The organism is Pseudomonas sp. 21615526, from assembly GCF_013386245.1.
In the GTDB taxonomy this organism is placed as follows: domain Bacteria; phylum Pseudomonadota; class Gammaproteobacteria; order Pseudomonadales; family Pseudomonadaceae; genus Aquipseudomonas.
Map to the genome: position 1 here is coordinate 1 of NZ_JACAOM010000028.1, position 57,671 is coordinate 57,671.

Annotated in this window: 54 protein-coding genes (1 of these 54 running past the window's edge); 32 read left to right on the forward strand and 22 right to left on the reverse strand. The window is 61.3% G+C overall.

Annotated elements, in window-relative coordinates:
* Positions 1-144: 144 nt before the first annotated feature.
* The 5 genes from HX786_RS09165 to HX786_RS09185 form a co-directional block, all read right to left on the reverse strand.
* A complete protein-coding gene (locus HX786_RS09165; RefSeq protein WP_023659172.1) occupies positions 145-429 on the reverse strand; it encodes a YceK/YidQ family lipoprotein in 285 nt (94 codons plus the stop codon).
* A complete protein-coding gene (gene ubiX / locus HX786_RS09170; RefSeq protein WP_003219402.1) occupies positions 422-1,051 on the reverse strand; it encodes a flavin prenyltransferase UbiX in 630 nt (209 codons plus the stop codon). Before ubiX ends, HX786_RS09165 begins: the two co-directional genes overlap by 8 nt.
* Positions 1,048-2,397 carry a UDP-N-acetylmuramate:L-alanyl-gamma-D-glutamyl-meso-diaminopimelate ligase gene (mpl, locus tag HX786_RS09175; protein WP_003219401.1) on the reverse strand — a complete coding sequence of 450 codons (1,350 nt, stop codon included), beginning with the start codon at positions 2,395-2,397 and terminating at the stop codon, positions 1,048-1,050. The genes ubiX and mpl overlap by 4 nt, the downstream gene beginning before the upstream one ends.
* Before the next feature lie 221 nt (positions 2,398-2,618).
* Entirely contained in the window at positions 2,619-3,605 is a 987-nt protein-coding gene (locus HX786_RS09180; protein WP_256735279.1) for a hypothetical protein, read from the reverse strand.
* Between the two features lie 232 nt (positions 3,606-3,837).
* On the reverse strand, positions 3,838-5,748 hold the full coding sequence (locus HX786_RS09185; RefSeq protein ID WP_178911980.1) for a sigma-54-dependent Fis family transcriptional regulator: 1,911 nt from the start codon (positions 5,746-5,748) through the stop codon (positions 3,838-3,840).
* Between the two features lie 286 nt (positions 5,749-6,034).
* On the opposite strand from HX786_RS09185, the gene HX786_RS09190 reads away from it, so the two are divergent.
* From HX786_RS09190 to fic, 10 genes are all read left to right on the forward strand, one after another.
* Positions 6,035-7,555: an aldehyde dehydrogenase family protein gene (locus HX786_RS09190; RefSeq protein WP_003219398.1), complete on the forward strand. Its 1,521-nt coding sequence runs from the start codon at positions 6,035-6,037 to the stop codon at positions 7,553-7,555.
* 98 nt (positions 7,556-7,653) lie between these two features.
* On the forward strand, positions 7,654-9,102 hold the full coding sequence (gene eat / locus HX786_RS09195) for an ethanolamine permease (RefSeq protein WP_003219395.1): 1,449 nt from the start codon (positions 7,654-7,656) through the stop codon (positions 9,100-9,102).
* 64 nt (positions 9,103-9,166) lie between these two features.
* Positions 9,167-10,561, forward strand: coding sequence for an ethanolamine ammonia-lyase subunit EutB (locus tag HX786_RS09200; protein WP_178911981.1), 1,395 nt, complete (start codon positions 9,167-9,169; stop codon positions 10,559-10,561).
* Positions 10,558-11,406: an ethanolamine ammonia-lyase subunit EutC gene (gene eutC, locus HX786_RS09205; protein ID WP_087692359.1), complete on the forward strand. Its 849-nt coding sequence runs from the start codon at positions 10,558-10,560 to the stop codon at positions 11,404-11,406. Before HX786_RS09200 ends, eutC begins: the two co-directional genes overlap by 4 nt.
* A gap of 92 nt (positions 11,407-11,498) precedes the next feature.
* The gene (locus HX786_RS09210) at positions 11,499-11,957 is read left to right on the forward strand and encodes an N-acetyltransferase (protein WP_003219389.1); all 459 of its coding nucleotides are present in this window, start codon (positions 11,499-11,501) and stop codon (positions 11,955-11,957) included.
* Between the two features lie 240 nt (positions 11,958-12,197).
* Positions 12,198-12,854 carry a DedA family protein gene (locus HX786_RS09215; protein ID WP_008436520.1) on the forward strand — a complete coding sequence of 219 codons (657 nt, stop codon included), beginning with the start codon at positions 12,198-12,200 and terminating at the stop codon, positions 12,852-12,854.
* A 6-nt stretch (positions 12,855-12,860) separates the two neighbouring features.
* Positions 12,861-13,691, forward strand: a complete 831-nt coding sequence (locus HX786_RS09220; RefSeq protein ID WP_008436519.1) for a zinc-dependent peptidase — start codon at positions 12,861-12,863, stop codon at positions 13,689-13,691.
* Positions 13,692-13,784: 93 nt separating this feature from the next.
* Positions 13,785-14,312 carry an inorganic diphosphatase gene (ppa, locus tag HX786_RS09225; protein WP_003219382.1) on the forward strand — a complete coding sequence of 176 codons (528 nt, stop codon included), beginning with the start codon at positions 13,785-13,787 and terminating at the stop codon, positions 14,310-14,312.
* Positions 14,313-14,526: 214 nt separating this feature from the next.
* Positions 14,527-15,303: an XRE family transcriptional regulator gene (locus tag HX786_RS09230; RefSeq protein WP_177021485.1), complete on the forward strand. Its 777-nt coding sequence runs from the start codon at positions 14,527-14,529 to the stop codon at positions 15,301-15,303.
* 506 nt (positions 15,304-15,809) lie between these two features.
* A complete protein-coding gene (fic, locus tag HX786_RS09235) occupies positions 15,810-16,931 on the forward strand; it encodes a protein adenylyltransferase Fic (RefSeq protein ID WP_008436517.1) in 1,122 nt (373 codons plus the stop codon).
* A gap of 123 nt (positions 16,932-17,054) precedes the next feature.
* Here the strand turns inward: fic and HX786_RS09240 are convergent, their stop codons facing one another.
* Positions 17,055-17,366, reverse strand: a complete 312-nt coding sequence (locus HX786_RS09240; protein ID WP_003219377.1) for a DUF6124 family protein — start codon at positions 17,364-17,366, stop codon at positions 17,055-17,057.
* A gap of 399 nt (positions 17,367-17,765) precedes the next feature.
* Here HX786_RS09240 and HX786_RS09245 point away from each other — a divergent pair, with 399 nt between their 5' ends.
* The 7 genes from HX786_RS09245 (at position 17,766) to HX786_RS09275 (ending at position 25,559) form a co-directional block, all read left to right on the forward strand.
* The gene (locus HX786_RS09245; RefSeq protein ID WP_177035957.1) at positions 17,766-18,410 is read left to right on the forward strand and encodes an NAD(P)H-dependent oxidoreductase; all 645 of its coding nucleotides are present in this window, start codon (positions 17,766-17,768) and stop codon (positions 18,408-18,410) included.
* Positions 18,349-18,741 carry a MerR family transcriptional regulator gene (locus HX786_RS09250; protein WP_087692355.1) on the forward strand — a complete coding sequence of 131 codons (393 nt, stop codon included), beginning with the start codon at positions 18,349-18,351 and terminating at the stop codon, positions 18,739-18,741. Before HX786_RS09245 ends, HX786_RS09250 begins: the two co-directional genes overlap by 62 nt.
* Before the next feature lie 416 nt (positions 18,742-19,157).
* Positions 19,158-20,297 (forward strand): Fic family protein, encoded by a 1,140-nt coding sequence (locus HX786_RS09255; RefSeq protein ID WP_178911982.1) that lies wholly within the window; start codon positions 19,158-19,160, stop codon positions 20,295-20,297.
* An 88-nt stretch (positions 20,298-20,385) separates the two neighbouring features.
* Positions 20,386-20,628, forward strand: coding sequence for an exodeoxyribonuclease VII small subunit (locus HX786_RS09260; RefSeq protein WP_003209964.1), 243 nt, complete (start codon positions 20,386-20,388; stop codon positions 20,626-20,628).
* Complete coding sequence (gene ispA, locus HX786_RS09265; RefSeq protein ID WP_178911983.1) at positions 20,625-21,512, forward strand: (2E,6E)-farnesyl diphosphate synthase; 888 nt, start codon at positions 20,625-20,627, stop codon at positions 21,510-21,512. Before HX786_RS09260 ends, ispA begins: the two co-directional genes overlap by 4 nt.
* A 110-nt stretch (positions 21,513-21,622) precedes the next feature.
* Positions 21,623-23,521, forward strand: a complete 1,899-nt coding sequence (gene dxs, locus HX786_RS09270; protein WP_177035955.1) for a 1-deoxy-D-xylulose-5-phosphate synthase — start codon at positions 21,623-21,625, stop codon at positions 23,519-23,521.
* Positions 23,522-23,663: 142 nt separating this feature from the next.
* Positions 23,664-25,559, forward strand: coding sequence for a TonB-dependent receptor domain-containing protein (locus HX786_RS09275; RefSeq protein WP_178911984.1), 1,896 nt, complete (start codon positions 23,664-23,666; stop codon positions 25,557-25,559).
* A 107-nt stretch (positions 25,560-25,666) separates the two neighbouring features.
* Here the strand turns inward: HX786_RS09275 and HX786_RS09280 are convergent, their stop codons facing one another.
* The 10 genes from HX786_RS09280 to nrdR form a co-directional block, all read right to left on the reverse strand.
* Positions 25,667-26,464 carry a cobalamin-binding protein gene (locus tag HX786_RS09280; protein WP_178911985.1) on the reverse strand — a complete coding sequence of 266 codons (798 nt, stop codon included), beginning with the start codon at positions 26,462-26,464 and terminating at the stop codon, positions 25,667-25,669.
* The gene (locus tag HX786_RS09285; RefSeq protein ID WP_008436498.1) at positions 26,464-26,883 is read right to left on the reverse strand and encodes a nuclear FMR1 interacting 1 family protein; all 420 of its coding nucleotides are present in this window, start codon (positions 26,881-26,883) and stop codon (positions 26,464-26,466) included. The genes HX786_RS09280 and HX786_RS09285 overlap by 1 nt, the downstream gene beginning before the upstream one ends.
* Positions 26,880-27,497 carry a GTP cyclohydrolase II gene (gene ribA / locus HX786_RS09290; RefSeq protein WP_003209983.1) on the reverse strand — a complete coding sequence of 206 codons (618 nt, stop codon included), beginning with the start codon at positions 27,495-27,497 and terminating at the stop codon, positions 26,880-26,882. The genes HX786_RS09285 and ribA overlap by 4 nt, the downstream gene beginning before the upstream one ends.
* A gap of 128 nt (positions 27,498-27,625) precedes the next feature.
* Complete coding sequence (gene thiL / locus HX786_RS09295) at positions 27,626-28,579, reverse strand: thiamine-phosphate kinase (protein ID WP_178911986.1); 954 nt, start codon at positions 28,577-28,579, stop codon at positions 27,626-27,628.
* Between the two features lie 18 nt (positions 28,580-28,597).
* The gene (gene nusB, locus HX786_RS09300; protein WP_003209985.1) at positions 28,598-29,098 is read right to left on the reverse strand and encodes a transcription antitermination factor NusB; all 501 of its coding nucleotides are present in this window, start codon (positions 29,096-29,098) and stop codon (positions 28,598-28,600) included.
* Positions 29,095-29,571: a 6,7-dimethyl-8-ribityllumazine synthase gene (gene ribE, locus HX786_RS09305; protein ID WP_003209986.1), complete on the reverse strand. Its 477-nt coding sequence runs from the start codon at positions 29,569-29,571 to the stop codon at positions 29,095-29,097. The genes nusB and ribE overlap by 4 nt, the downstream gene beginning before the upstream one ends.
* Positions 29,572-29,661: 90 nt before the next feature.
* The gene (ribBA, locus tag HX786_RS09310) at positions 29,662-30,753 is read right to left on the reverse strand and encodes a bifunctional 3,4-dihydroxy-2-butanone-4-phosphate synthase/GTP cyclohydrolase II (protein WP_003209987.1); all 1,092 of its coding nucleotides are present in this window, start codon (positions 30,751-30,753) and stop codon (positions 29,662-29,664) included.
* A 16-nt stretch (positions 30,754-30,769) separates the two neighbouring features.
* Positions 30,770-31,447 (reverse strand): riboflavin synthase, encoded by a 678-nt coding sequence (locus tag HX786_RS09315; RefSeq protein WP_003209988.1) that lies wholly within the window; start codon positions 31,445-31,447, stop codon positions 30,770-30,772.
* Between the two features lie 34 nt (positions 31,448-31,481).
* The gene (gene ribD, locus HX786_RS09320; RefSeq protein WP_003209989.1) at positions 31,482-32,618 is read right to left on the reverse strand and encodes a bifunctional diaminohydroxyphosphoribosylaminopyrimidine deaminase/5-amino-6-(5-phosphoribosylamino)uracil reductase RibD; all 1,137 of its coding nucleotides are present in this window, start codon (positions 32,616-32,618) and stop codon (positions 31,482-31,484) included.
* Positions 32,615-33,085, reverse strand: a complete 471-nt coding sequence (gene nrdR, locus HX786_RS09325) for a transcriptional regulator NrdR (protein ID WP_003209990.1) — start codon at positions 33,083-33,085, stop codon at positions 32,615-32,617. Before nrdR ends, ribD begins: the two co-directional genes overlap by 4 nt.
* 139 nt (positions 33,086-33,224) lie before the next feature.
* On the opposite strand from nrdR, the gene HX786_RS09330 reads away from it, so the two are divergent.
* The 4 genes from HX786_RS09330 to trxA all read left to right on the forward strand — a co-directional run bounded on the left by HX786_RS09330 (position 33,225) and on the right by trxA (position 36,549).
* Positions 33,225-33,683: a YbaY family lipoprotein gene (locus HX786_RS09330; protein ID WP_003209991.1), complete on the forward strand. Its 459-nt coding sequence runs from the start codon at positions 33,225-33,227 to the stop codon at positions 33,681-33,683.
* Positions 33,680-34,333, forward strand: coding sequence for a methyltransferase (locus HX786_RS09335; RefSeq protein ID WP_178911987.1), 654 nt, complete (start codon positions 33,680-33,682; stop codon positions 34,331-34,333). The genes HX786_RS09330 and HX786_RS09335 overlap by 4 nt, the downstream gene beginning before the upstream one ends.
* A 269-nt stretch (positions 34,334-34,602) precedes the next feature.
* On the forward strand, positions 34,603-35,604 hold the full coding sequence (locus HX786_RS09340) for an Abi family protein (protein WP_178911988.1): 1,002 nt from the start codon (positions 34,603-34,605) through the stop codon (positions 35,602-35,604).
* Positions 35,605-35,676: 72 nt separating this feature from the next.
* The gene (gene trxA, locus HX786_RS09345; RefSeq protein WP_003209995.1) at positions 35,677-36,549 is read left to right on the forward strand and encodes a thioredoxin; all 873 of its coding nucleotides are present in this window, start codon (positions 35,677-35,679) and stop codon (positions 36,547-36,549) included.
* Positions 36,550-36,552: 3 nt separating this feature from the next.
* Here trxA and HX786_RS09350 read toward each other — a convergent pair whose 3' ends face one another.
* Positions 36,553-36,900, reverse strand: coding sequence for a hypothetical protein (locus tag HX786_RS09350; RefSeq protein WP_102369989.1), 348 nt, complete (start codon positions 36,898-36,900; stop codon positions 36,553-36,555).
* Positions 36,901-37,035: 135 nt separating this feature from the next.
* On the opposite strand from HX786_RS09350, the gene HX786_RS09355 reads away from it, so the two are divergent.
* From HX786_RS09355 to HX786_RS09375, 5 genes are all read left to right on the forward strand, one after another.
* Positions 37,036-37,647, forward strand: a complete 612-nt coding sequence (locus tag HX786_RS09355) for a DUF2796 domain-containing protein (RefSeq protein WP_102369990.1) — start codon at positions 37,036-37,038, stop codon at positions 37,645-37,647.
* 148 nt (positions 37,648-37,795) lie between these two features.
* A complete protein-coding gene (locus HX786_RS09360) occupies positions 37,796-38,506 on the forward strand; it encodes an ABC transporter ATP-binding protein (protein WP_008436477.1) in 711 nt (236 codons plus the stop codon).
* Between the two features lies 1 nt (position 38,507).
* Complete coding sequence (locus tag HX786_RS09365) at positions 38,508-39,773, forward strand: ABC transporter permease (protein ID WP_178911989.1); 1,266 nt, start codon at positions 38,508-38,510, stop codon at positions 39,771-39,773.
* Between the two features lie 11 nt (positions 39,774-39,784).
* Positions 39,785-40,306, forward strand: a complete 522-nt coding sequence (locus HX786_RS09370; protein ID WP_008436468.1) for a DUF3299 domain-containing protein — start codon at positions 39,785-39,787, stop codon at positions 40,304-40,306.
* Between the two features lie 96 nt (positions 40,307-40,402).
* Entirely contained in the window at positions 40,403-41,101 is a 699-nt protein-coding gene (locus HX786_RS09375; protein ID WP_008436467.1) for an OmpW family protein, read from the forward strand.
* Between the two features lie 98 nt (positions 41,102-41,199).
* Here HX786_RS09375 and HX786_RS09380 read toward each other — a convergent pair whose 3' ends face one another.
* From HX786_RS09380 to HX786_RS09395, 4 genes are all read right to left on the reverse strand, one after another.
* A complete protein-coding gene (locus HX786_RS09380; RefSeq protein WP_177008878.1) occupies positions 41,200-41,562 on the reverse strand; it encodes a response regulator in 363 nt (120 codons plus the stop codon).
* A gap of 6 nt (positions 41,563-41,568) precedes the next feature.
* Positions 41,569-43,029: an ATPase domain-containing protein gene (locus tag HX786_RS09385; RefSeq protein WP_023659166.1), complete on the reverse strand. Its 1,461-nt coding sequence runs from the start codon at positions 43,027-43,029 to the stop codon at positions 41,569-41,571.
* 90 nt (positions 43,030-43,119) lie between these two features.
* Positions 43,120-44,244, reverse strand: a complete 1,125-nt coding sequence (locus HX786_RS09390; protein ID WP_178911990.1) for an ATP-binding protein — start codon at positions 44,242-44,244, stop codon at positions 43,120-43,122.
* A gap of 243 nt (positions 44,245-44,487) precedes the next feature.
* Entirely contained in the window at positions 44,488-45,378 is an 891-nt protein-coding gene (locus tag HX786_RS09395) for a sugar nucleotide-binding protein (RefSeq protein WP_008436463.1), read from the reverse strand.
* 443 nt (positions 45,379-45,821) lie between these two features.
* Between HX786_RS09395 and HX786_RS09400 the strand changes: the two genes are divergently transcribed.
* Positions 45,822-50,102 (forward strand): DEAD/DEAH box helicase, encoded by a 4,281-nt coding sequence (locus HX786_RS09400; protein ID WP_178911991.1) that lies wholly within the window; start codon positions 45,822-45,824, stop codon positions 50,100-50,102.
* Positions 50,103-50,233: 131 nt separating this feature from the next.
* On the opposite strand, the gene HX786_RS09405 is transcribed toward HX786_RS09400, so the two are convergent.
* Complete coding sequence (locus HX786_RS09405; protein ID WP_178911992.1) at positions 50,234-52,348, reverse strand: mechanosensitive ion channel family protein; 2,115 nt, start codon at positions 52,346-52,348, stop codon at positions 50,234-50,236.
* Positions 52,349-52,525: 177 nt separating this feature from the next.
* Here HX786_RS09405 and HX786_RS09410 point away from each other — a divergent pair, with 177 nt between their 5' ends.
* The 5 genes from HX786_RS09410 to HX786_RS09430 all read left to right on the forward strand — a co-directional run.
* The gene (locus HX786_RS09410; protein WP_177035943.1) at positions 52,526-53,728 is read left to right on the forward strand and encodes an MFS transporter; all 1,203 of its coding nucleotides are present in this window, start codon (positions 52,526-52,528) and stop codon (positions 53,726-53,728) included.
* Positions 53,729-53,941: 213 nt separating this feature from the next.
* Positions 53,942-54,868 carry a DUF72 domain-containing protein gene (locus tag HX786_RS09415; RefSeq protein ID WP_178911993.1) on the forward strand — a complete coding sequence of 309 codons (927 nt, stop codon included), beginning with the start codon at positions 53,942-53,944 and terminating at the stop codon, positions 54,866-54,868.
* Complete coding sequence (locus HX786_RS09420; protein WP_003210026.1) at positions 54,865-55,641, forward strand: endonuclease/exonuclease/phosphatase family protein; 777 nt, start codon at positions 54,865-54,867, stop codon at positions 55,639-55,641. Before HX786_RS09415 ends, HX786_RS09420 begins: the two co-directional genes overlap by 4 nt.
* Positions 55,638-56,936: a cardiolipin synthase ClsB gene (gene clsB, locus HX786_RS09425; RefSeq protein WP_003210028.1), complete on the forward strand. Its 1,299-nt coding sequence runs from the start codon at positions 55,638-55,640 to the stop codon at positions 56,934-56,936. The genes HX786_RS09420 and clsB overlap by 4 nt, the downstream gene beginning before the upstream one ends.
* A protein-coding gene (locus tag HX786_RS09430; protein ID WP_102605438.1) for a lysylphosphatidylglycerol synthase domain-containing protein crosses the window boundary here: on the forward strand, positions 56,914-57,671 show its 5' portion. The gene runs 223 nt beyond the window's last position; the window shows 758 of its 981 coding nt (coding positions 1-758); it begins with the start codon at positions 56,914-56,916; its stop codon lies off the right edge, out of view. Before clsB ends, HX786_RS09430 begins: the two co-directional genes overlap by 23 nt.

The window sequence follows — 57,671 nt, forward strand, 5'->3', positions numbered from 1 at the left end:
AATTCCAGGCAGGAACCCATCCAAATGTGGGAGCGGGCTTGCTCGCGATTCCGGTGGATCAGCCACTATATCATTGACTGATCCACCGCATTCGCGAGCAAGCCCGCTCCCACATTGGATTTCTGTTAATAATGGGATTAAGTACTACAGCCCGCCCGTCGCATTGAACCCAACCCCCAGCACCGTCAGCACCGACAGCGGCAACAGCAGCGTGTCGAGCAAGGCACTGGCCGGCAGGTCGACATGGGGATAGCTCGGCGCCTCGGCCCCAAAACGGTCCATCGCGCAGCACCCGCCCTGAATCGCATACATGTCCAGCCGCGTGCCGGCATACACCACCGGCGCGCCGGGCTGGGCGGCGTCCAGGGTTCGCGCAGTCGCACACCCGGTGAGTTGCAGCGCCAGCAGCACCATCAATAGTTTATTCATCACTGCTCAAATGGTGCTCGCCCCAGCGCGGCAGCATGTCCTGGGGAATGTTCAGCAGGTTGAGAATCCGCGCCACCACAAAGTCCACCAGGTCATCGATGGTCTGCGGCTGGTGATAGAAGCCCGGCGACGCCGGCAAGATAGTCACGCCCATGTTCGACAGCTTGAGCATGTGCTCCAGATGGATGCTCGAATACGGCGCTTCGCGCGGCACCAGAATCAACTGGCGACGCTCCTTCAAGGTCACGTCCGCCGCGCGCTCGATCAGGTTGTTGCAGGCGCCCGTGGCAATCGCCGACAGGGTCCCGGTGGAACACGGCACCACCACCATCGCGGCCGGTGCACCGGAGCCCGACGCCACCGGTGACATCCAGTCTTCCTTGCCATAGACCTTGATCTGCCCCGCCGCCGCACCGGTGTACTCGGTGAGGAAGGCCTGCATCATCTGCACTTTGGGCGGCAACGCCACATCGGTCTCGGTGGCCAGCACCAGTTGCGCGGCCTTGGAGATCAGGAAGTGCACCTCGCGGTCTTCGCGCACCAGGCAGTCCAGCAGGCGCAAGCCATAGGGCGCGCCGGACGCACCGGTCATCGCCAGGGTGACGCGTTCCGGGCCGCTCACTTCAGGGCCTCGGCGAGTTTGCCATGCAGGCCGCCAAAGCCGCCGTTGCTCATGATCACCACGTGAGTGCCGGGCCTGGCCTGGTGTTTCACGTGCTCGATGATGCCTTCCAGTGAGTCGCGGCAAATCGACGGCACCGTGCACAACGCGGCGATGGCAGGCAGGTCCCAACCGAGGTTGGCCGGCGCGTACCACACAACCTGGTCGGCATCGTTGACGCTTTCCGGCAAACCATCACGGTGGGCGCCCAGCTTCATGGAGTTGGAGCGCGGCTCGATAATCGCGATCACCTGGGCATCACCCACACGCTTGCGCAAGCCATCCAGGGTAGTGGCGATGGCCGTCGGGTGGTGGGCAAAGTCGTCATAGATGGTAATCCCATTCACTTCGGCGACCTTTTCCATCCGGCGCTTGACGCTTTTGAACGCGCTCAAGGCCGCAATGCCCATGGACGGCACCACGCCGACATGCCGCGCAGCCGCCAGGGTGACCAAGGCATTGGCGACGTTGTGCTGGCCGGTCATGTCCCAATCGACGATGCCTTGGGCGACGCCTTCGAACAGTACTTCAAATTTGGAGCCATCTTCGCTCAGCAGTTTGACCTGCCATTGGCCGCCAGCACCGGTGGTTTGTACCGGGGTCCAGCAGCCCATCTCGATAACTCGCTGCAGGGCAGGTTCGGTGGTGGGGTGAATCACCAGGCCTTCGCTGGGAATGGTGCGCACCAAGTGGTGGAACTGCCGCTCGATGGCCGCCAGATCAGGGAAGATGTCCGCGTGATCGAACTCCAGGTTGTTCAGGATCGCCGTACGCGGGCGGTAGTGAACGAACTTGGAGCGTTTGTCGAAGAACGCGCTGTCGTACTCATCGGCTTCGATGACAAAAAACGGGGTGTCGCCGAGGCGCGCCGACACCGAGAAATTCTGCGGCACGCCACCAATCAGGAAGCCCGGGCTCATGCCCGCATGCTCCAGCACCCAGGCCAGCATGCTGCTGGTGGTGGTCTTGCCATGGGTACCGGCAACGGCGAGTACCCAACGGCCTTGCAACACATGGTCGGCCAGCCATTGCGGGCCAGACACGTACGGCAAACCTTTATTCAGTACATATTCGACTGCCGGGTTACCGCGCACCATGGCATTGCCGATCACGACAAGGTCCGGGACCGGGTCGAATTGCGCCGGGTCATAACCTTGGGTCAGCTCAATGCCCTGGGCCTGCAGTTGCGTGCTCATGGGTGGGTAAACGTTGGCATCGGAGCCAGTAACATGATGGCCCAGTTCTTTGGCGAGCACCGCCATGGAGCCCATGAACGTGCCGCAAATACCGAGAATATGAATGTGCATAGTCGACCTCGTAAAACATCGAGGCAGGTTAGCGCAGGGAAGGGAAAATCGCACTCTTTAGCTGTAGCACGCAGGCCTTGGGGGGGGGTAGCCGCCATTGTTTGTCAGAGCGTAGGGGAATATTCGATAAGTCCGGTGCCACAGGATGCATGCATGGCATCGGACCCATCGCCAGTTTGACTGAGCATCATCCATGACTCGAAAGTTTACGCGGGGTTATGTCACACGACTTTTGTTTCGGCAGACTCTGCCGGTAATGACAGCGTTCCCATGTGCAACAACTTCCCTATGAACTTGTTTAATGCGTCGAATTTTTTATCAATAACATCCAGACGGCCTTTGTCATCGGTGCCGTCTGCGGGAGTGGCAATGTAAGGCCGGAATACCATGTCGTTTTCGTCCCCCAGTTTTTTAAGCTGTTCCTCCGCAGTTTTATACAAGGCCTCAAGCGTTTCGAGGCGCTCGCTTGGCGTACGCGACGAGGAGTCGCTCATTTTAAGTGCCGGAGCATTCGTTCCTTGACGCATTGCCATAATATTGTTGGCAATGACTTCCATGCGCAACTCGGCCAGGCCCAAGCGCGCGGTCGTGGCACCCGTGTCGGTGTCCTGCGTGGCGACGACCGATGTTGTCCCGTCGGTTTTCGCGGCAGGCACCTGCGTGCTTGGAGCCGGCTGGTGAGCCGGAGGGAGCAGTGGCGTATTGTTTGTAAACTGCGCCTTGATTGTCTCGCCAGACCAAACCGAGCCTGCGTAGGTACCAATACTCAGGGGAGCGCTGACCAATCCGCTTATACCCGCACTGACAAAGGCGTCGCGGGCTACCGTTGCCGCCTGGGGCGAGGTGTTGAACACCCCGGCCTTGACCAGCCGATCAGCAACCATCAGGTTTTGAGTCACCTGTGCCAAATCTTTAGGATCTGCGCTGGCCTGAGGCTTGAACGGCCGGTTGGCAGGCCCTTGGTTCATCAATTTTTGTTGTGTCAGCGTTTGAAAATTATTGGGTTTCTCGGGCTTGGGTAACGTTGTGGAGGTGTCTGTGGCCGGATTTTTCCCTAACCGGGGTTTAGGTTGGGGAGCTATTGGAGGGGAGCTGCCCTGGCCACCGGGACGTACTATCGGAGGCGTTACACCGCCATTGCGCGGGGCCGGTGGTTTATTCACTGGAGGTAGATTGACCGTGTTGGGCCGAACTCTAATACTATTCATGATTATTATCTCACTTGTTGTTACTATTTACCCATAAGCGCTATTAGCGAGTTATCGAGACAATCGACAACCGCCAACTTAGTAACTAAACAGATAATGAACGTTCCAGAAGACAGTCACCCACACACGAAAATACATGACAAAACATTAATACGGTGCGACGCCATTATTTAACGCACAGTCGCCCACAACACAGATTGATCACTCACAGCCAGAACAGGTAACGTCATCATTACACCTGACGCGCTATACCATACTTACGTAACTTTCTATAAAGCGTATTTCTACTGACTCCAAGCACCGTCGCCACGTGCGTCATATGCCAGTGTTGCTGCACCAATGTTGCCAGCAATGCCTGGCGCTCGGCAGCATCCAGCAATGAGTTTGCCGGTTCACTCACCGCCACCGGCACGGTTTGCACGGCACGAATCTGTGCAGGCAGGTCATCAAGCCTCACCCGCCCGTCCTCACACAGTGCGGCGAGGGTGCGCAACACCGTGCGCAACTGCCGCACGTTGCCCGGCCACGCGAACGCCAACAGGGCCTGGCGGGCCTCGCCGTCAAGCTGCACCGCCTGATCTCCCGCTTCTTCGGCCAGCAGGAAGTCCAGCAGCTGCAATTTGTCACTGCGCTCGCGCAACGGCGGCAAGGCCACTTCCAGGCCATTGAGCCGGTAATACAGGTCTTCACGAAAACTACCGTCCTGCACCCGATCAAGCAGATTACGGTGGGTAGCGCTGATAATTCTGACGTCCACCGCTTGCGGTTCACCGCCGATGGGCACTACCAAGCGGTCTTCAAGCACCCTTAATAGCCGGGTTTGCAAAGCCAGCGGCATATCGCCGATTTCATCCAGAAACAACGTGCCACCATCCGCCTGCTGCAGCTTGCCGCGCATGCCTTCCTTGCGGGCGCCGGTAAAACTGCCGCCGCGATAACCGAACAGCTCGCTTTCGATGAGGCTTTCCGGGATGGCTGCGCAGTTGAGGGCCACAAAGGCTTTATCTGCGCGCAGGCTTGCATGGTGCACGGCCTTGGCAAACGCCTCTTTGCCAGACCCGGTTTCCCCCTGGATCAGCAAAGGCACATCACGCTCGAACACCCGCAAGGCTCTGCGGAAATCGTTTTGCAGCGCCGCGTCTCCAAGGCAAATGCCCGGCAATCGCGGCCGCTCCGGCAAGGCGTGGGCCACCGGTACCGGTACGCTGCGTGGCTGGCCGCGCAACACCGCGAACAAGCCACGGCCATCGCGGGTACGCAGGGGCCAGCTGGCGCTGGCGTTCGCGCTGGCACGCCCGAGCAACTCATCGAGCGAACAATCGAAAAACGCCTCGACCGGCTGCCCCAACAACCCGCCACGGATTTGCCCGAGCAGGTTCAACGCACTCTGGTTAACCGCACAAATGCGCCCTTCACCATCGAACGCCAGCAGCCCTTCGCTGAACAGGCCCACAGACTCGGCCTGCAAATGAAAGCGCAGCAACCAGTGGTGCTCAAAATGGCGCAGGAAGTAACAGCTCTCGATCATCTTCGCCGAAAGATTGACCAGCGCCATGGTGTGGAACTGGCTCTGGCGCGACACCGCCTCCCGGGCCGAGGACACATCCAGCACCGCCAGCAGTTCGCCATGAGGGTCGAACACCGGGCTGGCCGAGCAGGTCAGGCCGGTATGTCGGCCACGAAAATGTTCATCGCGATGAATCGTCAGGGACTGGCGCTCCACCAGGCAGGTGCCGATGCCGTTGGTGCCTTCGCAGGCCTCGCTCCAATCGGCACCCAGCCACAGCCCGGCACCCTCGAAGATCTTGCGCTCGCTGGGGGCGGTGACGCAGTTGAGGATCACCCCGCGGGCGTCGGTCAGCAGCACCGCATGGCCGGCGCCGGAGAGCTGTTGATGCAGGCTGTTCATTTCATTGCCGGCGATGCTCAGCACTTGTTGCAGGCGTTCGCGGCTTTCCAGCAGGCGGCCATGTTCGAGCACCGTGGGCGCGATGGTCAATGCGGGGTCGAGGTGATAGTCCTCAAGACAACGCAGCCAGGAGCGGGCGATGGACGGATCGCTGCCGGGGCCATGCAGCGGGTCCTGCCCACGGGTGACCGTCAGGACTTGTTGGGCATGGCGACTGAAATGATCGTTTTGCATGTTCTTATTATTCTCCCTGCGTGAAGTACACCGCGCGCGAGTGCCCAGCATCCTCCAGCCTCCCGACCAATGCAATCCCGGGCAGACCCACCGGTCACAGGCTGTACCGCTTATGGCACAAACTGTCACCCAGGCTGTACCAAGCTTGCCACAGCAACGGTTTGCAACAACCTCTAAACCCTTGATTTACAGGCTCTACGAGGCACTGGCCCGACCTTTGCTCTACGCTTTAACAAGCACAACCGTGCGTCCTCCAATAAACACAAAAAGCCAGGAGATACCCACCATGCGTTACGCACACCCCGGTACTGAAGGCGCGATCGTTTCGTTCAAGGCCAAGTACGGCAACTACATCGGCGGTGAGTTTGTCGCGCCGGTCGATGGCAACTATTTCACCAACACCTCGCCGGTCAACGGCAAGCCCATCGCCGAATTCCCGCGCTCCACTGCCAAGGATATCGACAAGGCCCTGGACGCCGCCCACGCCGCCGCTGACGCCTGGGGCAAGACCTCGGCCCAGGACCGCTCGCTGGTACTGCTGAAAATCGCCGACCGCATCGAACAGAACCTCGAACTGCTGGCCATCACCGAAACCTGGGACAACGGCAAGGCCGTGCGCGAAACCCTGAACGCCGACATCCCGCTGGCCGCGGACCACTTCCGCTACTTCGCCGGCTGCATCCGCGCCCAGGAAGGCAGCAGCGCCGAGATCAACGAACACACCGCCGCTTACCACTTCCACGAACCGCTGGGCGTGGTCGGCCAGATCATCCCGTGGAACTTCCCGCTGCTGATGGCCGCCTGGAAACTCGCGCCAGCCCTGGCCGCCGGTAACTGCGTGGTGCTCAAGCCTGCCGAGCAAACCCCGCTGGGCATCAACGTGCTGATGGAACTGATCGGCGACCTGCTGCCGCCGGGCGTGCTGAACGTGGTGCACGGCTACGGCAAAGAAGCCGGCGAAGCCCTGGCCACCAGCAAGCGCATCGCCAAGATCGCCTTCACCGGCTCCACGCCAGTGGGCTCGCACATCATGCACGCGGCCGCCGAGAACATCATTCCGTCTACCGTTGAACTGGGCGGCAAGTCGCCGAACATCTTCTTCGCCGACATCATGAAAGCCGAACCGCAATTCATCGAGAAGGCCGCCGAAGGTTTGGTGCTGGCGTTCTTCAATCAGGGCGAAGTGTGCACCTGCCCTTCCCGCGCACTGGTGGAAGAGTCGATCTACGACGACTTCATGAAAGTGGTGATGAAGAAGGTCGAGTCGATCAAACGTGGCGACCCGCTGGACACCGACACCATGGTCGGCGCCCAGGCGTCCGAGCAGCAGTTCGACAAGATTTTGTCCTACCTCGAAATCGCCAAGGGCGAAGGCGCCGAGCTGCTGACTGGCGGCAAGGTCGAGAAGCTGACCGGCGATCTGGCCACCGGCTATTACATCCAGCCAACCCTGCTCAAGGGCACCAACAAGATGCGGGTGTTCCAGGAAGAAATCTTTGGCCCTGTGGTGAGCATCACCACGTTCAAGGATGAAGCCGAAGCCCTGGCGATTGCCAACGACACCGAGTTCGGCCTGGGTGCCGGCCTGTGGACCCGCGACATCAACCGCGCGTACCGCATGGGCCGGGCGATCAAGGCCGGGCGTGTATGGACCAACTGCTACCACCTGTACCCGGCGCATGCCGCGTTCGGTGGTTACAAGAAGTCAGGTGTGGGCCGTGAGACTCACAAGATGATGCTTGATCACTATCAGCAGACCAAAAACCTGCTGGTGAGCTACGACATCAATCCGCTGGGCTTCTTCTAACTGACAACCCGCTCCCACACTTGATCTTCACAAGACCTTGCTACTCATTCGGCTTACTTAAGTAAGCCGGGATAAAACAATAAGAAAGGGATTCCATCATGCCCAGCGAACCGAATGGCGCTCCGGCGTCCGGGTCTTCCGTCGACTTTGAAAAAGTCGGCACCGAATACTTCCAACAACGGGAACTGAAAAAAGGCGCTGCCGGCTGGGTACTATTAGTCGGTCTCGGTGTTGCCTACGTGATCTCCGGCGACTACGCCGGCTGGAACTTCGGCCTGGCCCAGGGTGGCTGGGGCGGTATGTTCCTCGCCACACTGCTGATGGCCACCATGTACCTGTGCATGTGTTTCTCCCTGGCCGAACTGTCTTCCATGATCCCTACCGCCGGCGGCGGCTACGGCTTTGCCCGCAGCGCGTTCGGCCCCTGGGGCGGGTTCCTCACCGGCACCGCGATCCTTATCGAATACGCCATCGCCCCCGCCGCCATCGCGGTGTTTATCGGCGCCTATTGCGAGTCGCTGTTCGGCATTGGCGGCTGGATGATCTACCTAGCGTTCTACATCATCTTTATCGGCATCCACATCTTCGGCGTGGGTGAAGCGCTGAAGCTGATGTTTGTGATTACCGCCGTCGCCGCGATTGCCCTGGGTGTGTTCCTGGTGTCGATGGTGCCGCACTTCAGTGTCGCCAACCTGCTGGACATCCCGGTGACCGAGGCCAAGGGCGCCAGCTCTTTCCTGCCCTTCGGTTATGTCGGCGTTTGGGCGGCGATTCCCTATGCGATCTGGTTCTTTTTGGCCGTCGAAGGTGTGCCACTGGCCGCTGAAGAAACCAAGAACCCCAAACGCGACCTGCCCCGCGGCCTGATCGGCGCCATTGTGGTGCTGACCAGCTTCGCCCTGCTGATTTTGGTGATCGCCCCCGGCGGTGCTGGCGCCTACGCGTTGATGGCATCGGGCAATCCGCTGGTGGAAGCCTTGTCCAAAGCCTACGGCGGCTCCACGTGGATGGGCCACTTCGTCAATCTGGTGGGCCTGGCCGGGCTGATCGCGAGCTTCTTCTCGATCATCTACGCCTACTCCCGGCAGATCTTCGCCCTCTCCCGCGCCGGATACCTGCCGCGCAAGCTGTCGCAGACCAACAAAAGCAAGGCACCGGTACTGGCCCTAGTGATCCCCGGCATCATCGGGTTCGGCCTGTCGCTGACCGGCCAAGGCGATTTGCTGATCCTGGTCGCCGTATTCGGCGCGACCATTTCCTACGTGCTGATGATGGCCGCGCACATCACCTTGCGCATCCGCCGCCCCAAAATGGACCGCCCTTACCGTACTCCGGGCGGCATCTTCACCTCGGGCGTCGCCCTGGTACTGGCCTGCATCGCTGTTGTGGCGGGCTTTCTGGTGGATCCGCGCGTGGTGATTGGCGCGGCGATCATCTATGGAGTATTAATTGCTTACTTTGCTTTCTACAGTCGGCATCACTTGGTAGCAGGCACGCCGGAAGAAGAATTTGCGGCGATCCAGGCCGCAGAGGCCGCCTTGCACTAACTGCCATAAACCTCGACGCGGGCGCTTTACTCACATTCAGCCCGCGTCGACAAGGAGACTCTGTATGGCAAGCTTTTCCCACGCGGTCGGTGCATTGACCTACCGCTTCGACAGCCTCAAGGACGTGATGGCCAAGGCCAGCCCGGCCCGCTCCGGGGATTTTTTGGCGGGTGTTGCCGCCCAGAACGATGGCGAGCGGGTCGCGGCGCAAATGGCCCTGGCCAACATTCCGTTGAAGCACTTTCTCGAAGAAGTGTTGATCCCGTACGAAAGCGACGAAGTCACCCGGCTGATTATCGACACCCACGATAAACAGGCGTTTTCCGTGGTCAGCCACCTGACCGTCGGGGGTTTGCGGGATTGGCTGCTCAGCGACGCGGCCGACGAACAGAGCCTGCGCGCCCTGGCGCCCGGGCTGACACCGGAAATGGCCGCCGCCGTGTCGAAGATCATGCGCGTGCAGGATCTGGTACTGGTGGCGCAGAAAATCCGCGTCGTCACACAGTTCCGCGGCACGATGGGCCTGCGCGGGCGCCTGTCCACCCGCCTGCAGCCCAACCATCCCACCGATGAGCCGGCCGGTATCGCCGCGAGCATTCTTGACGGCCTGCTCTACGGCAACGGCGACGCCATGATCGGCATCAACCCGGCCACCGACAGCATCGCCTCGATCTGCGCGATGCTGGAAATGCTCGACGCGATCATCCAGCGTTATGAAATCCCGACCCAGGCCTGCGTGCTGACCCACGTCACCACCTCCATCGAAGCCATCAACCGTGGCGTGCCGCTGGACCTGGTGTTCCAGTCGATCGCCGGCACCGAGGCGGCCAATGCCAGTTTCGGCATCAGCCTGAGCGTGCTGCAGGAAGGCTACGACGCGGGCCTGAGCCTGAACCGCGGCACCCTCGGGCACAACCTGATGTATTTCGAAACCGGCCAGGGCAGCGCCTTGTCGGCCAACGCACACTTTGGCGTCGACCAGCAAACCTGCGAAACCCGCGCCTATGCCGTTGCCCGGCATTTCAAGCCGTTTTTGGTGAACACGGTCGTAGGATTTATCGGCCCCGAGTACCTGTACAACGGCAAGCAGATCATCCGCGCCGGCCTCGAAGACCACTTCTGCGGCAAGCTGCTGGGCGTGCCCATGGGGTGCGACATCTGCTACACCAACCATGCCGAAGCCGACCAGGACGACATGGACACCCTGCTCACCCTGCTGGGCGTGGCCGGGATCAACTTCATCATGGGCATCCCGGGCTCCGACGACATCATGCTCAACTACCAGACCACTTCATTTCACGACGCGCTGTACGCCCGCCAAACATTGGGTTTAAAGCCGGCACCGGAGTTTGAACAGTGGCTGGCGAAAATGGGCATCTTCACGCAAGCCGACGGCAAGGTGCACTTCGGCAACAGCCTGCCACCGGCATTCCGCCACGCCTTGGCGCAACTGGGATGAAGAAGGAACCGCCCGTGCACATCGACACCCCGGAAAACAACGTGGACAACCCGTGGCTTGAGCTGCGGCGCCTGACCCCGGCGCGGATTGCCCTGGGCCGCACCGGCACCAGCATGCCTACCGGTGCGCAGCTGGATTTCCAGTTCGCCCATGCCCAGGCCCGCGACGCGGTACACCTGCCGTTTGATCATGCAGGGCTCAGCAGCCAATTGGCGGAGCGTGGCCGCGACAGCCTGCTGCTGCACAGCGCCGCCGTCGACCGTCACAGCTACCTGCAACGCCCGGACCTTGGGCGCCGCCTCAGTGATGAATCCGCCCAGGCCCTGCGGGACTATGCCGAAGCCAACCCCGGCGGCGTGGACCTGGCGGTGGTGGTGGCCGATGGCTTGTCGGCCCTGGCGGTGCATAAACATACGTTGCCGTTTCTTACACGCATGGAGGAACAAACCCACGCTGAAGGCTGGTCGCTGTCACCGGTGATTCTGGTGGAGCAGGGCCGTGTCGCCGTCGCGGATGAAGTCGGCCAGTTGCTCGGGGCAAAAATGGTAGTGATCCTGATCGGCGAGCGGCCGGGGCTCAGCTCGCCGGACAGCCTGGGGCTGTATTTCACCTACAACCCCAAAGTCGGCCTCACTGACGCCTACCGCAACTGCATCTCCAATGTGCGCCTGGAAGGCTTGAGCTACGGCATGGCCGCTCACCGCCTGCTTTACTTGATGCGGGAGGCCTGTCGCCGGCAGTTGTCGGGGGTCAACCTCAAGGATGAAGCGCAGGTACAAACTCTCGAGTCGGATGATCCCGACCTGATGAAAGGAAACTTCCTGCTCAGCCCACCGAAGGACTGATCCCTGCACGATTGCGCTTTTTCTCTGCTTTAGGCAGCATCGAGACACGGCCGCTTGTGTGGTCATACCCCATTTGGAAGTTGAGGCCTGGCATGCGGATTACTCAAGCGACCCTGGAACACCTGGACCTGTTGACCCCGCTTTTCGTCAAATACCGCGAGTTTTACGGCGCGCTGCCGTTTCCTGATTCGAGCCGCGCCTTCCTGGAAAAACGCCTGCGCCGCAAGGAGTCCGTGATCTACCTGGCGCTGGCCGACGATGACGACAAGAAACTGCTTGGCTTTTGCCAGCTGTATCCAAGCTTTTCATCGTTGTCCCTCAAGCGGGTGTGGATCCTCAACGACATCTACGTCGCCGAAGACGCACGCCGGCAGTTGGTGGCCGACAACCTGATGCGTACCGCGAAGAAGATGGCCAAGGAAACTCAAGCCGTGCGCCTGCGTGTGTCCACCAGCAGCGACAACCAGGTGGCGCAGAAAACCTATGAGTCCATCGGTTTTCGGGAAGACACCGAGTTCAAGAATTACGTGCTTGCGATCAGCGATGACTGACAACTATTAACCAAACCTCATACATCTGTTGTGGGAGCCCCCTCCCACACTGACGCTGTGTCTACAATCAGATCGCTTTCGCGACATTCCCCGCTACAAAACCAGCACGCTTTTCACAACTCTATCCGTATAATGCGGACCTTTCAGGGTCGTAAGAAATACGCCACTACCTTGTAGCCCTTATTACCCGAAGCCTCCGCACAGGCCCGCTGAGCCAGGCCATTCACACAGGTGCCCTCCATGGATTTCAACCCGCTTGACCTTATCCTGCATCTCGACGTGTACCTCGACATGCTGGTGAGAAACTACGGAGTGTGGATCTACGCCATTCTGTTCCTGGTTATCTTTTGCGAAACCGGCCTGGTGGTCATGCCGTTTCTGCCGGGTGATTCCTTACTGTTCATCGCCGGCGCTGTTGCAGCGGGCGGCGGCATGGACCCGATATTGCTGGGCGGCCTGCTTATGCTCGCGGCCATCCTGGGTGACAGTACCAACTACGTGATCGGACGAACGGCCGGGGAACGCTTGTTCAGCAACCCCAACTCGAAGATCTTCCGCCGCGACTACCTGCAAAAAACCCACGACTTCTACGACAAGCACGGCGGCAAAACCGTGACCCTGGCGCGCTTCCTGCCGATCCTGCGCACGTTTGCGCCGTTCGTCGCCGGTATCGCGAAAATGCCTTACCCGCGCTTCTTCGGTTTCAGCGTGTTCGGCACCGTCCTCTGGGTCGGCGGCCTGGTAACCCTGGGCTACTTCTTCGGCAACGTGCCGTTCATCAAGAAAAACCTGTCGCTGCTGGTGGTGTTCATCATCCTGCTGTCGCTGGTACCGATGATCATCGGTGTGTTCCGCAGCCGCTTTGGCCGCAATTCCACCGAAGCCAAGCCGCAGTAACCTGCGATGTGGTCCCTCAGCGCCTGGCGTCGCCGGCGCCTGCTGGCCAAGCACCCGATTGCCGATGAAACGTGGCAGCGGGTGCGCCATCACCTGACGTTCCTCGACGGCATCACTGCCGAGCAAGACCAGTGGCTGCGGGAAGCCTGCGTGGTGTTCCTCGCCGAAAAACACCTCACCGCCCTGCCCGGCGTCGAACTGCACCAGGAACAGCGCCTGCTGCTCGCCGCCCAGGCACAGCTGCCGCTGATGAACCTTGGCGACCTCGACTGGTACCAGGGCTTCCACGAGATCGTGCTGTACCCCGACGACTTCCTCAGCCCGCAGCGCCATCGCGACGCCAGCGGCGTGGAGCACGAGTGGGACGGCGAGCACAGCGGCGAAGCCTGGCAACAGGGCCCGGTGATCCTTGCGTGGCCCGGCGTACTGGCCAGCGGCAACTGGGAAGGCTACAACCTGGTCATTCACGAACTGGCCCACAAGCTGGACATGCTCAACGGCGACGCCAACGGCCTGCCACCCCTGCACCACGACATGCGCGTGCAGGAATGGGCCAGCGTCATGCAAAGCGCCTTCGACGACCTCAACCGCCAGCTCGACCGCAACCCTGACGCCGAAACGGCCATCGACCCCTACGCCGCGGAAAACCCGGCCGAGTTCTTTGCCGTCACCAGCGAATACTTCTTCAGTGCCCCGGATTTACTGGTCAGCAGTTATCCACAGGTGTACGAGCAACTGAGCCACTTCTACCGTCAGGATCCCCTGGCGCGCCTGCACCAACTGCAGGCCGGCGACGTGCGGTATCAGACGGAACGCCAAGCGCACTACGACGTCTGACGCATGGCATCGGCGTCAGAATATGCCTATAATCGCCGCCACTTTTAGGCCAATCCGGCCATGTTCCATGGCCAACTACGGGGGCAACGCCCAATGAGCTACAGCAAGATTCCGGCTGGCAAAGACCTGCCGAACGACATCTACGTCGCCATCGAGATTCCGGCCAACCACGCGCCGATCAAATACGAAATCGACAAAGACAGCGACTGCCTGTTCGTTGACCGTTTCATGGCCACCCCGATGTTCTACCCGGCCAACTACGGTTTCATCCCCAACACCCTGGCAGACGACGGTGACCCCCTCGACGTGCTGGTCGTGACCCCTTACCCGGTTACCCCAGGCTCGGTTATCCGCGCCCGCCCGGTCGGCATCCTGAACATGACTGACGACGGCGGCGGCGATGCCAAAGTTATCGCAGTACCACACGACAAGCTGTCCCAGCTGTATGTCGACGTGAAGGAATACACCGATCTGCCGCCACTGCTGCTGGAACAGATCAAACACTTCTTCGAGAACTACAAAGACCTCGAAAAAGGCAAATGGGTGAAGATCGACGGTTGGGGCAATGCAGACGCCGCCCGCGCCGAGATCCTGAAGTCGGTCGCTGCCTACAAAGGCTGATACCGCTATTCGCTCTGAAAAAGCCCCGATTAAACGGGGCTTTTTTTGTGGGAAAAATATAAACATCCGGCTACTTTAATAAACATATTTACAGCAATTGTTTAACTAGCTTAATCAACTAGCAGAATAGTCCTGCGATAAGGAAACACCTAAATACAGCAACTCAACGCATGGTTTATTTGATCTGATTTTACGGCCAGTAAACTCTGCGTTTATGAATACATCAGGTGATCGCTTAAGAGCGCTATTACGGGAAGTTCATCTTTCCGCTTCCGACTTCGCCAAGAACCGCGATGTTACGCCTCAACACGTAAACAACTGGTTCAAACGCGGCGTCCCCATGGGCCGGCTCAACGAGTTCGCAGAATTGTTGTGCGTCACCAGCCGTTGGCTGCGCACAGGCGAAGGCCCCAAACATCCACCCGCCAACTACCTGCTGGAAGGATCCGATGCAGACACCTCCCACCGTATCGCCCGCGAGACCAGCGGCAACTACATCACCCACCCGGTCTCGGGCCCGGTAAAAATCGACGTGGAGATCCCCCTCCACCCCACCTTCACCTCGACCGAAAGCATCCGCCTCTCCCTGCACACCCTTGAAGCCATCGGTGTAAGCCCGGAGCGGGCACTCGGGGCCTACATGGTCGGCAACAGCATGATCGACATCATCCAGGACGGAAGTACCCTTGCCATCGACTGTGGTCGCAAACAGATCATCGATGGCGAAATCTACGCGGTAGAGCACGACGGAATGCTGCGGATCAAATACCTCTACAACCGTCCAGGAGGTGGCCTGCGGATGCGCAGCCACAACAGCGCCGAGCATCCGGACGAGTTTTTGACCTATGAGCAGCGGCATGAGCAGAACTTTGAGATTCTGGGTTGGGTGTTCTGGTGGGCGACACTGAATAACCGCCGCCCGCCGGTGCCGCTGGATGAGCATTTATTGGGCTACGAAGGCTCTAAATCGGATCCGGAGCTGGGAAATTGAGGCGAATGTGGGTATTATCCGCCGCACATTTGGCAGGGGGTTGGCGTGAAGCCGGTCCGCCCTGCCTGGCGATGCGGAGGAGTTCCCGCTGATGCCCCTTATCACCTGGGTGCGAGCCTGGGTGAACGATTTGAAGGCTGGTGAGGTTTACCAAAAATAAGCTGAACCAGTCCCCGAGAAGCCGGCCACAAGCCGGCTTTTTAATGCCTGGAAGAAATGCGCTACACCTGCCAGGCATCGAGCTATTTGAGAACGCGCCAACCGCTCCAAGGCACGCAAGCCGTCTTTTCCATCCTCAGGACATTCGCCTGATACGTCGCTAAAAGCCCGTTCCAAGAACACGTTTCGCATACCTGTCGTTACCAACGACATGACATCAAGACGTGTCGCAGAAATCAAAATATAGCGACACGTAGTGCACGCATGTTTACACTGACGCCACGAAAGGGCGCCCTGATGAGCCCCTCTTACCTTTAGACGGATAAGTCAAAGACCGAGCCCCATCCATGACCGCATCCCACCTTCCCTGGCAGGCTGACAAGCCCTACAACCAGCTTCCCACTTTGCCACCGGCAACTGTTCTGGAAACCCATGCAGTGCTCAAACGCTGCATTGAGGCCCGCACAGCCCTGGCCGAATTGAAGCAAGCGGCTGAGCTGATCCCTAACCAGACAATGCTGATCAACACCATTCCATTGCTGGAGGCCAAGGACAGCTCAGAGATCGAAAGTATCGTCACCACCACGGATTTGCTCTTTCAGCATGCTCAGGATGGAGATAGCCACGCAGACCCAGCGACCAAGGAAGCACTGCGCTACCGCAAAGCCCTGCAGAAAGGTTATCAATCGTTGGCCGACCGCCCACTCTCCACCGGTACTGCAGTCGAAATCTGCCGCACGCTTAAAGGCGTGAACATGGATATACGCCGGGTGCCAGGAGTCCAGCTAGCCAACGACCGAACCGGCGAGATCATCTATACCCCACCGGAAGGCGAAGATCGCTTACGTGACATGCTCGCCAACTGGGAGCGCTTCCTGCACAACGAGACCGACCTGGATCCATTAGTACGTATGGCGGTTAGTCACTATCAATTCGAAGCCATTCACCCATTCACCGACGGCAATGGCCGTACCGGGCGAGTGCTCAACACCCTGTACCTGATCCAGGAAGGCCTGCTGAATCTACCGATTCTCTACCTTAGCCGTTACATCATTGCCCATAGAGCCGATTACTACCGCCTGTTGCTTGATGTCACTCGCGAACAAGCCTGGGAGCCTTGGCTGCTGTACATGCTCAGCGCTGTGGAAGAAACAGCACGCTGGACTTGTGCAAAAATTGCCGCTATTCGCAGCCTGTCCGAGCACACCACCCAGTTTGTTCGTGAGCAGTTGCCGAAAACCTATTCCCGCGAGCTGGTAGACGTCATTTTCGAACAGCCCTACTGCCGCATCAGCAACGTCGTCGACAAACAGATTGCCCAGCGTCAAGCAGCCTCCCGTTACCTCAAAGAACTAGTCGCCATCGGCGTTCTGCAAGAGGTTCAGGTTGGCAAGGAAAAGCTCTTCATCCATCCCAAACTGATGCAGCTACTCACTCGCGACAGCAATGACTTCAAGCCATACGCCTGAGGAGACCGCTTTAATCCATGGCGATCGTCTGCCGGGATTTCCGCCCCTGAGCCAGGATGATGAGCATTTGGTCAGTAGATCGCTGACCAAATGCATCGCAACCTCAGCGTAGGCTTAAGGTCCTCACCTCGGCTGCAAACAGTCCAGCGCTCGATCCACCACCACCTTCGACATTTCCACCAAATGCATCACCGCCCGCTGTGCGCCATTCAGCGGCTCGGTCGACGCCTGGGCGGTTGCTACGGCGCAATGCAGCAACTCGGCAGCATGGGCCAGCGCATCTTCGAAACTCAGTTCGTCATCGACGGTAAACGGGTTGGGTGAAGGCTGCGCGTCCGGCGCTTTAAGGTAGTGATCGATCACTCGACGCGAGGCATCAGTGTCGCGGAGTAAGGCTTTATGGAATGCGGGTGGATCGGGGGTAACTTTGACCATGGTAAATCTCCAATCAAACATTTGGAGCCACCACTCCTCGCGACTAAACGAAGGCGGCAGCTGTACGCAGGTTAGTCGACCGGTCGATTGGAAACCCGGCGCGCCCGAGGGCGCCCTGCGCACAGCCACCATAAAAGTGCAGGCGAAAAACGGCCTGACTCATGAACTGATCGTGCGCCAATCGAATCCGGGCGACTAAACCCGATCACCGAATATGCAGTGACGGAACGCAGACTAGTCGCGGGATTTTGCTGGCGCAAGCGCTTGGAATTCTCTAGGAAACGTCCTGCAAATGAAAGGGATCAGTCTTCCTGGCCATTCCCAATCACTGCATCTTCTTGACTCTCCCCCTAAGGTCACACCTCACCCTGAAACCCCAGTTTTCAGGACCGCACCACCATGAGCCAACGCATCCTGGTCATCCTCGGCCACCCTTCCAGCACCAGCTTCTGCTCGGCCCTCACCGACACCTACATCACCTCGGCCAAAACCGCCGGTCACGAAGTGCGCGTCCTGCGCCTCGGCGACCTGACTTTCGATCCCATCCTGCACAACGGCTACAACCAAACCCAACCCCTGGAACCCGACCTGCTCAACGCCCAATCCGACATCCTGTGGGCCAATCACCTGACGTTTGTCTTCCCCATCTGGTGGGGTGGCATCCCGGCTTTGATGAAGGGCTTTATCGACCGAATTCTCCTGTCTGGTTTCGCCTTCAAATACCGCAAAGGCAAAGCCTTCCCCGACAAACTCCTGAAGGGCAGAACCGCGCACTTGCTGGTGACCCTGGACACGCCGCCGTGGTATTACAGGTGGTTCTACCGCATGCCCGCGCTGCACCAGATACGCAAGACGACGCTGGAGTTTTGTGGCATCCAGCCGATCAAGACGTTGCAGTTCGGGCCGGTGCTTGGCTCTACGCCAGCACAGCGGGAACAGTGGCTGAAACAGGCCGGCGCACTCTTTGGGAAAAGGATTTTTCATGTACATCGGCAAAGCCGCGCAACTGTCGGGCACAACCATCAAGGCGATTCGTCACTATGAGGCCATCGGCCTGTTGCCGCCGCCGCAGCGGGAAGGCCGTTATCGGATTTACTCTACGCAAAGTGTCGAGCTGCTGACGTTCATCAAGTGTGCCCAGCAGTTGGGTTTCAAGCTCAAGGAGTTGCAGGTGATTCTGGTCGGGCATCCTGGTGATGGGTTGCCCTGGGAGCTGGCGGACAAGGCAATCACCAACAAAAAGCAGGAACTGATGAAGCAAATCGAAGCGCTGCAGAAGATGCACGGGGGATTGGTCGAATTTGAGGCCAGTCTCAAGGACGCTCAGGGTCAATGCAACGCACCACCGAAAACGCCACGGCCGTCAATGAGCTGAACCGCTGTTTTACGTAGTACCGGGCAGCGGCTCGGAACAGAAAAAGCTTCGCAAGTAATGGAGTGGTTTCCGGCCGCACTGGGAAAGGTCCACTTCGAGCGCGATTGGCAATGGCGTGCTGGCGGGAAGTTGGACGGCGATTACCGGCGTGTGGGACGCCATCAAGCAAGCGCAGGAGATCTTCAAGGACGCCGGCAAGCTGTTTGAAAGCCTGGGGGCGACAGCCAGCGAATCGATGGAGCTGGCGAGTACTGCGCCAAAGGTTATGGAACAGGCGATCCTGCTGGCCAGTGATGAGGCGGCGCTGTACCTGATGTGCGCATCTGACTGGACAGTGAGCCGAATAGCTCACACAATCGGCTCACCAAATGAGCCGAATAAGCCTTCTATTCGGCTCACATACCGAGCATGCCTCTATGGATCACCCGAACTGGATCTGGCAACAACCGGACTGGCCGCACTTTCACTGGCAACCAGAGCGCCTTGCAGCGTTGTTGCGAGAGTGCACGCAGGTGCAAGGAAAGTTGCTGGGCATGCTCGGTTCGGTCAGCCAGGCACAGAGTTCAGAGAATGAACTGGATGCGTTGCTGCAAAACATTCTGACCTCCTCGGCAATCGAGGGTGAGCAACTGAATATGGGTTCCGTACGTTCCTCTTTGGCCCGACGCCTGGGCCTGGAGCAATTGCAAGACGGCTCAGTGAGCCGACGCAGCGAGGGTCTGGCTGACTTGATGCTGGACGCCACGCAACAGTTTGCTCAACCGTTTACCCTCACCCGTCTATTTAACTGGCATCGGTGGTTGTTTCCCGCCGAGGAGGCCCGCTTTTCCACCCACGGCTTGAACGTAGGCGCGCTAAGGGGGGATGAGCCCATGCAGGTTGTGTCGGGACGACTGGACCGACCCACTGTGCATTTCGAGGCCCCACCCCGCCAAGGGCTAGAGCAGTCGCTGGACGATTTCATCGAATGGTTTGAAGCCAGTCGCCATCATGCGGCCCTTGACCCATTGCTGCGCGCAGGCCTGGCGCATTTCTGGTTCGTCACCCTGCATCCCTTCGATGATGGTAATGGTCGTCTGACGCGGGCGATTACCGACCTCGCGCTTGCCCAGGCAGAGCATCAAGCGATCCGCTTCTACGCGATGTCGGCGAGCATCCTTGAAGACCGGGCGGGCTATTACCGTGCACTGGAAACCAGTCAAAAGGCCACGCTGGATATCACCGATTGGCTTGAGTGGTTCCTGCAAACGCTGCTTCGTAGCTTGCAGCAGGCCATGGTGCGGATTGACCGGGTGCTGGGCAAAACCCGCTTCTGGCAGCAGCATCGGGACCACGCACTCAGCGCCGAACAGACCAAAGTCTTGAATCGCCTGCTCGACGGTGGCGAAAAGGGCTTTGAGCACGGGATCAGCGCCGCCCAGTATCAGGCAGTGGCCAAAGTGTCCAAGGCCACGGCGACCCGACATCTGGCCGATCTTCTGGAAAAAAACTGCCTGGTTCGGCTACCCGGCGGCGGCCGCAGCACCCGCTATCAAATCAACACCCAAGGCGATTGATTTACAAGGCAAATCCCCCCACTCATTTGCCCCAATCCCCCATGTCTGCTAGTGTCGCGCCGGTTTACCGTCTACCGGAATAGCCGCCATGGCCCGCAAAAAAGTTGCACTCGATTTCGAACAATCCCTCGCCGACCTGCAAACCCTGGTCGAGCGGATGGAGAACGGCGAGTTGTCGCTGGAAGACTCGCTGACCGCATTCGAGCAAGGCATCGGCCTGACCCGCGACTGCCAGAGCGCCCTGGCGCAGGCGGAGCAGAAGGTCCAGGTGTTGCTGGAACGCGATGGGGAGTTGGCCGAAGAACCTTTCGATGCGGAACAGCCTGAATGATCGACGCTTATCAGGCCGACAGCCAGGCCCGGGTCAATGCTGCGCTGGATCCGCTGTTTGTCGCGCCCAGCCCTGAGCTGAACCGCCTGTATGAGGCCATGCGCTACAGCGTGATGAACGGTGGCAAGCGCGTTCGCCCGTTGCTCGCCTATGCGGCCTGTGAAGCCCTCGGCGCCCAGGCGGAGGAAGCCAACGGCGCCGCCTGTGCGGTGGAGTTGATCCACGCTTACTCCCTGGTACACGACGATTTGCCGGCAATGGACGACGACGATCTGCGTCGCGGCCAGCCCACTACCCATAAAGCCTTTGATGAAGCCTGCGCGATTCTCGCCGGTGACGGCCTGCAAAGCCTGGCGTTCAGCGCCCTGCTGGACCCGCGCCTGAGCAGCGTCAACGCCGAGATCCGTCTGCGCATGGTTACCGCGCTGGCGCTGGCCGCAGGGCCTGCCGGCATGGTCGGCGGCCAGGCGATTGACCTGGGCTCGGTCGGTTTGAAGCTCGATCAACAAGCCCTGGAATACATGCACCGCCACAAGACCGGCGCGCTGATCGAGACCGCCGTGCACCTCGGCGCCCTGGCCAGTGGCCGTGCCGAAGCTGCGCAACTGGCGGCGCTGCAAACCTACGCGCGGGCCATCGGCCTGGCGTTCCAGGTGCAGGACGATATTCTCGACGTTGAAAGCGATACCGCGACCCTCGGCAAGCGCCAGGGTGCTGATATCGCACGGGACAAGCCGACTTATCCTTCGCTTCTCGGGCTGGAAGCCGCCAAGGCGTACGCCCTGGAGCTGCGGGACCAGGCCCTGGATGCCCTGCGACCTTTCGACGCGGCTGCCGAGCCACTGCGTGACCTGGCGCGGTATATCGTCGAACGTCGCCACTGACAACAGCGGCCTTTTCCACCGCATATCAGCCAAGTTCGGCGCTCTGCGTGGGCAGTTTGCGATGCTTGAGGTAAACTGCCGCCTCTTCTATACCTATAACGATTCGCCTGATGCCCACGACGTTTCAAGAGATTCCCCGCAAGCGCCCGGCCACGCCCCTGCTGGACCGTGCCAACACGCCAGCCGGCCTGCGCCGCCTGGGTGAAGCCGAGCTGGAAACCCTGGCCGATGAGTTGCGCCTGGAATTGCTCTACACGGTCGGCCAGACCGGTGGGCATTTCGGTGCCGGCCTGGGCGTCATCGAGCTGACCATTGCGCTGCATTACGTATTTGACACTCCGGACGACCGGCTGGTGTGGGACGTGGGTCATCAGGCCTATCCGCACAAGATTCTCACCGGACGCCGCGAGCGCATGGCCACACTGCGCCAGAAGGATGGCATCGCCGCCTTCCCGCGCCGCTCCGAGAGCGAGTACGACACCTTTGGCGTCGGCCACTCCAGCACCTCTATCAGTGCAGCGCTGGGCATGGCGATTGCCGCCCGCCTGCAAAACAGCGATCGCAAGGCGATTGCGGTGATCGGTGATGGCGCGTTGACCGCCGGCATGGCCTTCGAGGCGCTGAACCACGCGCCGGAAGTGGACGCCAACATGCTGGTGATCCTCAACGACAACGACATGTCGATCTCGCGCAATGTCGGAGGCCTGTCGAATTACCTGGCAAAAATCCTCTCCAGCCGCACTTACGCAAGCATGCGTGAAGGCAGCAAGAAGGTGCTCTCGCGTCTGCCCGGCGCGTGGGAAATTGCCCGTCGTACCGAAGAATATGCCAAGGGGATGCTGGTTCCCGGCACCCTGTTCGAAGAGTTGGGCTGGAACTACATCGGCCCGATCGACGGCCATGACCTGCCAACCCTGATCGCCACCCTGCGCAACATGCGTGACCTTAAAGGCCCGCAGTTCCTGCATATCGTGACCAAGAAAGGCAAAGGCTTCGCCCCGGCGGAAGTCGACCCGATTGGTTACCACGCGATCACCAAGCTGGAACCGCTGAACGCCCCGGCCGCCGCGCCGAAGAAGCCCAGCGGGCCAAAGTATTCCGGTGTGTTCGGCGAATGGCTGTGTGACATGGCCGCCGCCGACCCGCGCCTGGTGGGCATCACCCCGGCGATGAAGGAAGGTTCCGACCTGGTGGCGTTCAGCGAGCGTTTCCCGCTGCGCTATTTCGACGTGGCCATCGCCGAGCAACACGCGGTGACCTTCGCCGCGGGCATGGCCTGTGAAGGCGCCAAGCCGGTAGTCGCGATCTACTCTACGTTCCTGCAGCGCGGTTATGACCAGTTGATTCATGACGTCGCGGTGCAGAACCTCGACGTGCTGTTCGCCATCGACCGTGCGGGCCTGGTGGGCGAAGACGGCCCGACCCATGCCGGCAGCTTCGACCTCTCGTACCTGCGCTGCATCCCCGGCATGCTGGTGATGACCCCGAGCGACGAGAACGAACTGCGCAAGATGCTCAGCACCGGCCACCTGTACAACGGCCCGGCGGCTGTGCGCTATCCGCGGGGGAATGGTCCGAATGCGGTGATCGAAAAGGACCTTGAGCCTATCGAAATCGGCAAGGGTATCGTCCGCCGCCAGGGCAGCGGCGTTGCCTTGCTGGTGTTCGGCGTGCAATTGGCTGAAGCCTTGAAAGTGGCCGAGAAGATCGACGCCACGGTGGTAGACATGCGTTTCGTCAAGCCACTGGACGAGGCCTTGGTGCGCGAGATCGCCGGCAGCCATGAGCTGCTGGTGACCCTCGAAGAAAACGCCATCATGGGCGGCGCCGGTGCGGCAGTCAGTGAGTTCCTGGCGCGGGAGAATATCCTCAAGTCGGTGCTGCACCTGGGCTTGCCAGATGTGTATGTCGAGCATGCCAAGCCGGCGCAGATGCTGGCCGAGTGCGGGCTGGATGAATCCGGGATTGAAGCTTCGGTTCGTCAGCGCATGGCCCTGCTGGGCCTGTAGAAACGCGATTAAAAATGTGCGAGCGGGCTTGCTCGCGAAAGCGCTGGGTCAGTCGACAGATGCATTGACTGACACTGCGCCTTCGCGAGCAAGCCCGCTCCCACATTTGTTTTATGCCAACTTCAAATGCTACGGACAGCCCATGAACCGCCTTCGCCTCGCCCTGCCCCTTCTGTTACTGCCCGCCACCGACCTGCTCGCCGACAGTTTCGATCGCGACCAAGCCCTCAAGCTGCCCGACATGGTGATCAGCGCCAACCGCCAGGTCCAGGCGCGCAACGACAGCAGCGCCGCCAACACCGTCTTCACCCGCGACGACATCGACCGCCTGCAACCCACCAGCGTGACCGACTTGCTCAGCCGCGTGCCCGGCGTGCAGGTTTCACAGGCCGGTGGCCGTGGCAGTCTGGCAAGCGTTTACATTCGTGGCACCAAGTCGGCCCAGAGCCTGGTGCTGGTCGACGGCCAGCGCATCGGCAACTCGACTTCCGGCGACAGCAACCTGCAGCACCTGAACATCCAGCAGATCGAACGCGTGGAAGTCCTGCGTGGTTCGCGCTCGGTGATCTACGGCAGCGATGCGATTGGCGGGGTGATCCAGATTTTCACCCGGCGTGGTAACGAGTCCGGCCTGCAACCCCGCCTGCATGTGGGATTTGGCAGCAACCAGACGTGGGAACGCAGCCTGGGCTTGTCCGGCGGCGATGCGCAAACCCGCTTCAACCTCGGCGCCAGCCTGGATGACACGGCGGGAATCAATCGCACGTACGACTCCTATCCCAGCGACCGTGACCATGACGCCTATCGCAACCAGGCCATCAGTTTCAGCCTGAGCCATGCCTTCAACGATGACCTCGAAGCGGGTGTGAACGTGCTGGATAACCGCGGCAAAAGCGAATTCGACAACCCGTTCGGTCGCTTCGATTCGACCACCTTCCAAAGCTTCCAGCAAAAGCCCTACACCCACTTCACCGTGAGCAGTGTCAGCACCTATGTTGACGCGCGTATCAATGACACGTGGAAGTCCCGGCTGGAAGCGGGCCACAGCGAAAACCGCGAAGAAACCCGGGACAAGCTCAGCACCGAACGCAGCGTGTTCAACACTTACCGCAACTCACTGAACTGGCAGAACGACCTGACCCTCAATGAGCAGAACAGCCTGATACTGGGCGGCGACTGGTACGAGGACCAGGTCAACAGCAGCACAGCGTTCGCCGAAGACAGTCGCTGGAATCGAGCGGTGTTTATCCAGCACCGTTTTCAAGCCCAGTCCTTTTCCACTGAACTGGGCCTGCGTCGCGACGATAACCAACAGTTCGGCGGCCACAATAGTTGGAGCGGCACCTTCACCCTGCCGCTGAACCCGGACAATGATCTGTTGCTGAGCTACAGCGAAGGCTTCCGCGCGCCTACGTTCAACGACCTCTACTACCCGGACGAATTCGGCTTCAAAAACAGTAACCCGAACCTCAAGCCCGAGACATCGAAAAGCTACGAAGTGCAATGGCGCAGCCAGCTCAGCGACAGCAGCCGACTGGAAGCCTCGCTGTACCGCACCGACATTCAGGACGCGATCGTGTTTGCCAGCAACGGCCCGCAAAACGTCAGCGCCGCACGCATCAACGGCTTCGAGGCGGCGCTCAAGCAAGAACTGTTCGGCTGGCAAAGCAGCCTCGCCGTTGCATTGATCGACCCACGCGACCGCGACACCGGGCGCACACTGGCGCGTCGAGCCCGGCGCACCCTGAGCCTGGACCTGGATCGCCAATTCGATCAATTCGGCGTCGGCGCCAGCTGGCAAGCGGTGAGCAGCAGCTACGACGATGCGGCGAACCAGCAACGCCTGGGCGGGTATGGCTTGCTGGGGCTACGGGGCAGTTGGGCGGTGAACCATGAAGTCACGCTGGAAATGAAGCTCGATAACCTGCTGAACAAGGACTACAGCCGGGCGCTGTATCAGTATCAAGGCCAGCAATATGGCTATCGGGAAGAAGGCCGGGCACTGATGTTCGGGGTGACCTGGACGCCGGAACTCTAAGTCGTCTGCACCGGCCTCATCGCGGGCAAGCCCGGCTCCCACAGGGGATCGTGCTTATCCAGACGACTCGGTCAAATGTGGGAGCTGGCGTGCCTGCGATAGCGGTCTCACAGCCCCGGAGCAAGAACCTGACACAACCGCGCCACCGCCTGCAGCATCTGCCCGCTGGGCCGTTCCAGGCCCTTGTCAGGCACCAGCAGCAAACGCCCGTTCGCTACCGCCGCCACCTGGGGCCAGGCCTTCCAGGCATCCAGCTGCGCTTGGTCGCCCGCCAGAATCACCTCGGGATTGCGCTGCAACACCGACTCAATGCTGACCTGTGGTGCCGGTAATTTCAGGTCATCGAACACATTGCGCGCGCCGCACACACTCAGCGCATCGCTGATGATCTGCCCGCCACCCACGGTGTACAGCGGCTGGTTCCACACCTGATAAAACACCCGCAACGGCTCGGCCCGGTGATAGCGCGAGCGCAACTCGGCCAAGCGCTGACGCAACTGCGCGGCCAATTGCCGGCCGGCGTCATCCCGCCCGAGTTGCCGGGCAATGGTTTCGACCTGTGAGGTGAGTTGTTCGAGGCTGTGGGGTTCGGCGACAAATACCGGGATGTTCAGGCGTTGCAGCTGTTCACGCTGGCCCGGGCCGACGCTGCCGGGCCAAAGCAGGATCAGGTCGGGCTTGAGGCTGAGCAGCCGCTCCATGTCCAACTGCCCGTAGTTGCCCACAGACGGCACGTTCGCCAACGCCTGTGGCCGCTCGCCGCCATCCAGCAAGCCCACCAGTAACTCGGCCGCACCCAGCTCAACGACGATTTCAGACAAGGAAGGCGCAAGGCTGACCACCCGCTCAACCGCCGCAGCCTGGGCCGCGACGACCAGCAGCCACACCGCCAGCCAGACGCGCATCAACCCAACTGGCGCGGGATGCGGTAGAGGTAGAACAGCACCAGGGTCGACAATGCCAACAGAAACAGCGGCACCGCTTCCAGCCCGACAAACACCGCCAGCGCGCCGACCCAGGCCGGCAGTGCAGCCACCAGCAACGCCACACGACGACGGGCCGCGAGGGTGATCCAGGCAGCCGGTTCTTCAGGGGTATCGAGGGCTTTGCCGGTGGCGATCAGCGCGTGTTTATAGCCGTGGAAGTAACGCAGGCTGACAAACATCGAGGCTACGCCGGCGATAAAAAACGGCATCGCCAGTACCGGCAGCAAGGGCTCGGCCTTGCCAAACACGAGGTTGATCACAAACAACGGCGCCAGCGCCAACGCCAGGTATTGCCACCAGTTAAACGACAGTCGCCGCTTGACCTGGCCGCGCGTCACGCCCGGTCGGCCTCGCCCTGGTGCTCGTTGCCCATCATGTGGTCGAGCTTGCTGGCCTTGGTGGCCAGGTAGAGCTTGTTGTGCGGGTTGTGGCCGGTGTGCAGCGGCACGCGCTCGGCGACGGTGATGCCCATGTCGGTCAAGGCTTTGACCTTGCGCGGGTTGTTGGTCATCAGGCGCAGGGATTTGACGCCCAGGTGCTGGAGCATCGGCAGGCAGATCCCATAGTCGCGCTGGTCAGCGGCAAAACCGAGGCGCTCGTTGGCTTCCACAGTGTCGGCGCCGCCATCTTGCAGCTCATAGGCGCGGATCTTGTTCAGCAGGCCAATGCCACGGCCTTCCTGACGCAGGTACAGCAACACGCCACGGCCTTCGCGGGCGATGGCCTGCAGGGCGGCTTCCAGTTGCGAGCCGCAGTCACAGCGCTGGCTGAACAGCGCATCACCGGTCAGGCACTCGGAGTGCACGCGACCGAGGACCGGGGCACCGTCCGCCACGTCACCGAGGCTGAGAACAACGTGTTCGCGCCCGGTGGCTTCTTCAAGAAAGCCATTCATGGTGAACGTGGCAAAAGGGGTTGGCAGCTTGGAAGCGGCGACGAAAACGACGGGCACCTTGTGCTCCTGATTTCAGATTTCACAGGGGAGGGATTGTAACAGTAGGTTCCTACAGACGCTTAAGCTGAATTATCGCTGATAAAGATCAATAGGTTCGATTGGCCTTCAGCTTGGTTCTATGCCTTTCAGAAATGTTGATAGCCACGAATGGCCGGCGTGACGTCCTGGCCAGACGCATCCAGCACGGTAACGCCCTGCCCCGCCTCGACCCGGCCGATTACATGGACCGGCACACCGGCGGCCAACAGCGGCGCCAGTTCGGCGGGCGGCAAGGTGAACGCCAGTACGTAGTCGTCCCCCCCGCTCAACGCTGCCACCCGGGCATCCGCCTCACCGACGAACGCCAGCAAGGCGGCGGACAACGGCAGTTTTTGCTGCTCGATCAACAAGCTGACAGCCGACGCCTTGGCGATATGCCCGCAATCAGCCAAAAGGCCGTCGGAAATATCCATGGCAGACGTGGCCTTGCCCCGCAACGCCAAGCCCAGCGCCAACTGCGGTTGCGGCGACCAGTAATGGGCCAGCAGCGGCTCGGCGATAGCCGCCTCCGCCGTGCGCTGCCCCAGCACCAGCGGCAAGGCGCCCGCTGCGTTACCCAGCTCACCGCCCACACACAGCAAGTCGCCAGGCCGCGCGCCGCTGCGGGTCAAGGCCTGGCCCGCCGGCACCCGGCCAAACACGGTCATGGTCAGGCTCAGCGGCCCACGGGTGGTGTCGCCACCTACCAGAACCACGCCACAACCCTGGGCCATGGCGTTCAAGCCCTGGGCATAGCGTTGCAGCCAATCGGCATCAACCGTCGGGGTAGTCAGGGCAAGGGTAAACGCGAGGGGATTGGCGCCCATGGCCGCCAGGTCGCTGACTGCCACGGCCAGCGAGCGCTGGCCGAGCAGAAACGGATCGCAGGGGTCGGCAAAATGCACGCCGGCCACCAGGGTATCGGTAGAAATCGCCAGCTGTTCCCCGGGAGGAACAGCCAGCAAGGCGCAGTCGTCGCCAATCCCCAGTGCAATGCCTTCGCCGCCCTGCGCACAGGGCGCGGCGGCGAAGTAGTTGCGGATCAGCTCAAACTCGCCCATTGCGTCAGCAAGCGCCAGTTAGCGCTTGTACGCCTTCACTTCGGCTTCACGCAGGCGCGGGGCCAGCTTGTCGAGCACGCCGTTGACGAACTTGTGACCGTCGGTGGAACCGTAGACTTTCGCCAGTTCGATCCCTTCGTTGATCACAACGCGGTAAGGCACGTCGACGCGCTTGAGCAGTTCCCAGGTGGACAGGCGCAGTACGGCCAGTTCAACCGGGTCCAGCTCTTCGATCGCCAGGTCCAGGCACGGCGTCAGTGCAGCGTCGATCTCCGCCAGGTTGGCCGGAACACCGTGCAGGATGTCGTGGAAGTAGCTGGCATCGGCCGCGCTGAAATCGTTGTCGACGCGAAACTGCGCCTCGATTTCGTTCAGCGAGGTTTTCGCCATGTGGCGCTGGTACAAAGCCTGGGTCGCGAGCTGGCGGGCCGAACGACGCTTTTCGCTTTTCGATGGCTTGCCGGCGTCTGCCGGGCGCGGGTCCTGGGGGTTGAACTGATCGCTGTCGTCGCTAATCACTTGGCCTCCAACTGCGCCAGCAGGCTGACCATTTCCAGGGCGGACAGGGCAGCTTCAGCACCTTTGTTGCCGGCCTTGGTGCCGGAACGCTCGATGGCTTGTTCGATGGAATCAACGGTCAGCACGCCAAAGGCGACCGGCACGCCGAACTCCATGGACACCTGGGCCAGGCCCTTGGTGCATTCGCCAGCCACGTATTCGAAGTGCGGAGTGCCGCCACGAATGACCGCGCCCAGGGCGATGATCGCCGCGTATTCACCCTGCTGTGCAACTTTCTGCGCAACCAGTGGAATTTCGAAGGCGCCAGGAGCGCGGATGATAGTGATGTCGCTTTCGCTTACACCGTGGCGAACCAGGGCATCCACGGCACCGCTTACCAGGCTTTCAACCACGAAGCTGTTGAAGCGGCCAACCACCAGGGCATAGCGGCCTTTGGGGGCGATGAAGGTACCTTCGATGGTCTTCAGGGTCATTCGACAAATCTCTTAAAGAGCCGGGACGCGCTTAGTGCGCGCCCCTCAGTGATATTTGAACCGCGAACAAGGGGCAAACAACGCCGGCCTTTATTCGGAGGGCACGTATTCTACTACTTCCAGGTCGAAACCGGATATGGCATTAAATTTCATTGGCGCACTCATCAGGCGCATTTTGCGCACGCCCAGGTCCCGCAGGATCTGCGAACCGGCCCCGACGATGCTGTAGGTGGTCGGTTTTTTCACCGGCGCGTGGTCGGCGGTTTCGCGGATATGCGCCAGCAGCACGTCGCCATCCAGCGGATGGCCCAGCAGCAATACAACACCGCTGCCGGCCTCGGACACCGCGGACATCGCGGCCCGCAGGCTCCAGCGCCCCGGCTGCTTGACCATCAGCAGGTCGCGCAGCGGGTCCATGTTGTGCACCCGCACCAGGGTCGGCTCTTCAGCGCAGATGGTGCCCAGGGTCAGGGCCATGTGCACGTCGCCTTCCACGGAATCGCGATAGGTCACCAGGTTGAACTGGCCCAGTTCGCTGTCCAGCGGCTGCTCGGCAATCCGCTGAACGGTACGTTCGTGGATCATCCGGTAGTGGATCAGGTCGGCAATGGTGCCGATCTTGATGTTGTGCAGCGCGGCAAATTCTTCCAGCTCGGCGCGACGGGACATGGTGCCGTCGTCGTTCATCACTTCGCAGATCACACCGCTCGGCTCGAAACCGGCCATGCGCGCCAGGTCGCAGGCCGCTTCGGTGTGGCCGGCGCGAGCCAGGGTGCCACCCGGTTGGGCCATCAGCGGGAAGATGTGGCCAGGGCTGACGATATCTTCGGCCTTGGCGTCTTTCGCGGCAGCGGCTTGTACGGTGCGGGCGCGGTCAGCAGCGGAGATACCGGTGGTGACACCGGTGGTGGCTTCGATGGACACGGTGAACTTGGTGCCAAACCCGGAACCATTGCGCGGCGCCATCAACGGCAGCTTCAGCAGCTCGCAGCGCTCGCGGCTCATCGGCATGCAGATCAGGCCACGGGCGTGCTTGGCCATGAAGTTGATGTGTTCCGGCTGGCAGCACTCGGCGGCCATGATCAGGTCGCCTTCGTTCTCGCGGTCTTCGTCATCCATGAGGATGACCATCTTGCCTTGGCGGATGTCTTCAACCAGTTCTTCGATGCTGTTGAGCGCCACGCGGCACCCCCTTGGGTCAGGATTTAAGGTAGCCGTTAGCGGCTAAAAAACTTTCAGTGATGTTCCCGGCGGGCCCTTGAAGAGAGTCAGACTCTGCGGCCTTATCGCCCAACAACAGGCGCTCCAGGTAACGGGCAAGCAAGTCCACTTCCAGGTTCACCCGGCGACCCGGCTGGTACGACGCCATGATGGTTTCGCTCAGGGTGTGGGGAATGATGGTCAGTTCAAATTCGGCGCCATTCACGGCGTTCACCGTCAGGCTCGTGCCGTCGACGGTGATCGAGCCTTTGTGGGCGATGTACTTGGCCAGCTCTTTCGGTGCGCGAATGCGAAATTCCACGGCACGCGCGTTTTCGCTGCGGGCAACCACTTCGCCGACACCGTCGACGTGGCCGCTGACCAGGTGCCCACCGAGACGGGTGGTCGGGGTCAGGGCTTTTTCCAGGTTCACCGGGCTGCCGCTCTTGAGGTCGTTCATCGCGGTGCAGTCCAGGGTTTCCCGGCTGACATCGGCGGCAAAGCCGTTGCCAGGCAACTCGATGACGGTCAGGCACACACCGCTGACGGCGATGCTGTCGCCCAGTTTGACGTCGCTCAGGTCGAGCTTGCCGGTTTCAACCAGCAGGCGTACATCGCCGCCTTTTGGGGTCATTGCACGGATGCTGCCGATGGATTCGATAATGCCGGTGAACATGCCGTTCTCCTGAAGACGTGGCGCAGGCCGGGAATTATACGCTCGCTGATGGCAGAGGGATGGCAGTGACTCTCCAGTCATCGCCAACAGCGCGCATTTCAGTGATCTTGAGTTGGGGGGCGTCGGCCAGTTTCTCAAGCGGCCAGTCCAGCAAAGGCCGGGCGGCAGAGCCAAGAAACTTGCCGGCGACGAATATCACGTACTCGTCCACCAGCCCTTGCTGGGCGAAGGCACCTGCCAGGCTTGGGCCGGCTTCCACCAACACTTCGTTGACACCACGGGCCGCCAGGGCCACCAGCGCGGAACGCAGGTCGACCTGGCCGTCGACACCCGGCACCACCAGGCACTCGGGGCCTGTGGGGTACTGGTTGTCCGGCGTCACGCAGGTGATGACCAGCGCGGGGCCAGCCTTGAAGAACGGCGCATTCAGCGGCACCCGCAGGCGGCCGTCGATCAGCACACGCAGCGGCGGACGGGACATCGCCAGGGCGGTGGTTTCTTCATCCAGGCCCAGTTCGGCGGCGCGCACGGTCAGGCGAGCACCATCGGCCAGCACCGTGTCGGCGCCGGTCAGCACCACACTGGCCTGGGCACGCAGGCGCTGCACAGCGGCACGGGCGGCCGGGCCGGTGATCCATTGGCTTTCGCCGTTGGCCATCGCGGTGCGACCGTCCAGGCTCATGGCCAACTTGACCCGCACAAACGGCAGGCCATGCTCCATGCGCTTGAGAAAGCCCGGGTTAAGCGCCCGCGCTTCGTTTTCCAGCAAGCCGCTGTGGGTCTCGATCCCGGCCTGGGCCAGGCGGCGCATGCCACGCCCGGCGACTTCCGGATTCGGGTCCTGCATCGCTGCCACCACACGGGCCAGGCCGGCATTCACCAAGGCATCGGCGCACGGCGGTGTGTGCCCGTGGTGGCTGCACGGCTCAAGGGTCACGTAGGCCGTGGCGCCCCGGGCTTTGTCGCCCGCTGCCCGCAGGGCATGGACTTCCGCATGGGGTTCGCCGGTGCGCACGTGCCAGCCTTCGCCGACAACCTGCCCGTCACGCACGATCACGCAGCCAACCCGGGGGTTGGGGTGGGTGGTGTACAGGCCCTTGCGCGCCAGTTCCAGGGCACGGGCCATGTAATGGGCGTCGAGTACCGCTTGTTCTGCCGAAGGTGGGTTCATTCTTTTACCGGCTCACGGGCCAGGCGGTCGATCTCTTCGCGGAACTCGTTGAGGTCCTGGAAGCGTCGATACACCGAGGCGAAACGGATATAGGCGACTTCGTCGAGCTTTTGCAGCTCGCCCATCACCAGTTCTCCAACCACCAGGGATTTGACTTCGCGCTCGCCGGTGGCGCGCAGCTTGTGCTTGATATGCACCAGTGCCGCTTCCAGCCGCTCGACACTCACCGGGCGTTTTTCCAGGGCGCGCTGCATTCCGGCGCGCAGTTTTTCTTCGTCGAAAGGCTGGCGACTGCCGTCGGTCTTGATCAGACGTGGCAATACCAGTTCGGCGGTTTCGAAGGTGGTGAAACGTTCACCGCAGCCAGAAGCCAGGCATTCACGCCGGCGACGCACCTGTTCGCCCTCGGCGACCAGACGCGAGTCAATGACCTTGGTGTCGTTGGCACCGCAGAAGGGACAGTGCATGGTGGCAGGCAACAAAAAATGGGAGGGCCATGGTAGCGCATCCCTGTGGCAAGACAAGCCATAGCCTTTACGGTATATAGGCTGACTATTATGTTTCATATTTTTTAAGCCACGGATTTTGTCCTTTCTGGAGCCGTACATGCAGTTACGACCACTTGTTTTGCTCACGTTGCTCGGTTTTCTGGTCGCCTGCAGCAGCCATGCCCCAAAACCTGCGGCGCCGGCTCCGGCACCGCAACAAGAGAAAAAACTGCCGGGTGTGGAAGAAGATCTCGGCCCGTTGCCCGCCTACCAGCGTGAAGTCAGCGGCCAATTGAACGGTATACCGGCGGGTGCCGAAGTCGAACTGGCGCTGCTGGTGATCGACGACCGTTCGCGCCCGCAACAACTGCTGGCCAGCAGCGTGCTGATCGGCAACAACAAGCCCCTGGCCTTCCGCCTGCGCTTCAACCCGCAAGCGTTCCCGGCGGGCGGGCGCGTTGAATTGCGTGGTCGCGCCAGCCAGTCCGGCCAGTTGATCCTGCACCTGCCGCCGGTGCGCATCACCCAGGCGATCACCCAGACCACCGGGCCGCTGCAACTCGTTCCCGCACCATGACGCCACCGCTGGGCCTGCAACGCGCACTGAGCGAACTGATCGGCGACGCCCAACTGGTGCCCTGCCCGCTGCCAGGCACCGAGTTGTCGCTGTGGTTACTGGACGCCGACAACATGGACCGCGCCTTCAGCCCCGAAGAAACCCGGCGCATCCTGCATGAGCCGCCGTACTGGAGCTTTTGCTGGGCCAGTGGCCTGGCGCTGGCGCGATACCTGGCGGCCAACCCCGAGTGGGTCGCGGGTAAGCGGGTGCTGGATTTCGGCGCAGGTTCGGGTGTTGCCGGGATTGCCGCGGTAAAGGCCGGAGCGCTGGAAGTGGTGGCGTGCGACCTGGATCCGCTGGCCCTGGCTGCCTGCCGGGCGAATGCCGAACTCAACGGCGTAACACTGGGCTATTCAGAAGACTTCTTCACCGAAGCCGACCGGTTTGACCTGATCCTGGTCGCCGATGTGCTGTACGACCGGGCGAACCTGCCGCTGCTGGATCGATTCCTGACACGCGGCCGCGAAGCGCTGGTCGCCGATTCCCGGGTTCGGGACTTCCAGCACCCGGAGTATCAGCGCCTGGGTATCCTCGACGCCCTGACACTGCCCGACCTGGCCGAGCCGTGGGAGTTTCGCAAGGTGAGCCTGTACCATTCGCGGCGATAGTCGCGCCTATCAAACCCGCAAATCTCCAGTAACAGATGGGCTAAGACAGTCTTCAGCGTAGCGTGGAAAATGGCCGCCTCTCGCACGCTACCTGGACGACCAAACGGTATGCCAAACCCCCGATTTGCATCCGTCGCCTCTTGCTCAAAAAGCTTGCAAACGTTACCGCTACTGCCTAATCTTTGCCGCAATACACCCGCCATGCCTCTGGTCGCGCAAGTGACTAAGCACAAATTGTGCGGGTTTTTTATGCCTGGCGTTTTTTGGGCATGAGAACGTTCGACAAACCTGCCATTGATGTCCCCTCCCAGATAGAACTGCTCAAACAACGTGGCTTGCTCATTCAAGATGAAGCTCGTGCGCAGTGTTTCTTGCAGTCCGTCAGTTTTTTCCGATTGAGCCCCTACATGCGCCCTTTTCAGCAATCGGGGGATGTCGATCATCGATTTCGCGATGGCACAGGTTTTCGTCAGTTAACTCGACTCTACGATTTTGACCGCAGGCTTCGATTGTTGAGCATGGATGCCATTGAACGCGTGGAAATAGCGACCCGCTCGATGATCAGTAACCATATGGGGCCCAACTATGGCAGCCATTGGTATACCGATATCGGAATGTTTCAACAGGCATTTGACCACCAACGCCTACTTGCAACATTGCAGTCCAAGCAATGTGCCGCTATCCGAGACTATGAGCGCGAATGCCTGCGAATAGATCGACTGCAAGCCGATAGCGGTCGCAAAGCGCATCTCAAACGCCAGAGAGCAAAAGAGAGTTACGCCCGACACTACCCCACCACCTACGACCAACCACCACTCATGCCCGGCTGGGCAATGCTGGAAGAACTCACACTCGGCGACCTGTCCCATCTCTACAAAGGCTTGGCCAGGGATTCAGACAAGAAGGCTATCGCCAGACGCCTGGAACTCCCCGCCCCTTTGATGCAGTCCTGGCTGCACACCCTGACCACTATTCGTAACATCTGCGCACACCATGCGCGAATGTGGAATCGAGAATTGGGCATTCGCCCAGAACTGCCCAAAAAAGCCAACTTCCCATGGCCCAGGCACCTTGTTCATCCGGGCACTCATGCCCGTATGTTCGCAGCACTCTGCATCCTTAATCACCTAATGCATAAAGTGTGTCCACACGCTCACTGGGACCGGCGCCTGCATCAACTGACTGAAGACTTTCCCGATGTCAGCCTCAAAGCGATGGGTTTTCCTCAAGACTGGTACCAGGACCCTTTCTGGCATCCTGTACGCGCTTAATCGCGGCATAGCTTCCGGTCGCCTCCTCCAGTCTTTATAGTTGCCCCATTCCTGCTTTCTTCGAGATTCCCCATGAGTGAGCCCACGCCGTACATCTTCGATGCCACCACCGCCACCTTCGATCAGGCGGTGATCCAGAACTCCTTCGAAAAACCCGTGCTGGTGGATTTCTGGGCCGAGTGGTGCGCGCCGTGCAAGGCGTTGATGCCGATGCTCGCGCAGATTGCCGAGAGTTATCAGGGTGAGTTGCTGCTGGCCAAGGTCGATTGCGATGCCGAGCCGGACGTGGTCTCGCGCTTTGGCATTCGCAGCCTGCCTACCGTGGTGCTGTTCAAGGATGGCCAGCCAGTGGATGGGTTTGCCGGTGCGCAGCCTGAATCCGCCGTGCGCGCGATGCTGGAGCCCCATGTGCAGATGCCACCACCGGCGGCTGCCGATCCACTGGAGCAGGCCCAGGCGCTGTTTGCCGAAGGCCGTATCACCGACGCCGAGGCCGTGCTGGTCACGCTGCTTGGCGAAGACAACACCAACGCCGCCGCGCTGATCCTGTACGCACGCTGCCTGGCCGAGCGCGGTGAACTGGGCGAAGCGCAAACCGTGCTCGACGCCGTCAAGAGCGATGATCACAAGGCCGCACTGGCCGGCGCCAAGGCGCAGATCACTTTCCTGCGCCAGGCCGCCGACCTGCCGGACGCCGCAGACCTGAAAGCCCGCCTGGCGCAAAACCCGCAGGATGACGAGGCGGTGTACCAACTGGCCGTGCAACAACTGGCGCGCCAGCAATACGACGCCGCGCTGGATGGCTTGCTCAAGCTGTTCATCCGCAACCGCAGCTACAGCGAAGGCCTGCCCCACAAGACGCTGTTGCAGGTGTTCGAACTGCTCGGCAACGATCATCCGCTGGTCACCGTGTACCGCCGCAAGCTGTTCGCCGCGCTGTATTAAGCCTTACTCGATCCAACTGTACAGCGGCGTATCCCCGCCGCTGGCTACCTTGACCTTGGCGCTATGGCGCAGGCGCACCAGCAGGCGCTTGCCCGCCGAGGCGCTGCCGGCCAGGCCTTCCAACTGATCAAGCAATTCCAGGCCGTTGAGTTGCCCGGCCTTGCGCAGTAAATCCTGGGCGGCCTGCCACAGGCTCTCGTCCAGGTTACCCGCGGCCGGCGCCACCACGGGCTCGGCACTCGGCGGTTTGCTGGCCTGCAACTGCGCGCCCAGCCGGGCCCAGTCGCCGTCATCCAGCTCCAGGGTCAAGTCCACCGGCAGGTCACCGACGGTTCCACGAATTCTCAACATCGCACTTACTCCCGCACTTTTCTGACGAGCATGCTCCCACGCGTCTTGCGCTACGCCAAGCAGGCGGTCAAACTCCTCGCAAAATTGTTATAAGATCACATAACAAAACTTTCATCTTTGTCCGGGAGCTCCACCATGCGCCGTTTGCTGCTCGCTTTGCCGTTTGCCCTGTTGCCACTGGCCATCGCCCAGGCTGCCGACGAGCACGACCATGATCACGAGCACGGCAGCCTCGGTGCCCACGAACACGGCGTGGGTCGCCTCAATGCGGTGCTCGACGGCCAGGCCCTGGAGCTGGAACTGGACAGCCCGGCGATGAACCTGGTGGGTTTTGAACACCTCGCCACCACCCCTGCCGACAAAGCCAAGGTCGCCGCCGCCCGCAAGCAACTGGAGCAACCTTTGGTGCTGTTCAGCCTGCCCAAGGCCGCCGGTTGCGTGATCAGCACCCAGGAACTGAACAGCCCGCTGTTCGGCGACAAGCCTGAAGCCGACCACGATGAAGACGATGACGACCACGCCACCGATGGCAAAGGCGCCGCCGCCCACGAACATCACCACGACCACAGCGAAATCCACGCTCACTACCAGTTCACCTGCGCCACGCCGACCGCGCTGAGCAACCTCGACCTGACCCAGGTGTTCAAGACCTTCCCCGCCACCCAGAAAATTCAGGTACAACTCATTGGCCCGAGCGGCCAGCAGGGTGTGGAAGCGACGGCCACAGCAGCCACCCTGAAATTCTGATGTAAACACCACACTGTAGGAGCTGGCTTGCCTGCGATGCAGACGCCGCGGTGCTCCAGAAACACCGCGGTGATGCCATCGCAGGCAAGCCAGCTCCTACCGTTGATCGGTGTCATCATCCAAATCGAGCCAGACCACTGACCTCCCTATGACCCAAGCACTTATCGAACTGTCTGACCTGGGCTTCAATTGGCCCGGTCACCCACAGTTGCTGGACATCCCCACGTTCCGCCTGGAGCCGGGGGAAACCCTGTTCCTCAAGGGCCCCAGCGGCAGTGGCAAGACCACCCTGCTCGGCCTGTTGGGCGGTGTGCAAAAGCCCAGCCGGGGCAGCATCCGCCTACTGGGCCAGGAACTGACCGAACTCTCGGCCGGCGCCCGCGACCGCTTCCGCGTCGACCACACCGGCTACATCTTCCAGCAGTTCAACCTGTTGCCGTTTCTCTCGGTGCGCGAGAACGTCGAGTTGCCCTGCCACTTTTCAACGTTACGGGCACAGCGGGCAATCCAGCGTCACGGCAGCGTCGACCAGGCTGCCGCGACCTTGCTCGCCCACCTGGGCCTGAAGGACAAGAGCCTGCTGGAGCGCCGCGCCGACTCCCTGTCCATCGGCCAGCAACAACGGGTGGCCGCTGCCCGTGCGCTGATCGGCCAGCCGGAGCTGGTGATCGCCGACGAGCCGACCTCGGCCCTGGACTACGACGCCCGGGAAGCCTTCATTCAGTTGCTGTTCGCCGAATGCCGCGAAGCAGGCGCCAGCCTGTTGTTCGTCAGCCATGACCAGAGCCTGGCGCCGCTGTTCGACCGCAACCTGTCGCTGGCCGAACTCAATCGCGCCGCCACGCCCGCAGAGGTTTGAGATGTATTTGTTTCGACTAGCCATGGCCAGCCTGGCTAACCGCCGCTTTACCGCGATCCTCACCGCCTTCGCCATCGCCCTGTCGGTGTGCCTGTTGCTGGCGGTGGAACGGGTACGCACCGAAGCCCGCGCCAGCTTCGCCAGCACCATCAGCGGCACCGACCTGATCGTCGGCGCGCGTTCCGGCTCGGTGAATTTGCTGCTGTATTCAGTGTTCCGCATCGGCAACGCCACCAACAACATTCGCTGGGACAGCTACGAGCACTTCGCGGCCAACCCGCAGGTGAAATGGGCGATCCCGATTTCCCTCGGCGACTCCCACCGTGGCTACCGCGTGATGGGCACCAACGAATCCTATTTCGAACACTACCAATACGGCCGCCGGCAGAACCTGGAACTGGCCAGCGGCCGCGCCTTCGCCACCGATCCATTCGAAGTGGTGCTCGGCGCCGAAGTGGCCGACGCGCTGCATTACAAGCTCGGCGACAAGCTGGTGCTGGCCCACGGCGTGGCGTTAGTCAGCCTGGTCAAGCACGACGACAAGCCGTTCACCGTGGTCGGCATTCTCAAGCGCACCGGCACTCCGGTGGACCGCACACTGCATATCAGCCTCGGCGGCATGGAAGCGATTCACATCGACTGGCACAACGGCGTACCGGCCCAGGGCAAAGGCCGGATCAGCGCCGACCAGGCTCGCAACATGGACCTGACGCCCCAAGCCATCACCGCGTTCATGCTCTGTTTGAACAACAAGATTTCCACCTTCGCCCTGCAACGGGAGATCAACGAGTTCCGTGGCGAGCCGATGCTGGCGATCCTGCCGGGCGTGGCGCTGCAAGAGCTGTGGAGCATGATGGGCACGGCTGAAAAAGCGCTGTTCGTGATCTCGCTGTTCGTGGTGCTGACCGGCTTGATCGGCATGCTCACCGCGATCCTCACCAGCCTCAACGAGCGCCGCCGGGAAATGGCAATCCTGCGTTCGGTGGGCGCACGGCCCTGGCATATTGCGACCTTGCTGATCTTCGAAGCCTTCGCCCTGGCATTGTCGGGCGTGATCGCCGGCGTCGGGCTGCTGTATGTGTGCATCGCCGCGTCGCGCGGGTATTTGCAGGCCAACTACGGCCTGGACCTGCCGCTGTCGTTGCCGAGCGAATATGAATGGACTTTGTTGGGCGGTATTCTCGTCGCAGCCCTGCTGATGGGCAGCGTGCCGGCCTGGCGCGCCTACCGGCAATCGTTGGCCGACGGCCTGTCGATACGTTTATGAGGAAGCTGTTGATGCGTCGCGTCGTGCTCGCACTGTTACTGCTGGTGGCCCTGCCCGTGTGGGCTGAAGACCAGCCCAAGGACCTGTCGTGGCAGGAGATGATCCCGCCGGACGCGCCGCCGGAAATCCCCAACATGAAACCGCTGCACGACTTGTCGGGCATGGCCGATGCGTTGTCGGTGGAGTCAGCGCCGGCCGCCAAGCAGGACCTGCCCAACGCGCCAGTCGTACAGAGCCTGGACGGTAAGCACATCCGCCTGCCGGGTTATATCGTGCCGCTGGAAGTCAGCGAAGAAGGTCGCACCACGGAGTTCCTGCTGGTGCCGTATTTCGGCGCGTGCATCCATGTACCGCCACCGCCGTCGAACCAGATCGTGCATGTGAAAAGCGAAGTCGGCGTGAAGCTCGACGAGTTGTATCAACCGTACTGGATCGAAGGCCAGATGCAGGTCAAACCGTCCAGCAGTGAACTGGCCGATGCCGGCTACCAGATGGATGCCGACAAGATCTATGTGTACGAGTTGCAGGAATAACCCGTGATTGCGCTTTCATTGAGCTGAGTCAAAAGCTCGAACGTTACGATCTTTACCATTGGACACAAGCAATTAATAACGTCCTTTGGAGCTCCCATGAACAAGTCCCTGCTCGGCGCGTCGCTTGTCGCGCTCGCCCTCGTCGCCCCTGTTGCCCACGCTCACGAAGCGGGTGACATCCTGATTCGCGCCGGTGCCATCACCGTCAACCCGAAAGCGGACAGCAGCAGTGTCAAGGTTGACCAGGGCCCGCTGGCCGGGACCAACCTGGGCGGCAAGGCGACCATGAGCAGCGACACCCAGCTGGGCTTGAACTTCGCCTACATGTTCACCAGCCACTGGGGTATCGAACTGCTGGCGGCCACACCGTTCGAGCACGATGTGAAGATCAAGAACACCGCCCTGGCCCCGGCCAACGGCAAGCTCGGCTCGCTGAAACACCTGCCGCCGACCCTCAGCGTCGTGTACTACCCGCTGGACAGCAAGTCGGTATTCCAGCCGTACATCGGCGCCGGTATCAACTACACCTGGATCTACGACGAGCACGTTGGCGGTCGCGCCCAGGAGGCCGGCTTCAGCAACTTCAAGGCGGAAAACTCCTGGGGCTGGGCGGCGCAGATCGGTGCGGACTACATGATCAACGACAAGTGGATGATCAACGCCCAGGCGCGCTACATCGACATCAGCACCAAGGCCACCGTGGACAACAACGCCCTGGGCCAGGGCACTCGGGCCAAGGTGAATGTGGATGTTGACCCGATGGTGTACATGGTCGGTATTGGCTACAAGTTCTAGGCTCTACCCAAGGCCCTGTTGTACAGGGCCTTTTTTGTGAGGCTTCCCATGGAGGCAAGCGCCAATCAGAAGCCACGCACACGCCCGTGTGCTGCGAATCAGGCTTCAGCCAGGAGCTGGCGAACTTCAGCGATGACCAAGTCAATGTTGAACGGCTTTTTCAACACTGCATTGAACAAGTCCGACCGCTCCATACCAATATGAGCCTGGGCTCCGCTGATCAGGATGATGGGCAGGTGATTGACTGCCGGCAGGGCGCGAACCGCTTCGGCAAACTCCAGGCCGTCCATGACCGGCATCATGAAATCGGTGATGATCAACGCTGGCCGCTCGCGCTCCAGGACCTCGAGTCCTTTCTGGCCATTGCTCGCTTTTACGACCATGTACCCCTCATCCTCCAGCGCATAGCCGAGAATGTCAGCGATCAAATACTCGTCGTCGACGACCAGGATGGTGGTCATGTCAATTCAACCCGAATCAGAGACTTTGGACGTTGAGCCCGGCCGCCAGGAATCATCAGCGACAGCCAATGCATTTCTTGATGCCTTCTTCAAGTCAACGCCGTGTTCATGGATTACCACTTCAAGAAGCGAAGGATCGTAGAAGCTGTCTCGTACCTTAAGAATCGAAAGCATTCTTCTTAGTTCAGATTGAATCTCGAAGAAACGCATCAGCAGCAGGTTATCGACAATACTGGAGAGGTCCGGGGTTGGAGAGCTGACCTCCGAACCAAAAACGTCACGCATCTCCCATGAGGCAAACACCGTTACGCCACGGGCACGAAGCTCGCTCATCAGGGCGCTGTAGAAATCAGTGATACGTGCCGGGTTCGTCGACACTCGGGTCATGCCGCTCAAGCTGTCGATGAACAGGCGCTTGATGCCCTTTTCCTCAACCATTTTCAGCAGCCGTGCGCCGAGACCGTCGATCAGGCCTTCTGTCGTGGGTTGCCAGGCAATATTCAGCGCACCACTTTCTTCCATACCCTTGATATCAATCCCCAGCGATTGGCCTTTGAGACGTAACCGCTGCGGGCTTTCATAAAAACCGAAATGCAGGCCCGGCGCTTCCACTGTCGACTCTGCGAGAAACCTGAGCCCCAACGTGGTTTTCCCGACGCCGGAAGGCCCCATGACGAGGGTAACGGAGGAACTGTGCAGGCCACCGCCGATGATGGCGTCCAGCGAACCGATGCCGCTGGTGATACGCGTCAGATCGGCACTGTCAGGTAAAGACGGATGGCTGTAGAGGCTTTCCAGACGCGGATAAACTACCAGGCCATCGTCGGTGATTTCACACTCGTGCAATCCGGTCAGTGCACCACTGCCGCGAGTCTTGCGCAGTTGAATACGGCGCACTGAACGGCTGCCGTGAAGCTCTTCACCCATCTCGATCACACCATCAACCATGGTGTGCTCGGGACTGCCGTCGTCCAACCGGGAACTGGTGAGAAACAGCACCGTACAACCGGCGAACGCAGCGTGCCCTTGCAGCTCGGAAATGAATTTCTTGGTGTCGATGGGCGAGTCAGCCTTGGAGCGTGCATTGAGCAAGCCATCGACCACTAACACGGTGGCCTTCTGGCGACTGATCTCACGCCGAAGCAGCTTGACCACCTCATCGAGACCTTCGTTCTCAAGGGTGTCAAACGCACTGACGAACTGAATTTCAGCCCCCACCCGGGAAACATCAAAGAAGTTCAGGGTCGAGAGGAACTGAAATAAACGGTCGTGGGATTCGGCCAGCAACGTGGCCACCAGTACACGGCCCCCATTGCGCGCATGGTTAAACCCCAGCTGATTGGCGAGGATCGTTTTACCGGACCCCGGGCGCCCCTGGATGATGTAGGAGGCACCTGCGACTAGCCCACCCTTGAGCAGAGCATCCAGCCCTTCTATTCCGCTTTGAAGGCGATTTAGCTTTTCCACAATGCAACCCTGATGTGAACAACAGGCTCTTGAGCCGAAGGTTTACGATGCTAACTCCATTTGTGCAATCGGGCTATCCACTCAGCCCGTTCAAGCGCGGGGCAAATAAAGCGTGAACGTACTTCCCTGACCAGGACGACTCTCTACCCTGATCTCCCCCCCCGACTGCTTGGCAAAACCAAATACCTGGCTGAGCCCCAACCCGGTTCCCTGGTCGTTGCCTTTGGTGGAGAAAAACGGTTCAAAGATCCTGTCGAGGTTGAGCGGTGCGATACCCGAGCCAGTGTCTGTGATGGAGACGGCAACGTAACTTCCGTTCATAAGGGCATGACCATTGGACGCAGGGATAAGGCTCATCGACTCAATACGGATGACCACCTCACCGTGATCAGGCATGGCGTCTCGGGCATTCATGAGCATATTGAGAATGGCGGTTTCAAACTGTTCTGGGTCGACGTGAACAACGCAGGGTAATTCTGCGGACTCGATGCGTACGTGGATGCCTGTGCCAACCCGCACAGCAATCGTATCGGCCATGGCCAACGTGCTTGAATTGACGTCCAGCGGTGCGGGATGCAGGGCTTGCCTGCCAGCGAAGGACAGCAACTGACTGGTGAAATGAGAACCACGCTCCACCGCCTCGGAAATGGCTTCCACCAGGCGCAGCCGCCGCTCTTCCGATACGGAAGGACGCTTCAAAAGATCCCCTGAAGAACGTATCACCGTCAGCAGATTATTAAAGTCATGAGCCACTCGGCCTGTTACCCGCCCCAGCGAGTCCATCTTCTGCGACTGAAGTGACTGCTCTTGGCTCACATCCTGAACGGTTCCCGTCATCGTGACGGGTAGACCATCATCGGCATAACGGGGTCTTGCGCACACGTGCAGCCAGCGAGTTTCACCGATTGGCGTGATGACGCGGTAGCGAACGTCGTAGTCGCCACGTTGAGCGATTGAGCGATCCCACGCTTCGGCCACTCGACGCTTGTCTTCGGCGTGCACCAAGCGCTGCATGTGTTCATAGCTGAACGGTACGTGAGGTTCGAGTCCGAAGTTGAGGCGGCAAGTGGCCGAGGTCTTCAGCTCGCCCGTCGTCAAATCCAGGCGCCATATACCAAGCCCGGCGGCACTCAAAGCGAACTGCAGGTCGTGCGCTTCCTCATACACATCATCGTAAGGCGGCGGCGAACCATTCACCGGAGAGTTTGTTGCCATGATGGGTAGGGCTCCTCTTTTAGGCTGCCCATGGCTGGATGGGCGAAGTCTTCTTCTGAATGCAGACTTTTGCTTTTGCTGAACGAGCCGTAAGCACAATCAATCCCTATTGGCATGGATGACCGGGCGCACCAAAGGTTTCAAATTTTTCGTATGCCGTGGCGCATCCGACTTGCCAACACATATCACTTTTAACCGTCCGCGCACCGCCACAAAAAAAGGCGCCTGTTTCAGGCGCCTTTTTTATGTTTGACCGTGTCGATAGAACCGGTCGAGCAACGCCGGCAGCCCGGCCCGCCATGCCCGTGGCTTGATGCCGAAGGTGTGGAGGATTTTCTTGCAGGCCAGCACCGCGTGTTGCGGCTCGTCGGCTGCATCCGGACGGGCGGCGTGGGCCTGGGCGGTCGGCGCTTCCACGGCCAGCGGGTGGAAGTTGCGCGCTTCGGTCAGGATCGCCTGCCCCAGCGCCAGCGGGGTAGTCGCTTCGTGGCCGGCGTAGTGGTAGGTGCCCCACAACGGCGCGGCGCAATCGAGTTGCTTGAGCACCGAAATGATCACCCGCGCGGCATCGTCCACCGGCGTCGGGTTGCCCCGGCGGTCGTCGGCCATCAGCAGTTCGTCAGGTTTTTCGGCACGGGCCAGGAAGCGCCCGAGGGTGCCGTCGACGCTGTCATCCAGCAGCCAGCCGAAACGCAACAGCACGTGCTGCGGGCAGGTGGCGCGTACGCTCTGCTCGATGCGCCACAACGCCTGGCCTCGAAGGCCCAAGGGCACGGGTTCGTCTTTTTCGCTGTAGGCGGTGGCGCGGGAGCCGTCGAACACCCGGTAGCTGGACGGTTGCAGCAGGGTGATGCTGTGGTGCTGGCACAGTTCGGCCAGGCGCTCAATCGCATATTCCTGGGCGGCCAGCCGTGTCTCGCTGACCGTCTCCGCCTGAAACCAGTCGAAGTAATAGGCGAGATTGATCAAGGCATCGGGACGGGTGTCGTCGAGCAGTTGCGTGAGGCTCGCGGCATCCCAGCCGTCTTGGGGCGGGCGCGGGGCGAGGAAACCGATGTCTTCCTCCGCACCGAGGCGAATCAGCGCCTGCCCGAGGGCATTCCCGCCGCCCAGTAACATAAGGCGCATTCGCATAGATTGAGCAGGCCCGGTCTGTTTGGAACGATGGTTATTATCGACAGGCTTGTGAGCCATGCCGTTGGCATTTGCCAGAATCGTTGCATTTTGCGGGTTTGTAGCGCAACCGTCACTTATAAAGTGCGCCGCCGATTGCGGCCGGGGGGCTTTAGGCAGAGAGAGCCTTTTTATGGCTAGGGAGCATGCAGTGGCTAGGGGCCTTGCAGTGGTCAGGGAGCTTGCTGTGGCCAGGGAGCTTCTTGTGGCGAGGGAGCTTGCTCCCGCTGGGCTGCGTAGCGGCCCCAAAAAAGCGGGAGCGCTGCGTACTCCAGCGGGAGCAAGCTCCCTCGCCACTGCAAGCTCTCTCGCCACAAGAAGCTCCCTTACCGCAGCAAGATCCCTCACCACAGGGAATGCATCCCGGGGTTGCAAGTTGCCGGGGCCGGCCGCATAAATTGGGGATGAACCTTCCAGAATCAACGGACACGGTCTTGAACGGTTTCCACCCCGCCGTCAGCACCTGGTTCCGCAGCACGTTCCCGTCGGTGACCGCCGCCCAGGCCCAGGCGTGGCCGCTGATCCGCCAGCGCCGTTCCACACTGATCGCCGCACCCACCGGCTCCGGCAAGACCCTGACTGCCTTTCTCGCGGTGCTGGACGATCTCGTGCACCAAGGCCTGGCCAATGGCGGCCAACTGCCAGACCAAACGCTGGTGGTCTACGTCTCGCCCCTGAAGGCTCTTTCCAACGACATCCAGATCAACCTGCAAACCCCGCTGGCCGGCATCACCGAGCACTTGCAGCGCCTCGACCTGCCACCGCTGGCGATCCGCACCGCCGTGCGTACCGGCGACACCCCACAGAAAGACCGCGCCCTGATGCGCAAGCACCCGCCGCACATCCTGGTCACCACCCCGGAATCGCTCTACGTGCTGCTCGGCTCGGACTCGGGCCGGCAGATGCTTGCCAGCACCCGCACGGTGATAGTCGATGAGATCCACGCCATCGCCGCCAGCAAGCGCGGCAGCCACATGGCCCTGACACTGGAGCGCCTGCAGGGTTTGTGCAGCGAACCGCTGACCCGCATCGGCCTGTCCGCCACGCAAAAGCCCATCGAGGCGGTGTCGCGCTTTCTGGTGGGCACCGGCCGGCCTTGCGAGATCGTCGATATCGGCCACGCACGCCCACGGGACCTGGATATCGAAGTGCCGCCGGTGCCGCTGTCGGCCGTCATGGCCAACGACGTGTGGGAGCTGGTCTACGACCGCCTCGCCGAACTGGCCAGGCAACACCGCACCACGCTGATTTTCGTCAACACCCGGCGCCTGGCCGAACGCCTGGCCCGGCACTTGAGCGAGCGCCTGGGCAAAACCGCCGTCGCCGCCCACCACGGCAGCCTCGCGAAGGAAATGCGCCTGGACGCCGAACAACGGCTCAAGGCCGGTGAGCTGCAGGTGTTGATCGCCACTGCGTCGCTGGAACTGGGGATTGATATCGGCGATGTCGACCTGGTGTGCCAGATCGGCTCGCCCGGCTCGATCAACGGTTTTCTGCAACGGGTCGGACGCTCCGGGCATCAGGTGGGCGGCACGCCCAAAGGCCGGTTGTTCGCCACCACCCGCGACGACCTGATCGAATGCGCCGCCCTGCTCGACTGCGTGCGCCGGGGCGAGCTGGACACCTTGCTGATCCCGGTTGCGCCGCTGGATGTGTTGGCCCAGCAGATCATCGCCGAAGTCAGCTGCCAGGAATGGCAGGAACAGGCCCTGCTCACGCTGATCCGCCGCGCCTCGCCCTACGCCGAGCTGGATGAGCGTCACTATCAGGCACTGCTGCAAATGCTCGCCGAAGGCTACAACGGGCGCCAGGGCCTGCGCAGCGCCTACCTGCACCGCGACGCCATCACCCGCACCCTGCGTGGCCGGCGGGGCGCCAAGCTCACCGCCGTGACCAGCGGCGGCACCATCCCCGACAACGCCGACTACAGCGTGCTGCTTGAGCCGCAAAGCCTGAACATCGGCAGCGTCAACGAAGACTTCGCGGTGGAAAGCATCGCCGGGGATATCTTCCAGCTGGGCAACACCTCATACCGCATCCTGCGAGTGGAGCCCGGCAAGGTGCGGGTCGAGGATGCCCACGGCCAGCCGCCGACCATTCCGTTCTGGCTCGGCGAAGCACCGGGGCGCAGTGCCGAGTTGTCGTTTGCCGTGGCGCGTTTTCAGGGGCAACTGGACGCGCTGCTGGGCGCCACGCCGGGTAACCTGCAACCGGCGCTCGATTGGCTCACCGGCACCCTCGGCCTGAACCTGGCCAGCGCCGAACAACTGCTGGATTACCTGGCGCGGGCGCGGCTGGCGCTGAGCGCGCTGCCGTCCCAGGACACGTTGATCATGGAACGGTTTTTCGACGAGTCCGGTGGCACCCAATTGATCATCCACACGCCGTTCGGCAGTCGCATCAACCGCGCCTGGGGCCTGGCGCTGCGCAAGCGGTTTTGCCGCACCTTCAACTTCGAACTGCAAGCCGCCGCCAGCGAGGATGCGATCGTGTTGTCGCTGTCCACCAGTCACAGCTTTGAGCTGGACGAAGTGTGGCGCTACCTGAACAGCAACACGGCCGAGCACATCCTGATCCAGGCGGTACTGGATGCACCGCTGTTCGGCGTGCGCTGGCGCTGGAATGCCGGGGTGGCCCTGGCATTGCCGCGCTACACCGGTGGGCGCAAGGTGGCGCCGCAGATCCAGCGCATGAAGAGTGAAGACCTGATCGCCAGTGTGTTCCCCGACCAGATCGCCTGCCTGGAAAACCTCGCCGGCGAGCGCGAAGTGCCCGAGCATCCGCTGGTGGAGCAAACCCTCGACGACTGCCTGCACGAGGCCATGGACAGCGAAGGCTGGCTGGCCCTGTTGCGGCGCATGGAGCGCGGCGAAATCCGCCTGATCAGCCGTGATCTGCCGGCGCCGTCGCCACTGGCAGCAGAGATTCTCAGCGCCCGCCCCTACACCTTTCTCGACGACGCTCCGCTGGAGGAGCGCCGCACCCAAGCCGTGCTCAACCGGCGCTGGAGCGACCCGCAAAGCACCGATGACCTTGGCGCGCTGGATGCCGAAGCGATTGCCGGTGTGTGCGAGGAAGCCTGGCCGGCGCCCAATGGCCTGGACGAGATGCATGAAGCGCTGATGAGTTTGGCGTGCATTGCCGAATCGGAGGTCACGGTGCAGTGGGCCGAATGGCTGCAAGCCCTGGCCGACGGTGGGCGCGCCAGCCGATTGCAGATCGGTACCGGCCAGGCCGTTTGGGTCGCCCTGGAGCGCTTGAGCTGTTTAACGGCGATCTACCCGAATGACCTGCCGCTGTTGCCAGGTTTCGATGAGCCCTGGACCTTCGATGAAGCCTTGGTGGAAGTGCTGCGGGCGCGCCTGAGCGGCTTCGGCCCATTGACCCTGATCGAGATCGCCGCGCCCCTGGCCTTGCCGGTGGCCGACGTATCACAGGCACTCGCGCGGCTGGAGAGCGAAGGCTACGTGCTGCGCGGCCGTTTCAGCCCCGGCGCCAGCGCCGAACAATGGTGCGAACGCCACCTGCTGGCGCGCATTCACCGCTACACGGTCAAGCGCCTGCGCCGGGAAATCGAGCCGGTGGCGTTGCAGGATTTCATGCGTTTTCTGTTCGATTGGCAGCACTTGTCGAACGGCACCCGGGGCCAGGGCAGCGCGGTGTTGCCGCAGATCGTCGCGCAGTTGGAAGGGTACGCCGCAGCCACTTCGGCCTGGGACAGCGATTTGCTCAGCGCACGAATCAAGGATTACGCGCCCCACTGGCTGGACGATTTGTGCCGCAGCGGCAAAGTGGTCTGGACACGCCTGAGCAACAAGGCCGGCGCGACGGCCCTGCGCAGCACGCCAGTGGTGCTGTTGCCCCGCAGCCAGGTGCCATTATGGAGTGGACTGACCGAAGCGCCGGACAGCACCGAGCTGTCGCCCAAGGCACAGAAAGTCCACCAGGCGCTGCGGGAAAACGGCGCGCTGTTTTTCGATGAATTGATCCACGAAGCCCATCTGCTGCGCAGCGAACTGGAAACCGCGTTGCAGGAACTGGTGGGCGCGGGGCTGGCGAACGCCGACAGCTTCGCCGGCCTGCGCGCCCTGACCACGCCGACGAGCAAACGTCAGGCCCGCAGCAGTCGGCGCGGGCGTGGCGCGTTTGTCGGCGGGATGGACGATGCCGGGCGTTGGGCCCTGGTACGGCGGGCGCCGGCGGCGGACGGCACACGTCCGGGGGCTCACTCGGCCGAGACGCTGGAGCATGTGGCGATGACCTTGCTGCGCCGCTACGGGGTGGTGTTCTGGCGCCTGCTGGAGCGCGAGGCGGACTGGCTGCCCAGTTGGCGCGAATTGCTGCGCACGTTCCACCGGCTGGAGGCCCGGGGCGAGATTCGTGGCGGGCGGTTTGTGAGTGGTTTGGCGGGGGAACAGTTTGCGTTGCCGGAAGCGATTCCGCTGCTGCGGGAAGTTCGGCGGCGGCCTCACGATGGAAGCTTGATTGCCGTGTGTGGGGCGGATCCGCTGAACCTGGTCGGTACGCTGCTGCCGGGTAGCAAGGTGCCGGCGTTGAGCGGTAATCGGCTGGTGTACCGGGATGGTTTGCCGGCGGCGGTGGAGATTGCCGGCAAGCAGCAGGTGTTGCTGGAGTTGGATCAGCAGGAGGCCGGGTTGGTGCGGGAAAAACTGATCAGACACTGACTTGTGCAGCGCCCGTAATGACGCCTTCGCGAGCAAGCCCGCTCCCACTTTCAATCCGGTTCCGCCCTTGGAATGCGGTCGAATGTGGGAGCGGGCTTGCTCGCGAAGAGGCCGGCGGCCTCAACACAAAACTATTGGGTTCTTGGCTGCTCGGTAAGCACCACCGACGAAGGCACTTCTTCCTCCGGCTCATCCACCTGCTGCCCGACCCGCTGCGGCAGCATCACCTGCTGTGGATAAGTTTGCGCAAAATGAACAAAGGCACAGTTATCCACAAGCTTTTTCAAGCGCTGGTTAAACGCGCGGCTCACCGCATATTGCCCACCCGACACCGTGCGGAACTGCGCCGTCAGCACCACGCCGTTGAGGTCCATCTTGTCGACGCCAAATACCTCCAGCGGCCCTTGCAGGTTGTACTTGAGGAACACGTCGTCGCGGATCGACTGTCCCGCCTCGCGAATCAGCTCCACGGCCTTGTCGACATCGGTGTCGTAGGTGAACTGCACCGAGAAGAACGCATAGGCGAATTGCCGCGACTGGTTGGTGACGGCCTTGATCTGCCCGAACGGCACCGAATGCACAAACCCCTTGCCGTCCCGCAGGCGCAGGGTGCGGATGGTCAGCCCCTCGACGGTACCGGCGTGGCCGGAGTCGAGCACCACCCAATCGCCAATCGACAGGGTGTCTTCGATGATGATGAACAGCCCGGTGATTACATCCTGCACCAGTTGCTGGGAGCCAAAACCAATGGCCAGGCCCACCACCCCGGCACCCGCCAGCAGCGGTGCGACGTTGATCCCCAGGTTGGCCATGGTGGTGATCGCGCAGATCACCACCAGGACGATTTTCACTGCGTTGCGCAGCAGCGGCAGGATGGTTTTCACCCGCGTGCTGGGCTGGCGGCTGGAACGTTTGTTGACCGGGGGTTTCAATGCTTCCTGAATCGCCGTGTCGAGCACCACCCAGAACAGCCAGGTCACCAGCAGGATCAAACCGATGCTGCTCAGGGAATCACTGATGGCCCGGCCCACGGAGTTGCGCTGGGCAAACTCAAACAGCGAAACGCCCCAGATACGCCCGAGGATTTCGATAAAGGCGATGGCCATCACGATGCGCAACAGCGCGTGCAGCAGGCTGAGGAAACGTTCCTTGTAGGCACTGCTGCGCTGCACCGCCACCGTGCTGCGGGACTGGAACAGGTGCTGCAACACCGTGCTGAGGAACACCGTGCCGATCAGCAGGATCGTGGTGAACAGCGCACAGCGCAGGGCTTTCTGGCTGTCGTCGCCGGCGCCGATCAGGTTGATCGCCGACACCAGCACCATCAGCAGGATCGGCCAATACCACAGGCCGGAAAACACCCGCAGGGATTGCTGCACCGCCGGGTGTTTCAGGCGCTGGGCCAGGGGCCGGTTGCGGATCAAATGCGCCACCGGACGGCGCAGGCGAATCACCAGCATGCCGAAGATCACCGAGGCAAACAGCCCGGTGAAGATCGCGACACTGGCGGTGATATTACCCCCCAGTTGGCGGGCGATCTGTGGGCTGGTCAACGCATCGCTGAGGGCGGCAAGGAAGCCGATCAGGAACAGCGGCTTGGGGCAGTAGTCCCGAATAATCTGCACCGCCGGGCGCTTGTGGCCGACGTTGAACATGACGATCACGCACAACAGGATCGAGGTGGAGAAAATGCCGCTGCTGGTGGCGTAGGCAAAACACAGCGCCAGCGCACGGCCCACCGAGGTGGGCAGGAAGTGGCTGACGTAGAGCGTCAATGGCAGGCAGATAAGCGCCGGTATCGTGTAGGGAATCAGGTAACCCAGCAACGCCTGGAGGCGCTGGCGAGGTGCGATATGCCGCTGCAGGCTCAGGCGCTTGACGATAAAGCGCCCCAGCAGGGTCAGCGCGGCGAACGCGCCGATCCACACCCCGGACAACAACAGGAAATCCCCAGCCACGCTCCACGAGGAACGTTCGGACGGCTGGTTGACCAGCTTGTCCACCTCATCCGCCGCCCGGTCGGCCCGCAGCCGCCAGGCGTCCACCAGGTTCTGGTTGAGGTCGAGTTTGTCCTGCACATCATCGATGCTGGAGCTGATGGCGCCGAGCAGGCCGCCTTCTACCAACAGTTCCGGCTGGGCCGGGGCGGCAGGCGCTGGAGCCGCGGGGGCAGTGGCCGCTTGCAGCGCGCCGCTGCCGCAGAACAGCAGCGTGCCGAGCAGTAGCACAGTCTTTAAATTCAACAAAACACCGGGCTCCTTCAGAAGGGTCTGTAAGGAACTGACGGGTTTGACGCCCGATCGTTCCCCGTAGACTTCGATCCGTGCGCCCCAGGCAAATATCAAATGCCAATACCTGTCTTTTTCCGCACAAGCCGAACCCCGAGACTGCGCTCCTGATTGAAACCCACCGGAGTTGCAGCCATGCCCATTGCCTTGCTCGCGCTGACCCTCAGCGCTTTTGCCATCGGGACGACCGAGTTCGTCATCGTTGGCCTGTTACCCACCATCGGCGCCGACCTGGGTGTCGACTTGCCGTCCGCCGGCCTGCTGGTCAGCCTCTACGCCCTGGGCGTGGCCATCGGCGCGCCGGTACTCACCGCCCTCACCGGCAAAGTGCCACGCAAACTGCTGTTGTTGTCGCTGATGGTGCTGTTCACCCTCGGCAACCTGCTGGCCTGGCAAGCGCCGAGTTATGAGTCCCTGGTACTGGCACGGATCGTCACCGGCCTGGCCCACGGGGTGTTTTTCTCGATTGGCTCCACGATCGCCACAAGCCTGGTGCCCAAGGAAAAAGCCGCCAGTGCGATTGCCATCATGTTTACCGGCCTGACCGTGGCGTTGGTGACCGGTGTGCCGCTGGGGACGTTTATCGGCCAGCACTTCGGCTGGCGCGAAACCTTCCTCGCCGTCTCGGCCCTGGGCTTGATCGCGTTTATCGGCAGCCTGCTCTACGTACCGAAAAACATCGCCCACAGCAAACCCGCGTCACTGTTGCAACAACTGCAAGTATTAAAACAACCACGGCTGCTGCTGGTGTACGCCATGACGGCGGTGGGTTACGGCGGCTCGTTCATCGCGTTCACCTACCTGGCGCCGATCCTTCAGGACATCTCCGGCTTCAGCGCCGGCACCGTCAGCCTGGTGTTGCTGGTGTATGGCATCTCGGTGGCCATCGGTAATATCTGGGGCGGCAAGCTGGCCGACAAACGCGGCCCGATCAGCGCCCTGAAAATCATCTTTGCCCTGCTCGCTGCCGTGTTGTTTGTACTGACCTTTACCGCAGGCAACCCATGGCTGGCCCTGGCCACTGTGCTGGTGTGGGGCGCGGTCGCTTTCGGCAACGTGCCGGGCTTGCAGGTGTATGTGGTGCGCCAGGCGGAACATCACACGCCGAATGCGGTGGACGTGGCCTCGGGCCTGAACATCGCGGCGTTCAACCTGGGGATTGCCGGTGGCGCGTGGGCCGGCGGCATGATCGTCGCCCACATGGGCTTGATCCACACGGCGTGGATTGGCGGCTCGGTGGTGTTGGTGGCCTTGGCGCTGACGGCCTGGAGCGGGCGCCTTGACCGGCTGGGGCCGGTGTATGCCGAAAGTTCGACCCGGGTGGTTGGCGGGCACTGATCCCGCAGCGATAAAGAACCCAATGTGGGAGCGGGCTTGCTCGCGAAAGCGGTAAGTCAGTCAACAGAGATATCGACTGACCCACCGTCTTCGCGAGCAAGCCCGCTCCCACATTTTGAGAGGTGCCGTCTGTAGGACCATCGAAACTTTCTCCCGATCCTCACAGTCATCCAAAAACGGAGGTCACCACACAGTTAACCCACGGGAGTCATCATGGCCGCGATTCATATCGGCATTTCCGGCTGGCGCTACACGCCCTGGCGGGGGGATTTCTACCCCGAGGGCCTGACCCAGAAGCGCGAGCTGCAGTTTGCCTCACGGGCGGTCAACAGCATCGAGATCAACGGCTCGTTCTACGCGCTGCAAACGCCCAAGCGCTATGCCGAGTGGTATGGCGACACGCCTGAAGGGTTCGTGTTCAGCGTCAAGGCGCCGCGCTATATCACGCATATCCTGCGGCTGCGGGAGGTGCACAAGCCGATGGCGAATTTCTTCGCCTCCGGGGTGCTGGAACTCAAGGAAAAGCTCGGGCCGATCCTCTGGCAGTTCCCGCCCAGTTTCAAATTCGACCCGCCGTTGTTTGAAGCCTTTCTCGCCGAATTACCCACTACTACCCAGCAGGCCGCCACCCTCGCCCGCGAGCATGAGCCGCGCCTGAACGGCAAGGCGAGCCTGCAAGCCCACGGTAAAAAGCCGCTGCGCCATGCGGTGGAGATTCGCCACAAGAGTTTCGCCGTGCCGGAGTTTGTCGAGATGCTCGACAAGCACGGCGTGGCCCTGGTGGTGGCGGACACAGCCGGCAAGTGGCCGTACCTGGAAGACGTCACGGCCAACTTTGTGTACCTGCGTCTGCATGGGGACAAAGCGCTGTATGCCAGCGGCTATACGTCCGAAGCGCTCAAGCGCTGGGGCGATCGCATCGAACGCTGGAGCCACGGCAAACAACCCGCCGATGCACAGTTGATCGACCCGAAGCACAAACCCCGCGCCCGCAAGCAGCGCGAGGTGTTTTGCTACTTCGATAACGACATCAAGGTGCGCGCACCCTTCGATGCGCGCCAATTACTGCAGCGTTTTGGCCTGGACCAGGCACTGGCCACCGAACCCGGCAAGTTGCCGGACACGGGAGTGTTGCCATGACCCATCCGGAACTGATGCCAACCACGCCCACCGAAACCATCACCCGCTTCAGGGTGCTGACGGTCAATACCCACAAGGGCTTCACCGCGCTCAACCGGCGCTTCATATTGCCCGAGTTGCGGGAGGCGATTCGCAGTGTGGCCGCCGACGTGGTGTTCCTTCAGGAAATCCACGGCACCCATGAACGCCACCCCAAGCGCTACAGTAACTGGCCGAGCATGCCGCAATACGAGTTCCTCGCCGACAGTATCTGGCCGCAATACGCCTACGGTCGCAACGCGGTGTATCCCCATGGCGACCACGGTAATGCGTTGCTGTCGAAATTCCAGATCATCCGCTACGACAATCTCGACATCTCCCAGAGCGGCCACGAAAGTCGCGGGCTGCTGCATTGCGTGCTGCGCTTGCCGGGCAACGTGCAGGACGTGCATGCCATCTGCGTGCACCTGGGGCTGCGGGAAGTCCATCGCCAGCAGCAACTGCGCCTGATCGCGCAGCGGGTCGCCGAGATTCCCGCCGACGCGCCGGTGATTGTCGCCGGTGATTTCAATGACTGGCGCCAGCGCGCCGATCTCGCCCACTGCGGGCTGCGGGAAGTGTTTATCGAAACCCACGGCAAGCCGGCCCGCACCTTCCCGGCGCGCCTGCCGCTGCTGCCGCTGGACCGCATCTATGTGCGCAACCTCAAGGTGCATCAGCCCCAAGTCCTGACCAGCCGCCCGTGGTCACACTTGTCGGACCATGCGCCGCTGTCGGTGGAGATCGAGCTATGAACAGCGCACCACTGGAAAAGGTCGCGGTGGAACACATCGCGACCGACCAACCGCCGGACGATGCCGTGGCCCGGGACCTGGATTACGGCTGGCAGAGCGGTAACCAGATCGAGTTGCTGGAGAACGGCGAGGCCTACTTTCCCAAAGTGTTCGAGGCGATGCGCCAGGCCCAGCGGGAGATCTTGCTGGAGACCTTTATCCTTTTCGAAGACAAGGTCGGCCACGAGCTCAAAGGCATTTTGATCGAGGCGGCGCAGCGTGGCGTCAAGGTCGTCGCCAGCCTCGATGGCTTTGGTTGTGGCGAGCTGACACCGGGGTTTCTCAGCGAATTGAGCCAGGCCGGCGTGACCGTGCAGATGTTCGACCCGGCGAGCAAGACATTGGGTTTTCGCACCAACTGGTTTCGCCGCTTGCACCGCAAGATTGTGGTGGTGGATGCCAGTGTGGCGTTTATCGGCGGGATCAATTTCTCGGCGGATCACCTGGGGGATTTCGGCCCCGAGGCCAAGCAGGATTATGCCGTGCAGGTGCAGGGCCCGGCAGTCGCCGACCTGCATCATTTCGCCCTCGCACAAAGTGGCCGGCGTGTGCGCAAGCGGCGCGGCTGGCGGCGCGAGCAACGCCCGTCGCCATGGGCTGCCGGCGAAGGCGATGGCCTGGTACGGCTGATCTACCGGGACAATCTGCAACACCGTACCGATATCGAAGAGGCCTACCTGCACGCCCTGCGCAAGGCCGAGCGGCGGGTGGTGATCGCCAACGCCTATTTCTTTCCCGGCTACCGCCTGCTGCGGGAAATTCGTAATGCCGCGCGGCGCGGCGTGCACGTGCAGTTGATCATGCAGGGCCAGCCGGATGTGCTGCTGGCCAAGCTGGCGGCACGCATGCTCTATGACTATTTGCTCAAGGAAGGCGTGGTGATCCACGAGTACTGCCAGCGTCCGTTGCACGGCAAGGTGGCGCTGGTGGATGAAGAGTGGAGCACGGTGGGTTCGAGCAATCTCGACCCGCTGAGCCTGTCGCTGAACCTGGAGGCGAATGTGCTGGTTCGTGATCGTGCCTTCAACCAGCAGTTGTTCGAGCGCCTGGAATATCTGAGCCAGAACCACTGCAAGACCATGCCGGAAAACCGCGCGCCTCGCGGCTGGTTCTGGCGGGTGACCGTGGGTTTCGTGGTGTTCCATGTGCTGCGGCATTTTCCGTCGTGGACCGGCTGGTTGCCGGCCCACAAGCCGAGGTTGAAACCCTTCGTTCTTGAGGAGCGTGCGGATCATGACCCAAGCTCGCATCGCTGAAGAAAGCGCTCGCCCCGGCTTCTTGAAACGCTGGAAAAAACCGCTGACGGTGGTGTTTTTCCTGGTGCTGATCGTGTTGTTCACCCTGCTCGCCCGGCGTATCGACTGGAGCGAAGTGCTCGACACCCTGGGCGACTTCAAGCTGCGCACGCTGCTCATCGCGGGTGCGCTGACCCTGTGCAGTTTCCTGGTGTATTCGTGCTTCGACCTGATCGGCCGCACCTACATCCGCCAGCCGTTGGGCTGGAAGCAGATTTTGCCGGTGGGCATCATCAGCTATGCGTTCAACCTCAACCTGAGCGCGTGGGTTGGGGGCATCGCCATGCGCTATCGGTTGTATTCCCGACTCGGGGTGAGCAGCGGGAACATCGCGAAGATCCTCGGCTTGAGCCTGGCCACCAACTGGTTCGGCTACATGGCGATCGCCGGCGCGGTATTCAGCAGCGGGCTGGTGACATTGCCGCCGGGGTGGAAGCTCAGCAGCGGTGCGTTGCAAGGCGTCGGCGTGCTGTTGGTAATGGCGAGCCTGGGTTACCTGCTGGCCTGTCGCTTGTCGAAAAAGCGCGCATGGTCGATACGCGGGATTGAAATCAGCCTGCCGTCGCTGCGCATGGCAGTGTTGCAGTTGGCGCTCGGCGCGCTGAACTGGTCGCTGATGGCAGCAGTGATTTTTACCCTGCTGCCCAAGCAGCTGGATTACCCCGTGGTGCTCGGGGTGTTGCTGATCAGCAGCAT

Bases quoted from the DNA above. Each gene is read 5' to 3' on its own strand.
- HX786_RS09165 (WP_023659172.1), bottom strand. From the start codon at position 429: ATGAATAAACTATTGATGGTGCTGCTGGCGCTGCAACTCACCGGGTGT.
- mpl (WP_003219401.1), bottom strand. From the start codon at position 2,397: ATGCACATTCATATTCTCGGTATTTGCGGCACGTTCATGGGCTCCATG.
- HX786_RS09180 (WP_256735279.1), bottom strand. From the start codon at position 3,605: ATGAATAGTATTAGAGTTCGGCCCAACACGGTCAATCTACCTCCAGTG.
- HX786_RS09185 (WP_178911980.1), bottom strand. From the start codon at position 5,748: ATGCAAAACGATCATTTCAGTCGCCATGCCCAACAAGTCCTGACGGTC.
- HX786_RS09190 (WP_003219398.1), top strand. From the start codon at position 6,035: ATGCGTTACGCACACCCCGGTACTGAAGGCGCGATCGTTTCGTTCAAG.
- eat (WP_003219395.1), top strand. From the start codon at position 7,654: ATGCCCAGCGAACCGAATGGCGCTCCGGCGTCCGGGTCTTCCGTCGAC.
- HX786_RS09200 (WP_178911981.1), top strand. From the start codon at position 9,167: ATGGCAAGCTTTTCCCACGCGGTCGGTGCATTGACCTACCGCTTCGAC.
- eutC (WP_087692359.1), top strand. From the start codon at position 10,558: ATGAAGAAGGAACCGCCCGTGCACATCGACACCCCGGAAAACAACGTG.
- HX786_RS09210 (WP_003219389.1), top strand. From the start codon at position 11,499: ATGCGGATTACTCAAGCGACCCTGGAACACCTGGACCTGTTGACCCCG.
- HX786_RS09215 (WP_008436520.1), top strand. From the start codon at position 12,198: ATGGATTTCAACCCGCTTGACCTTATCCTGCATCTCGACGTGTACCTC.
- HX786_RS09220 (WP_008436519.1), top strand. From the start codon at position 12,861: ATGTGGTCCCTCAGCGCCTGGCGTCGCCGGCGCCTGCTGGCCAAGCAC.
- ppa (WP_003219382.1), top strand. From the start codon at position 13,785: ATGAGCTACAGCAAGATTCCGGCTGGCAAAGACCTGCCGAACGACATC.
- HX786_RS09230 (WP_177021485.1), top strand. From the start codon at position 14,527: ATGAATACATCAGGTGATCGCTTAAGAGCGCTATTACGGGAAGTTCAT.
- fic (WP_008436517.1), top strand. From the start codon at position 15,810: ATGACCGCATCCCACCTTCCCTGGCAGGCTGACAAGCCCTACAACCAG.
- HX786_RS09240 (WP_003219377.1), bottom strand. From the start codon at position 17,366: ATGGTCAAAGTTACCCCCGATCCACCCGCATTCCATAAAGCCTTACTC.
- HX786_RS09245 (WP_177035957.1), top strand. From the start codon at position 17,766: ATGAGCCAACGCATCCTGGTCATCCTCGGCCACCCTTCCAGCACCAGC.
- HX786_RS09250 (WP_087692355.1), top strand. From the start codon at position 18,349: ATGTACATCGGCAAAGCCGCGCAACTGTCGGGCACAACCATCAAGGCG.
- HX786_RS09255 (WP_178911982.1), top strand. From the start codon at position 19,158: ATGGATCACCCGAACTGGATCTGGCAACAACCGGACTGGCCGCACTTT.
- HX786_RS09260 (WP_003209964.1), top strand. From the start codon at position 20,386: ATGGCCCGCAAAAAAGTTGCACTCGATTTCGAACAATCCCTCGCCGAC.
- ispA (WP_178911983.1), top strand. From the start codon at position 20,625: ATGATCGACGCTTATCAGGCCGACAGCCAGGCCCGGGTCAATGCTGCG.
- dxs (WP_177035955.1), top strand. From the start codon at position 21,623: ATGCCCACGACGTTTCAAGAGATTCCCCGCAAGCGCCCGGCCACGCCC.
- HX786_RS09275 (WP_178911984.1), top strand. From the start codon at position 23,664: ATGAACCGCCTTCGCCTCGCCCTGCCCCTTCTGTTACTGCCCGCCACC.
- HX786_RS09280 (WP_178911985.1), bottom strand. From the start codon at position 26,464: ATGCGCGTCTGGCTGGCGGTGTGGCTGCTGGTCGTCGCGGCCCAGGCT.
- thiL (WP_178911986.1), bottom strand. From the start codon at position 28,579: ATGGGCGAGTTTGAGCTGATCCGCAACTACTTCGCCGCCGCGCCCTGT.
- ribE (WP_003209986.1), bottom strand. From the start codon at position 29,571: ATGACCCTGAAGACCATCGAAGGTACCTTCATCGCCCCCAAAGGCCGC.
- HX786_RS09315 (WP_003209988.1), bottom strand. From the start codon at position 31,447: ATGTTCACCGGCATTATCGAATCCATCGGCAGCATCCGTGCAATGACC.
- ribD (WP_003209989.1), bottom strand. From the start codon at position 32,618: ATGAACCCACCTTCGGCAGAACAAGCGGTACTCGACGCCCATTACATG.
- nrdR (WP_003209990.1), bottom strand. From the start codon at position 33,085: ATGCACTGTCCCTTCTGCGGTGCCAACGACACCAAGGTCATTGACTCG.
- HX786_RS09330 (WP_003209991.1), top strand. From the start codon at position 33,225: ATGCAGTTACGACCACTTGTTTTGCTCACGTTGCTCGGTTTTCTGGTC.
- HX786_RS09335 (WP_178911987.1), top strand. From the start codon at position 33,680: ATGACGCCACCGCTGGGCCTGCAACGCGCACTGAGCGAACTGATCGGC.
- HX786_RS09340 (WP_178911988.1), top strand. From the start codon at position 34,603: ATGAGAACGTTCGACAAACCTGCCATTGATGTCCCCTCCCAGATAGAA.
- trxA (WP_003209995.1), top strand. From the start codon at position 35,677: ATGAGTGAGCCCACGCCGTACATCTTCGATGCCACCACCGCCACCTTC.
- HX786_RS09350 (WP_102369989.1), bottom strand. From the start codon at position 36,900: ATGTTGAGAATTCGTGGAACCGTCGGTGACCTGCCGGTGGACTTGACC.
- HX786_RS09355 (WP_102369990.1), top strand. From the start codon at position 37,036: ATGCGCCGTTTGCTGCTCGCTTTGCCGTTTGCCCTGTTGCCACTGGCC.
- HX786_RS09360 (WP_008436477.1), top strand. From the start codon at position 37,796: ATGACCCAAGCACTTATCGAACTGTCTGACCTGGGCTTCAATTGGCCC.
- HX786_RS09365 (WP_178911989.1), top strand. From the start codon at position 38,508: ATGTATTTGTTTCGACTAGCCATGGCCAGCCTGGCTAACCGCCGCTTT.
- HX786_RS09370 (WP_008436468.1), top strand. From the start codon at position 39,785: ATGCGTCGCGTCGTGCTCGCACTGTTACTGCTGGTGGCCCTGCCCGTG.
- HX786_RS09375 (WP_008436467.1), top strand. From the start codon at position 40,403: ATGAACAAGTCCCTGCTCGGCGCGTCGCTTGTCGCGCTCGCCCTCGTC.
- HX786_RS09380 (WP_177008878.1), bottom strand. From the start codon at position 41,562: ATGACCACCATCCTGGTCGTCGACGACGAGTATTTGATCGCTGACATT.
- HX786_RS09390 (WP_178911990.1), bottom strand. From the start codon at position 44,244: ATGGCAACAAACTCTCCGGTGAATGGTTCGCCGCCGCCTTACGATGAT.
- HX786_RS09395 (WP_008436463.1), bottom strand. From the start codon at position 45,378: ATGCGAATGCGCCTTATGTTACTGGGCGGCGGGAATGCCCTCGGGCAG.
- HX786_RS09400 (WP_178911991.1), top strand. From the start codon at position 45,822: ATGAACCTTCCAGAATCAACGGACACGGTCTTGAACGGTTTCCACCCC.
- HX786_RS09410 (WP_177035943.1), top strand. From the start codon at position 52,526: ATGCCCATTGCCTTGCTCGCGCTGACCCTCAGCGCTTTTGCCATCGGG.
- HX786_RS09415 (WP_178911993.1), top strand. From the start codon at position 53,942: ATGGCCGCGATTCATATCGGCATTTCCGGCTGGCGCTACACGCCCTGG.
- HX786_RS09420 (WP_003210026.1), top strand. From the start codon at position 54,865: ATGACCCATCCGGAACTGATGCCAACCACGCCCACCGAAACCATCACC.
- clsB (WP_003210028.1), top strand. From the start codon at position 55,638: ATGAACAGCGCACCACTGGAAAAGGTCGCGGTGGAACACATCGCGACC.